The organism is Stutzerimonas chloritidismutans (genome assembly GCF_038562055.1).
Taxonomy (GTDB): domain Bacteria; phylum Pseudomonadota; class Gammaproteobacteria; order Pseudomonadales; family Pseudomonadaceae; genus Stutzerimonas; species Stutzerimonas chloritidismutans_A.
In genome coordinates, this window is record NZ_JBCFXD010000008.1 from 53,318 (window position 1) to 109,314 (window position 55,997).

Consider the following 55,997-nt stretch of genomic DNA (forward strand, 5'->3'; position numbering starts at 1 on the left):
GTCGGGCAGCAGGCTGCGACCGGCGATCTTGCCGACCAGTTCGCCGCGTACGTCATCGCGCTCACTGACCAGAATCCACAGATCGTTTTCACGGTCTTGCAGCAGGAAAAGCCGCCAGGAGTGGCCATCGAGCTGCACGTCGTGATAACCGCCTCTCAGGCCGCTGAAGGGCGATGCCGAGTCTGTCTTGGCCAGTTCCTGCAAGGCGCCGTTCGGTGCACCGGCGGACTGCAACACACTACTGCCATCCGCAGCGTAGACCTGAAAGCCAAGCTTGGTTTCGTAATCATGTCCGGGGACCTCCTGATCACGCCGCGCATTCACCGCAGCGTCCAAGGCAGTCTGCAATGCCTGGCGGGCCGACGGCTCCATTTCGTGCATCACCAGCCCCTGCACCAGCCGCGCACTCTGTGCCAGCTGAGCGTCGAACAGCTCTTCGATTTCGTGGCGGGCATCGCGATAACTGCGCCAGGAAATCAGGCTCAGCGACAGCAGCAGGATGCCGAGCACCAGCACCAGGGTGCGGTTGCGAATGGAGCCCCTCAGCATTTGTCCACCAGATAACCAACCCCGCGCACGGTGCGGATCAGCTCGGGAAAGAACTTCTTGCGCAGGTGGTGGATATGCACCTCCAGCGCATTGCTCTCGACTTCCTCGTCCCAGCCGTAGAGCACCTGCTGCAGGCGATCGCGGGTCAGCACGCGGCCGGGCTGGGCGATCAGCTCGTGCAACAGGACGAATTCCTTGCGTGGCAGGTTGATCGGCGCGCCCTGGTAACTGACCTGCTGGTTGACCGGGTCGAGCAGGATGTCGCGATACTCCAGCACCGGTTCCGGGCGGTTGAAGCTGCGCCGTAGCAGGGCGCGCAGGCGCGCCTTGAGTTCGGCGACGTCGAAGGGCTTGACCAGATAATCGTCGGCGCCGGCATCCAGCCCGGCGATGCGGTCGCTGGTGGCATCGCGCGCGGTGAGTACCAGCACCGGGATCGGGTTGGCGCTGGCGCGCAGGCGCTTGAGCACTTCCAGACCGTCCATACGCGGCAGGCCGAGGTCGAGGATGGCCAGCTCGAAGCTCTCGTGGCTCAATGCGTGCAGCGCGCTGGCGCCGTCCTGCAGCCAGTCCACCGTGTAGCCCTCGGGCTTGAGCGCGGTGCGGATGCCCTCACCGAGGGCACGATCGTCTTCCACCAGCAGAATGCGCATGTCGTTCCTGTCGTCCTGGGGTGCTCTGCATTCAACGCTGCCGAGCGCGGTTATTCCAGCTTTTCCTTGACCTTCGCCAGCAGCGCCTGGGCTTCGTCGCGACGGCCAGCATCGGCAGTTTCGCGGCCAGGGCGGGCGGGGGCGGCAAGGGCCTTCTCCAGTACGTTACGCGCTTCGTCATAGCGTTTCTGGCGCAAGAGGAAATCACCGTGGAAGTAATTCGGGTCGATGCCGTTCGGGTTCAGCGCCAGCGCCTGCTTGAACAGCGCTTCGGCCTTGTCCTCGTCACCGAAGCCGATTGGCCAGCCGGGCACCTGGTAGTAGAGGCTGGCGAGGCTGGTGTAGGCAGAGCCATCCAGCGCCTGTGGCTCAAGTTCGATGGCTGTTTCCAGTTCGGCCCTGGCCTGTTTGACCAGCCCCAGGGCGCCGAGCCCGCCCTTGGCGCCGGCCCAGGTGCTGAGCACGATGCCATGCCAGATATGCAGCTCGGCGGCCTGGGGTTCGCCGGCCACCGCGCTTTCGGCCTCCGAGGCGAGCCTGGCGAAGGCCGCCTGGCGCTGTGTCGCGGGCAGCTGGTAGTTGATCTCCGCCCAGCGTGTCTGGATCTGGCGCAGCGATGACTCGCCGGCCGGGCTGAGCGCGAAGGAGGGTTGACTGGCCAACGCTAGCAGGACGCTGCACAGACCAAACAGACGCTTCATGGGTGTTCTCCGGTAGAGGTGGGTTGGGACGAGGGCGGCCGCGACTGGTCGGCACGGGCGAAGCGCTTGATCACCGGCAGCTGCTTGCGCAGAGCCTGGTCGACCAGCCGTGGCAAGAGGCCGTTGAGGCGCACGAAGAGTTTTTCCGGCCAGCCGAGGTAAAGCTCTTCGCGCTCGGTGGCGATGGCATGGACGATCTGTCGGGCGACTTCTTGCGGATCGTCCATCTCCACCTTCAGCGCGTCGTTCATCGCCACCACGTCGGCACTGTTCATTGCCGTGCGGGTGGCGCGTGGCGCGATGTAGAGCACCTTGACGTGACTGTCGGCCAGCTCGCGGCGCAGCGCCTCGGAGAAGCCGCGCAGGGCGAACTTGCTGGCGCAATAAGCGGCAAAACCCGGGTAGCCGATGGAGCCGAAGGTCGAGCCCAGGTTGACCAGCAGCGCCTGCGGTTGCTGGCGCAGCAGCGGCAGCAGCAGATGGGTCAGCTGCAGCGTGGCGGTGACGTTGACGCCGATCAGCCGGGCGATGGCATCCTCGTCCTGCTGTTCGAGCAGGCTGAACTGGTTGATCCCGGCGGCATTGATCACGCAGTTGAGGCCGCCGAAACGCCGCGCGGCATCGAGCACCGTATGCCGGCCGCTGCGCTGGGTGAGGTCGGCGCAGACCAGGCTGACCTGCCCCGGATAGCGACGCGTCAGCGCTTCCAGGGCAAGACTGTCGCGTCCCACCAGTAACAGCCGTGCGCCGTTCGCGCAGAGCCGCTCGACCAGCACCTGGCCGATGCCGCCGCTGGCGCCGGTCAGCAGGATGCGCGCGTCACGCAGTTGCATGGCTGTGCTCCGGCGCGGTCAAGTTGCGGAAGATGTCGCCGTAGAGGCGGTAGACGACGCGCGCGGTGTGCACCACGGCGGCCTTGTCGTCCTCGTCGTCGAGGCGGTTCATCAGCCTCTTGAAGAATTCGATGTGCTCCAGGTCCAGGCTGCCATGCGAGGTCAGGTAGCTGAACGCCTTGGCCGGCAGCTGAAGTTTGTCCTGCAGCACGCCGGCGGCCTGGGTCGCCAGGGCGATGCTGGTGCCTTCCAGCACGTTGACCATGCCGAAGAAGCTCGCCGGGTTGTGCCGCGCGATGCGGTCGTAGACGTAGGCGACCATCAGCTCGGTGGGCAGCGCCGGTTGGCCGTGGCGCACCGCTTCGGCATCGCCGCCGCAGGCGCGGATATCGTTGAGGATCCATTCCTGATGGCCGATTTCTTCCTCGATGTACTCAGCGATGGCCTCGCGCAGCCATTCCAGCCGCTCCGGCAGGCGTGCGCCGCACGCCATCAACAGCGGCACGGTGTGCTTGACGTGGTGGTAGGCCTGGGTGAGGAAGGCGATGTACTGCGCGCGGCTGGCGGTGCCGGCAAGCGCAGCATGGATGATCGGCGCGCCGAGCAGGTACTCGCGTGCGTCGCTGGTCTGGTGCTGCAGTTGGTCGAAGAATTCCATGGTGAACCTCGAAAGTCAGGGCTGTAAGGCGTTGATCGCCGATTGGTAATGATCGAAGAGGGCGTTGCGGCGCAGGCGGCCGTTGGGAGTGGCCAGGCCGTTGTCGGGGCGAAAGGCTTCGGCGGCGCGCAGCCAGTGGTGTACACGGGCATAGTCGGGCAGGCCGGCGTTGACCCGATCGACCGCCGCCTGCAGTTCGGCATCGCCGAGTTCGGCGCGGCGCGGCACCAGCACCGCGACGTTCTGCGCCAGCGCCTCGCCATGCAGCCAGGCCTGGGCGATGGAGGCCTGCTGTACCAGTTCTGCCTCCACCCACTCGGGATTGACGTTGCGTCCGTAGGCGGTGACGAACTGATGCTTCTTGCGCCCGTGCAGGATCAGGAAGCCATCCTCGAAATGGCCTAGGTCGCCGGTGGCCAGCCACTCGCCGGTCAACGGCGGTTCGCCGAGATAGCCGAGCATGTGCGGGCCGCGCACCAGTACCTCGCCATCGTCGGCCAAGCGCAGCTCGACGTGTGGCAGCGGCCGGCCGACCGTGCCGATGCGCCGCGCCTCGGGTGTGTTCAGGCAGACCACCGAGGCGCATTCGGACAAGCCGTAGCCCTCGAGCACCGGCAGCCCGAGGCGTTCGGCGCGCTCCAGCAGTTGCGGCGCGACGCGACCGCCACCCACCGCGATAAAGCGCAGCGATGCGGGTAATGGCACGCCATGCTCAGCGGCGCTGACCAGCGCCAGCAGCAGCTGAGGCAACAGGATCAGGCTGTGTGGCTGGCTGGTCTGCAGCGTGGCCAGCAAACGCGGCAGCTCGAAGCCCGCCGCGCCGCTGAAGCCGATTTCGGCCAGCGGCCGCAGTTCGACCCGCGCGCCCGCCAGCAACGGCGCATAGAGCCCGGCGATGTTTTCCAGCAGGGTCGCCAGCGGCAGCACGCAGAGATGCTGGCGCACATCACACGGCAGGCTGGCCTGCCGCAGGCTCTCGGCCACCGCCAGCTGCGCTTCGGCATCCAGGCAGACGCCCTTGGGCTGGCCAGTGGTGCCGGAGGTATAGGTGATCTTCAGCGTGCCGTCGGGCACCGGCGTGACGGCATCCGGCTGGCGCTGCAGCAGGCCAGTGGCGGTCTGCTGGAAGCCGCAGCGCTCGCTGAGCGGGCTGACGGCGCCGATCAGGCAGTCGATGCCGGCATGGTTCAGCACATGCTCCTGCTGCGCCGGAGAAAAGAAGCCCGGCAGCGGCACGCAGACCAGCCCGGCGCGCAGCAGGGCCAGATCCCACAGCGCCCACTCCAGACCGTTGTCCAGCGCCAAGGCGACGCGCTGCACGCCGAGCCGTTGCAGATGGCTGGCGCGCGCGGCTACCTCGTGGCGCAGTTCGGCGTAGCTCAGTTGGCGCGGCCCTTCGCTCAGCGCGATGCCGGTATGCCGATCGAGTACCGTCCAGAAGCGTTCAGCTGCAGGCTGCATGGGGCGCCTCCGTGGCATTGAACAGCGGCTGATAGCCGAGCCGCGCATAGAGGCCGAGCTGCAGCAGGCGCTGGTGGCCGGGCAGGATCTCGCCGGCCATCAGCTGCGGCCGGCAGGCGTAGTAGCTGCCCCAGTCGGCCAGCTCCTCGCCCATGCGCGCCGGATCGGCCAGGCCCAGCGCCAGCGGGTCGAGCGCCATGCGCTGGAAACTGTTGAGCAGTGCCGGCGTGCCGGTGAACACCACCCAGCGAAAGCCCTGGGCGACCAGCAGATCGGTCAGCGCAACGATCAGCAGGCGCGCCGAGGCATTGCCGAAAGCGGCGAGGTTGCCGACCTCGACGATCTCCTCGCGTGGCACCGTGCGCCCGCAGCGCTGGCTCACGGCCTGCTCGATGGGCTCGTCCAGATAGCGCTCGAGAAACAGCGGCCGGCGCCGGGCGCTGCGCAGGCCGACCGCGCCCTGCACCTCGCCATTGTCGCCATGCAGGCCGAGCAGGCAGGGCATGAAATGACGCACCTGCGCCTGATAGTGCTCGGCGAAGCGTTGGCGGATGAAGTGTTCGAGGGCCGCTCGCCGCTCGCCTGCATCGGCCTGCGCCAGTTGCAGCGTCAGTGATGGCTCACGGCCGATACGCGCCAGTACGTCAGTTTGATCAACCCAGGGCAGTTCCATCGGGGAACCTCGGTTAGAAGCCTGGGGCGATTGTTGGGTCGCAAACTTAAGGCAGCCTTAAGCCGGTTGCCGTGGTGCAACGATCCGTGCCGACGACGATTTTTTCACATGTGCCTGGCTATGCTCGGCCGCGTCGATCACGCCTCGCTCAGCCAGTAGGCCAGGGCGCTGGCGGCTAACACCCAGATGAGCACGACTGCTGCAGCGCCCGCCCGGCTGTTCGGGCGTGGCGTGTTTTCCCAGTCAAGTGCCTGAGCGCGGCACTCGCTGAGGATGGCGGGAGGCATCAGGCATATGGCCAGCCAGATGCCCAGGGGCAATAGCAGCAGATCGTCGAGGTAGCCGAGCACTGGGATGAAGTCCGGAATCAGGTCGATCGGGCTCAGGGCATAGGCGACCACACAGACCAGTAACCCCCGCAACCACCAGGGCGTATCCGGGTGGCGAGCACAGCACCAGAGCGTCATGACGTCACGTTTGAGCTGGCGTGCCCAGCGCTGCAGGCGCGACGTGAGGCGAGACAGGCTGAACATTCGATTGCTCCTTTGTGCAGAACAGGCGGCAGCGCTAGCGATGAGGAAAGAACCGAGATGATGCAAGCAGGCTCTTACACCCGACAACGCCTGGGTGCGATGGTCCGCCGTCGCTACCGCTGGGTCGGCCTGACGGCTCTATTGTTCGCATTCGGTGCCACGGCAATAGCGCTGCACTGGAACGAGCGCTGGTACTTCAACCTGACCCGGCAGATGAACGTCACTCAACATGATCTGGCGAACCGCTGGTTGCCTGGCTATGAGGTATCCATCGATGGCAAGCCGGTAGAGGGCATCAGCCGGAACCTCTCGGCGGTCAGTTATGACGCGGATCTGGATCGCCTGCTAGCGGTGGTGAACGGCGGGCCGACTGAGTTGGTGGCGCTGAGCAAGAGCGGCGAGCTGCTCGAGCGCTATCCGCTGCAGGGTTTCGGCGACATTGAAGGTGTGACCTACATGGGGCACGGTCGCGTGGCCGTATCCGATGAGCGAGCGCAACAGATCAGCATCTTCCGCTTGCCGACACAGCCACGACCCATTGATGCGTCCGAGGCGCAGTTCTTCTCGCTCGGGATCAACCTAAACGGCAACAAGGGCTTCGAAGGGCTGACGTACGACGCAGCGGGCGACCGGCTGTTTATCGTCAAGGAACGCGACCCTCGGCAGCTGTACGAGGTCGGTGGAGTCGCTGCCAGCCTCGAGGGGCCGCTGCAGCTGACCATTCGCGACCGCAGCGACTGGATCGCGGACCAGGTGTTCGCCACCGATCTGTCAGACATTCACTTCGATGCCGTTACCGGTCACCTGATCCTGCTCAGCGACGAGTCGCGCTTGCTCATGGAACTCAGCGACAGCGGGCGCATGCTCAGCTATCGCAGCCTCAATCGCTGGTTCGGTGGTCTGCGGCATTCTGCGCCGCATCCCGAGGGCGTCACCCTTGATAACGATGGCACGCTGTTCGTCGTCAGCGAGCCCAATCTGTTCTACAGCTTCCGTCGTACTGGGGGCTGATCCGGCCAGCGCTTTCACACTTCGTTCACGCCCGTTTGACGAAACCCTGACAGCACGCAGATCAGACTTCGAAGCGTGCCGTGGTGGCCCTTGGCGCTTGCCGAGGGCTTCGTTTTCTCATGCCCGAGTGATCTCATGTCTTCTCGCCATTTGCGTCCACAACGCGCCAGTAATCGGCGTAACAGTTCTTCACCTCACCGTCGGGCACTGCTAACCATGATGCTCGCCGGACTCTCCCTGACGGGTTGCCAGAACGCATCGGAGCTGCTGGTCACCGACGAATACCCGCCCGCATATGCCGATGGCTTTCGTGCTGGGTGCGGCAGCGGCCGCCAGGCTGCCGGCGCGCTGGCTCAGTTTCGCAAGGACGTCCCGCGCTACATGGGCCAGCCGTTGTACGCCGAGGGTTGGAATGACGGCTATCGCCAATGCCAGGCGATGCAAGTTGATACCGGTGGGCTGACCGCCTGGCGCAGCAATGCGCTGGAACGTGATCGCGACCGGGCATGGCGCCACCATGTGGATCAGGCCAAGGCAGAAGCTTTTCACCGCTGAGCGCATTCGTGGTCCATGGAAGGCGCACGAAACCAAGCCGGTGCGCCTCAAGGCCAGCCGCGGGTGACTAGCCCGCGGGTTCGGCCGCGAGCAGCGGCCGCTCGACCGGTGTCGCTCGATACAGCACCAGCCGGTAACAGGCCAGGCAGATCGTCCAGTCGAACAGCAGCGTCCACAGGTTGTGCGAGAAGAAATGCGCGCCCTGCATCACCCGCCCAATCGACAGCACCGTTCCCAACCCCAGCGCCGTCGCCAGGGCGATCCGGGCGGCACGCGGTCTGCGGTCGCGCAGCATGAAAAACAACGCCAGCAACGAAAAGCCTGCCGAGGCGTGGCCGCCGGGCCAGCAGCGCCCCGGCTTGAGCGTCGGCGCGCGCTCGCTGAGCAGCGGCGTAAAGGTTTCAGCACCACCGAATTCCACCAGGCTCCACGGGCAATGCACGCCTGTGAGCGCCTTGAGCGGTGTGACGATGCTGGTCGACAGGCCCAACGCCAGCACCAGATAGCCCAGCGACCGGCGCCGCGGGGCCAGCCGCGTCGGCAGCAGACTGAGCAGGAAACCAACGATGGCGAGTACGCCGAGCGCGATGACCGCTTGCTTGATCCGGTCATGCAGGACGTCTTCGAGCAGCCAGCTGTGGCGCCCGACGAAACCGACGCCGGGCTGATAGAACAGGTGCGACAGGGCAAAGTCGAGGTTGCTCGGCTCGCCCACCAGCAGCGCTACCATCAACAATCCCGGCAAGCCGAAGCCAAGGGTGAAGTTGAACGGGCGGCTCGCGGCAGGCGTGTTCGGCGTGACGGACATCTTTACTCCAGAGGCGCCGCGAAGGGCGCCGACAGGTTCAGCGCTGGCTGAGTTGGGTGGCGGTGGTTTGCGGGCGTTTCCAACCGAGCAGGGCGTGGCCGTAGTCGTAACTGGCGCCTTGGTAGTAGGCGATGTCGCGGCGGACCAGGGGGTCGTCCGGCGTGGCAGAGGACTCGTTGCTCGCCTGCAGCGCGTCGTCGTGGCGGCGTACGCCGCGGCGGGGGCTGAGGATGGCCAGATCCTTGCCGTCGAACAGGCCAAGGTGCTGGTAGTTGCCGATCAACGCCCGTCCGGGTTTGACGTCGTCCCGCAGCAGGTTGCGGCCGAAGAAAGTCGACACATAGTCCAAATTCAGCAGCCCGAGCAGCGTCGGCGCGATGTCGATCTGACTGGCAACGGTGTTTATTTCGCGAGGCTCGACCAGTTCCGGCCCATAAATGAACAGAGGAATGTGGTAGTTGGCGACCGGCAGATCCTGCGAACCCGCGCTGCCAGCCGTGTGGTCGGCGACGATGACGAACAGGGTGTCCTTGAACCAGGGCTTGCCGTGTGCGTTGCGCAGGAACTCGCCGATGGTCGCGTCGGTGTATTTCACCGCGCCTTCACGGCCCTCGCCGGACGGGATGTCGATGCGTCCGTCCGGGTAGGTGTAGGGGCGGTGGTTGGAGGTGGTCATCATCTGCAGGAGGAAGGGCTTGCCGACCGCGTAATCGGCATCCGCCTCGCGAAGCGCCAGCTGATAAAGATCCTCGTCGGCCATGCCCCACGCATTCTTGAAGTGGATGTCGGCTTCGTCCGCGCTGCTCTGGTCCACCACGCGGTAGCCGTTGCCGCTGAAGAAGGCGCTCATGTTGTCGAAGTAACCGCGCCCGCCGTACAGGAACACGCTGTCGTAACCTTGCGCGCGCAGCTGCTGACCGAGGCTGGCAAAGCCGCTCTCCCGGCCGATGCGCTTGACGATGGAGCGGCCTGGGGTTGGCGGCACGGACAGGGTAATGGCTTCCAGGCCGCGGTCGGTGCGCGTGCCGGTGGCGTAGAAGTTGTTGAAGAACAGGCTCTGCTGGCGCAGCTGATCGAGATTGGGTGTCAGGCCGCGGGCGTCGCCAAAGCTGCCGAGGTACTTCGCGCTAAGGCTTTCGACAGTGATCAGTACCAGGTTGAGCTTGCGTTGCTGGCCGGGGTTGTCGATCACGCGACGGATGTCCAGTGGGTCCTGGCCGATGAAGCGAGCGTTGGGTTCGCTGACTTCAGCGCGCAGGCCAGCGGCAACGTCGCGCTCGGGTAGCGTCGAGTAGAACTGCTGGTAATCCAGCTCATTGTTGCGAAACGCGGCAAAGAACTGGAACGGGCCGTTGCTCGCCAGCTCGCGCTGATACGGATTACCGCCAGTGCCGCGCGGAAAGTCCTGACCCACGAGCAATCCCGCGCCCAGGGCCGTCGCCAGCAGCACGGCGAATGCCGCCGCGCGGCCGCGCAAGCGGAGGCTCGGTGCTTCCAGTGCGTGGTTAAGCGGGCGCTGCAACGCGGCAGTGGCGATCAATGCCACCAGCCCGATCAAGGCAAGCAGCGTGTAGACCGGATACGACTCGAGGATGTTGTTCACCACCTCGTCGGAGTAGACCAGATAGTCCACGGCGATGAAGTTGAAGCGCACACCGAACTCGTCCCAGAACAGCCATTCGGCCACGGCGGTGAACAGCATGGCGTACAGGCTCAGGCCCATCAGCACCGTCAGCCAACGGCGGTGCCAGCGGCTGGCCCAGACCCGTTTTGGGCACAGCAGCAGATAAATCCCAAGGGGAAGCGCGGCAAATGCCAGGTAAGTGAGGTCGTAGACCATACCGAGGCCATAGACGCGCAATAGTCCGATGGGGCCGCTGGCGGCTTCCTGCCAGTGGGCAAAAAGCAGGGCGCTACGGGTGATCAGGAAGATGCCCAGCCAGAGGCCGAGCAGCAGGGACAGATAACGAAGTTGAGCATTTCGAAAGAGTGTCATCGTATGATCCACAGGCAAGATTGAACGCGCTGGAGTCTGCGCACCCGCCTGTGAGCCCTTCGTAAAAAGGGCGTGAAAATTCCGTCATTTGCCCTGCTAGCGAGCCGATATGCGCATTCTGGTCATCGAAGACAACCGCGACATCCTGGCTAACGTCCTGGACTACCTGGAGCTCAAAGGCTATGTGGTCGATTGCGCTCAGGACGGACTAAGCGGCCTGCATCTGGCTGCCACCGAGCACTACGACCTGATCGTGCTGGACATCATGTTGCCTGGCATCGATGGGCTGCAGGTCTGCAAACGGCTGCGGGACGATGCCGGGCGGGACACCCCGATCATCATGCTAACGGCCCGTGATGCGCTTAATGATCGGCTGCAAGGGCTGGGTGCCGGCGCCGACGACTACCTGATCAAGCCGTTCGCGCTGTCGGAGCTGGTCGCCCGTATCGAGGCGATCCTGCGGCGCAGCCAGGGCTCGCGCAAACACAAACTGCATGTCGGTGATCTGCACTATGACCTCGATACCCTCCAGGCAACCCGCGCCGGGCAGCCGCTGCGATTGAATCCCATCGGCCACAAACTGCTTGCGATCCTCATGCAGAAAAGCCCGGCGGTGGTACGGCGCGAGCAGTTGGAGGAAGCGCTCTGGGGCAACGATGTTCCCGACAGCGACAGCCTGCGCAGCCATATTCACCAGCTACGCCAGGTACTCGACAAGCCGTTCGCGGCACCACTGCTGCACACCGTGCATGGCGTCGGTTTCCGTCTCGCGGAGCCTGAACATGCTGGCTAAGCAACCCTTCGCGCGACGCATCGTCATCGCCTTCACGCTGATGACGCTGGTGGTCAGCGGGACCTTTTCCCTCGGAATCGTCGCGGTCGTGCATTTCATCGAGGAGCATCTGGTGACCCAGGAGCTGGGGCACGAATTGGACAGTGTGCTCAATGACGTCCTGGTGCACGGGGACGCACCACGGCTCGACGCGGTCACCCGATTCTTCGCCTCGAACCTGCCTGGCTACGCCATTCCCGAGGCGTTCAGGGGGCTCGCCGATGGGTTCACCGAGCTGGTCCGTAACGAGGATGCCTACTACGTCTATCAACGCGAAATCGACGGCGCCAAGTATCTGCTGGTCGAGGAACAGCATGAATTCGAGGCGCGCGAGAACGCATTGTTCATGGTGGTGCTGGCCGGATTCGTGCTGAGCATCCTTGGTGCCTGGGGGCTTGGCTGGTTGATGGCGAGGAAAGTCATGGCCCCGCTGTCACGCCTGGCGCAGCAGGTTCGTCATCGCGATCAGCTGCATCCGCTGGCGCCACCACTGGCGTTGCAATATCCGGACGACGAAGTGGGCCATGTGGCGGCGGCGTTCGACAGTACCCTCGGCCAACTGCGTCAGAGCCTGGAGCGCGAGCGGCTGTTCACCTGCGACGTCAGCCATGAGTTGCGTACCCCTCTGATGGTCATCCTCGGCGCCTGCGAACTGCTCGAGCAGACCGAGCTACCGGAAAAGTCGCGTACCCAGGCCCAGCGCATCGAGCGCGCCGCGCAGGAAATGCACGAGCTGGTGCAGACGTTCCTGATGCTGGCGCGGACCCGGCCGGAGCAGACTGCCTTTGCCGGCACCGCCAGCCTGAGCAGCGTGGCGCAGGAGCAGACCGAGCGCTGGGCGCCGCTGTTTCTTGAAAAGGGGCTGACGTTCAATGTGGTCAGCGAAGGCGAGGACAGCGGCGAATACAATCACACGCTGCTGGGCTCGGTGATGTCCAATCTGCTACGCAATGCCCTGCATTACACCGACACCGGCACGGTGCGGCTGATTCTCGAAAACGCTGGTTTTCGTGTAGAAGACACTGGCATGGGCATTCCGCTGGAGCAGCAGGAACGCATGTTCCAGCCCTTCGTGCGCGGCTCCGACAGCCGGGGGGAGGGCCTGGGGTTAGGGCTGTCGCTGGTCAAGCGCATCTGCACACATCAGGGGTGGTCAGTGGGTGTAGCCCCATGCGAGCCCAAGGGCAGCTGCTTCCAGGTGCGTCTGAAAAGCGATGACGTTTGACGTTTTTTTCACATCCATTTGACAGAGCCTTGATGCGCGTCTCGATAGCGTGGTGTTTCGTTACCTATCGGAATGCCCGCCATGACGACATCGAGCCCTATCGAACTGGAGTTCTCGCGCAAGTACGACCGCCAGCACGCCTACGAATACCTGCATAAACACCATGACGGCCCTGCCCGGCGCCTGTCGCACTGGCGTGATGAGCAGATGGCGCGGCGCGCGCTTAAGATCGCCGGCGACCCCGATCTGGTACTCGACCTGCCGTGCGGCGCCGGGCGCTTCTGGCCGCTGCTGGCCGAGCACCCGAGCCGGATGATCTTTGCCGCCGATAATTCGGCTGACATGCTGGCGATTGCCGAGGCTGCGCAGCCGCGCGAGATCCTTTATCGGGTCGAGAGCTTTCAGACCTCGGCCTTCGCCATCGACATGGGCGACAACGCGGTAGACAGCATCTTCTGCATGCGCCTGCTGCACCACATCGCCGACCCGGCGCATCGCCTGGCAATGCTGCGCGAATTCCACCGCGTCACACGCGACACGCTGATCGTCTCGCTGTGGGTCGATGGCAACTACAAGGCCTGGAAGCGCAAGCGCCTGGAGCGTCGCCGGCCGGCGAAGGACAACCAGAACCGCTTCGTTGTCGAGCGTTCAGTGATCGAGGCGGAATTCGCCGAGGCCGGCTTCGATATCCTAGATCGCAGTGACTTCCTTCCGGGCTACGCCATGTGGCGGGTCTACGTGCTGCGCAAGCGGGGGTGAGCATGATTCGACCACTCGTATTGCCAGCTCGCGAAGCCAGCACCAGCACCTTTCAACGCTGGTGGAACACCCAGGGCGAATGGGTCGAGGAACCCAATCAACGTCGGGCAGGCGAAAGCGGTGTGCAGCGGATACGGTTGCGCGATCCGCAGCAGCCTCTGCTGTACTGCAAACGCCAGATCGGCCACCTGTATCGCTCGCTGCTGCATCCGTTCGGCAGGCCCACGGTGCTGCGTGAACTGCAGGCGCTACAGGCCGTCGGCCGACTCGGCGTGCGGGTACCCGAAGTTGTCTACTGCGGCACCCGGCAACAGGCCGGCCAGTGGCAGGCGCTGCTGGTGACGACGGAACTGGAACGTTTCATCAGCCTGGAAGACTGGTATCAACAGGGCCTGGGCGAGCGCTTCGGTACGGCAGTACAAGAACGCATGCTGGCAGCGGTCGGCATTAGCCTTGGGTGCATCCATCAGGCGCATTGGCAGCATGGTTGCTGCTATCCCAAGCACATCTTCCTCAAGGTTCACGGCGAAGGTGATGCGGCCGGAGTCGAGGTTGCCCTGCTCGATCTGGAAAAGAGCCGTCGCCGGCTTCGTCGCAGCGCCGCGGCACGGCATGACCTGCGCCAGCTCAAACGTCATCGCCAGGCTATGCCGGAGCAGGACTGGCAACGATTGCTGGCCGCACACCGCACCTTCAGCGAGTTGCACTGCGATGTCTGAGCCGACTTGCGTGGTTGCCGATGTCACAAGCGGCGTTGACGTGCCGGTCGACGGTGCGGCGCTGAAGGGTCGCAGCGGACTGGCGCGGATCTGGTACGCCTCCGGCTATTCGGCGGCAGGTCTCAAGGCCGCTTATATGGGCGAAGCGGCATTCCGCCAGCTGGTGCTGCTGAATCTGCTGCTGATTCCCTTGGCGTTTCTGTTCGATGTCAGCCGCGTCGAACGTGCGGTGCTGATTGCTGTGGTATTGCTCGGCCTTATCGTCGAACTGCTCAACTCGGCCATCGAGGCGACGGTCGATCGCATCTCGCTCGAACTGCACCCGCTTTCCAAGCAGGCCAAGGACATGGGCAGCGCCGCGCAACTGCTGGCGCTGTGCCTGATCGGCCTGGTCTGGGCCGTGATTCTGATTCCCTGAAGGACGTACCCCATGCTTTCCTCAATGCGGCGACCCGGTCGACAGCGCCCGCTGCCCGGTTTCTATGGCTTGGCCGCGCACCTGCGGTTCACGTCTGCCAGTGCGCTGGCCTTGCTGGCGTTGTTTGCTCTGTTGCGCCTGGGGCTGCTGCTGTTCAACCGCGAGCTGATCGGCAGCACACCGCTGGCCAGTTTTTTCGAGGCATTCGGCAACGGCCTGCGCTTCGACCTGCGGGTGACGGTATACATCCTGCTACCGCTGCTGCTCGGCGTGCTGAGCGTGCGCGTGTTGGCCGCCCGCGGGCTGCTGCGGCTGTGGGTGAGTGTGTGCGCCAGCCTGGCTATCCTGCTCGGGTTGATCGAGCTGAACTTCTATCGCGAGTTTCATCAGCGCCTCAACAGCCTGGTATTCCAGTACCTGCAGGAAGATCCGGCCACCGTGCTGAGCATGCTCTGGCACGGCTTCCCGGTGCTGCAGCTGCTGGCGGCCTGGGGCGTGATGAGCGCAGCGATGTTCGCCCTGTTCCGGTGGCTGGAGCGGCTGACCCGAGGTGCGCCGGTGCTTCATTCGACCAGCGCGAGCCGCGGCGGCGCGGCCTGGTATACCCGCACGGTAGTGTTCACCCTGCTGGTGCTGGTCTGCGTGGTGGCCGCGCGCGGGACGTTGCGCCAGGGGCCGCCGCTGCGCTGGGGCGATGCCTTCACTACCGAATCGATGTTCGCCAATCACCTCGGCCTGAATGCGACACTGTCGCTCTATGATGCCGCCAGGAACCGCTTGTCCAGCCACCGCGACAACAGCTGGAAGGCGACGCTTCCGAGCGATCAGGCGCAGTCGATCACCCGTGAGCTGTTGTTGACCGACAACGACCAACTGGTGGATGCCGAGCTGGCACCGGTACGCCGCGATTTCCGGCCGCCAGTGGACGGGCAGCTGCCGGTGCGCAATGTGGTGGTGATCCTGATGGAAAGCTTCGCCGGGCGCTTCGTCGGCGCGCTGGGCAGCGGGGAAAGCATCACACCCAATTTCGACCGTCTTGCTGAGGATGGTCTGCTATTCAGCCGCTTCTTCGCCAACGGGACACACACTCACCAGGGCATGTTCGCCAGCATGGCCTGCTTCCCCAACCTGCCGGGCTTCGAGTACCTGATGCAGACCCCCGAGGGCGGCAACCGTTTCTCCGGCTTGCCGCAACTGCTCAGCGCGCGGCAGTTCAACGACGTCTATGTCTACAACGGCGATTTCGCCTGGGACAACCAGTCCGGCTTCTTCAGCAACCAGGGCATGACCCGCTTTATCGGCCGCAGTGACTATGTGAACCCGGTGGTCGCAGACCCGACCTGGGGCGTCTCCGACCAGGACATGTTCGCCCGCGCCGCCGAGGAGCTTGGTCAGCTGGGCCGCGGCAAACCGTTCTATGCGCTGCTGCAGACACTGTCCAATCACACGCCCTATGCGCTGCCGGAACAGCTGCCGGTCGCTCCGGTACAGGGGCATGGCAATCTGGATCAGCACCTGACCGCGATGCGCTATTCGGACTGGGCGCTGGGGCAATTCTTCGACAGGGTGCGTGGCGAGCCCTGGTTCGCACAGACGCTGTTCGTGGTGGTCGGCGACCACGGCTTTGGGGTGCCGGAGGAGGTGACCGAGATGGACCTGTTCCGCTTCAACGTGCCGCTGCTGTTGATTGCGCCGGGCATTACCGAGCGTTTCGGCAGCCGCCGTAATGTGGTTGGGACGCAGGTCGACGTGGTGCCGACCATCATGGGGCGGCTTGGCGGCGAGGTGCGGCACCAGTGCTGGGGCCGCGACTTGCTCAGCCTGGCGCCAAACGACCCCGGTTTCGGCATCATCAAGCCGTCGGGCAGCGACCAGACGGTGGCGATGATTCGCGGTGACCGCGTCCTGGTGCAGCCCAAGGAGCAAACGGCACGCCTGTATCGCTACCGCCTGGGTGCCAATCCTCAGGGTGAACGACTCGCGCCGGATGCCGAGGCGGCGCAGTTGCAGCGTCAACTGGAAGCCTACCTGCAGACTGCGACGGCCAGCCTGCTGGGCAATCGCAGCGCGGATCGTGAGCGCGGGGCAGCGCCCGGCGGTGTGCCGCTGGCCAGAGCGGTGGTGCCGGCAGAGTCGTCCAGGCCGCCGATCCTTGTGCGCCAGGCGACCGAAGGCTGAGCCGATGTTCCGGTGACAAACGACTTACGGCTTGGCTTTATGGAAAGGGGGTGGCGCTCAACGCGGGATCTTCACCTTGTCGTCATCGAAGTCGCCGCGCTCGGCGTCGCGGTGGCAGGCCACGCAGTTGGCGCGACCGCCAACGGACTCCCGTGCGAACTTGGCTTCGCTGACCTCGTCGTGCTTGCGTTCGAACCAGCGGGTCTGGCTGATGCGCGGCGGCTCGCCAGCAGTCGACGAGCGTTCCACCGGCAAGCGGTTGCCCGCCGACGCACGCAGCAGGAAGTCGAGGATCTCGCGCTCCTGTTCGGGATCAAGCGTGGCATTGCTGCCGTAGTGCTCATCAAGCGTCTGCATTTGCTGGCGCCAGGCCTCGGCCGGCAGCAGGCCCGGCGGGTAGAGCATGTGACAGGCGGCGCATTCCTCCTTCCATACCAGTGATGCGTCGCTCGGCACCGCCAGGCGCTTGGGGCGCTTGTAGCTCTGGTGATCATGGTCGTTGTCATCGGCAAGGCTGAAACCGGTCAGTGCCAGGGCGGACGTCAGCCCGGCGACGGCCACGATGGATGCGATCTTCATGGCGCGCTCCTATTTGATGCTGTCGATCCAGCTGATGAAGTCGCCTTTTTCTTGCGCCGTGCATTCGCGGGCGAAAACGTCGTCGCAGTTGCGGCGGAACCACTTTTCAACTTTCTTCAGGTCGGTGAAGCGCTCGGGATTGGCGGCCGGCGCCAGCGGATCGACCTTGCGGTGAGCGGGCGTCTTGCCGGGTTGGCGCGGGTCGGCAGTGTGGCAGGTGGTGCAGCTCATGGTCTTGCCGTTGCGCTGCTCCTCGGCGAAGTACAGCGCCTTGCCGCGCTCGGTGGAAAAGCCGCTGAAGTTCGAATCCTGCTGACGGGCCTGCGCGGCGTAGCCGGCCAGCAGAGGATGTTCGGAATCAGCTAGCGCTGGCAGGCTAAGGCAGCAGGCGAGCGCGATAAGGTGGGCTTTCATGGTGCGGTCCTCCAGGATGGATGAGCGCAGCCTAGGCGCCCCGCCTTACGCCAAGCTGAATCTAGCCAGGTGATGGCATTCAGCTTGGCTTCAGCTGAAGGGCATACAAGGGAGGCATTCCCTATATCGAGGATTGCCGCCGTGGCTGCCTTCAAACGCTTTCGCTTGTTTCACTGGCTACTGGCCGGTTTCTTTCTTGGCGTCTATCTGAGCGGCGACGACGCAGAGCTGCTGCATATCTGGCTGGGCTATGGCCTGGTGGCATTGCTGATGTGGCGCCTATTGATCGTGCCGCTGCGCCTGCGCGGTTTTCCAAAGCTGCTGCCGCCGAAGGGGCAGCGCCGTAAGCCCGGCCTGTCGGCAATCGGCAAGTGGCTGACGGTCGGCGCGCTGGCGAGCTTTGCGTTGGCCAGCCTGATTGGGTTGGGGATGGTCGATAACGGCGACGTGCTTGGCGCATTGCCCGGCGTCGGCGCGGAGGTGTTCGGCGCCGCCAGCGACATCGACTTCATCGTCTGGCTGGATGAACCCGACGAAATGCACGAATTATTCGCCAACCTGGGACTGTGGCTGATCGGCCTGCACGTCGGTTACGTGCTGCTGTTTCGCCGCAAGATGGTGTGGCCGATGCTGCGCGGCCCGTCCTCGGCAGGACCGGCGCAGAGCCCGGGCACGACGTTGTCTGCCCCCGTCCCCGTCCCCGTATCAGGGGAGTTCACCCGCCTGCGCATCGCCTCATGCCAGGCCGAAACTGCCGACAGCTGCTCGTTCATACTGCAGGTGCCGGTCGCCCAGCGCGTAGGCTTTACCGCGCAGCCGGGGCAGGTCCTCACGCTGAAGGTGCCCTGTGGCGAGATGCCGCTGCTGCGCTGCTATTCGCTGTCGCAGCGGCCGCAGGGTGATGGCGCGCTGCGCATCACCGTCAAGCGCGTGCCTGGCGGGCGCGCATCGAACTGGCTGCTGGATACCCTGCAGGCGGGCGACTGTATCGAGGCGTTGCCGCCGGCCGGCCTGTTTGTGCCGCGCAACCTGGATGACGATCTGCTGCTGCTCGATGCAGGCAGCGGTATCACGCCGCTGATGGCGATCCTGCAGGCGGCGCTGGTCGAGGGTAGCGGGCGGGTGTGCCTGTTCTGCGCCAGCCGCGATGCCGCTTCGCTGATCTTTGCCGAGGAGCTGGCTGAATGGTCCGCGCGATATCCCGAGCGCCTACAGCTTTGCATCTGGCTGGATGCAGAACAGGGCGTGCCTAGCGGCCCGGCCATTGCCGCGATGATTGCCGGTTGGGCTGCCGCCGACGCCTATGTCTGCGGGCCGCAACCGTTCATGAACGCCGCCAGCGCCGCGCTGAGTGAACTGGGCGTGGAGGCCGCTCGCATCCATCTGGAGCGTTTTGGTACTGCTGTGTCGGCCGCCGCGCCGGGCGCACGGCGGAGTCGCCTGAAGGTGGCGCTCGACGGCCGTCATTATGAGCTGGATGTACGGCGCGGTGAGGTGTTGCTGGAGGCGATGGAACAGGCTGGCCTGCAACCACCGAATGCCTGCCGCTCGGGCGTCTGCGCCGTATGCAAATGCCGGGTGGTGGAAGGCAGCGTAAGGATGCGCAGCAATCAGGTGTTGAGCGCGCAGGACGTACATCAGGGTTGGGCGCTGGCTTGCCAGGCCGAACCGAGGAGCGACGAACTGCAGGTTGAGTACTGACGAGCGGATCTGCGAGTCCTAAGGCGGGTTACGCCTCAGCCTTGTCCACTTGGCCGGCCGCAAAGGCCAAGACCATGCCGCGGCCTGGCGGCGCGGAAATCGCTGGTCGCTCGCCGCCCTGCGGCGCGTTGTGGCGAGGCGGGGTCAACGCTCCGTCATCGGCAGGTCGTGTGGCTGCCAGGCTGCCCACGAGCCAGGTCTCGAGGTCATAGACGATGCGCAGGCCTTTTTCGCGCGTCGGGCCGGGGCTGCCGATCGGCTCGAGCATCAGCACGTATGCATCTCCCGTAACGGCCGGATGGTGACAGAAGTAGAACGCCGACGAGTTGCCGGCGTTTACCCGGTGGTCATTTGCGAACCAGCAACACGCCCGATTCCATGTGGTGTGTATAGGGGAACTGGTCGAACAGTGCGCAGCGCTCGATGCGGTGGGTGTCGTGCAACTGGGCGATGTTGGCCGCGAGGGTTTCCGGGTTGCAGGAGATGTAGAGGATGCGCTCGAAGCGGCGCGTGAGTTCGCAGGTGTCCGGGTCCATACCGGCGCGGGGCGGATCGACGAAGACGCTGCCGAAGGCGTAACTCTTCAGGTCGATGCCGGCTAGGCGGCGGAACGGGCGTACTTCGTTCAGCGCCTGGGTCAGTTCCTCGGCCGACAGGCGAACCAGGCTGACGTTGTCGATGCCATTGTCATCGAGGTTGGCCAGCGCGGCATTGACCGAGGACTTGCTGATTTCGGTCGCGAGCACCTTGGGTACCCGGGTCGCCAATGGAAGGGTGAAATTGCCGTTTCCGCAATACAGCTCGAGCAAGTCGTCGCTGCGTTCGCCTAGCGCCTCAAACGCCCAATTCAGCATCTTCTGGCACACCTCGCCGTTGGGCTGGGTGAAAGCGCCTTCGGGTTGCCGGTAGCTGAAGGTTCGCCCCGCAACGGTCAGTTGCTCGGTCACATAGTCGCGGCCAATGACGATGCGTTTGCCCTTGGAGCGGCCGACGATGCTCACCCCAAGCTTCTCAGCGAGCTGTTCAGCTTCGGTCTGCCAGGCGTCGTTCAGCGGGCGGTGATAGGCGAGGGTGATCAGCGCGTCGCCGGAGAGCGTGGTCAGAAATTCGACCTGGAACAGCTTGAAGCTCAGCGTCTCGCTGGCTTGCCAGGCAGCCTTGAGCTGCGGCATCAGCTCATTGATGCGGCGACTGGCGATAGGGAAGCTGTCGATCAGGATTGGCGTGTGCTTGTCGCCGGGCTCGAACATCGCGTAGTGGCGCTGGCCGTCTTCGCGCCACAGGCGGAACTCGGTTCGCAGGCGATAGTGTTCACGCGGTGAATCGAAGACGTCCGGCGCGGGTGCGTCGAAGGGCGCCAGCAGTTCTACCAGCCGCGCGGCTTTCTCGGCGAGTTGGGCGTCGTAAGTGGCGGGATCGAACTGCGGAGCGCTCATGAGGACCCTTGGAGTGGTAGGTAAATCGTAGGGTGGATCGTGGCGCGCAGGTGGCGCTTCATCCATCCACCGTCTCTGCATGAAAGGTGGATGAAAAAAGCGTCATCCACCTACGCAACCGGAGGGCGCGGATTGTACGGTCGTCCGCTGTGGTTGTCAGGCGCGGGCTGGTCCCGCTCTGGGCTGCTTTGGTGGGCTGAAGCCCACCCTACAAAACTCATGAACACTCTTGGAAGGGCCGATAAGACGTAGGGTGGATGATGCTTCACCCATCCACCATTACCGCACGGCAGGTGAATGATGAGCGCGTCATCGTGCCCAGGGCGTCATCAGCCGGCGAACCAGCCCAGCTTGATCACGAACAGGATCGACAGGATCCACATCGCCGGGCTCAGGTCGCGCCAGCGCCCGGCCAGCAGCTTGATCGCGGTCCAGGCGATGAAGCCGAAGGCGATGCCGTTGGCGATGGAGAAGGTCAGCGGCATGGCCAGTGCGGCAATGGCCACCGGTGCGGCGACGGTGAGGTCTTCCCAGTCGATGTTGACCAGGCTGCTCATCATCAACACAGCAACGAATAACAGGGCCGGTGCGGTGGCGTAAGCCGGAACGGCGCCCGCCAGCGGGGCGAAGAACAGGCTGAGCAGGAACAGCAGGGCGACGACGCACGCGGTCAGGCCGGTGCGGCCGCCTGCGCTGATCCCGGCGGCGGATTCGATGTAGCTGGTGGTGGTCGAGGTGCCCAGCGCAGCGCCGGCCATGGTCGCGGTGCTGTCAGCCAAGAGCGCGCGGCCCAGGCGTGGCATGCGACCGTCCTTGTCCAGCAGGTTGGCCTTCTGCGCCACGCCGATGAGGGTGCCGGAGGTATCGAACAGGTCGACGAAGAGGAAGGCAAAAATCACGCTGACCAGACCGATGTCCAGCGCACCCATGATGTCCAGCTGCATGAAGGTCGGCACCAGCGACGGCGGCATGGATACCACGCCGTTGAGCTCGGAGAGACCAAGGATGATCGACAGGACGGTGACGACCAGAATGCCGATCATCACGGCGCCGGTGACCTTGCGGTAAGCCAGCGCGGCGATCAGGAAGAAGCCGAGGCAGGCCAGCAGCGGGCCGCCAGCGGTGAGGTCGCCCAGGCCGACCAGCGTGGCCGGATTGTCGACGACGATGCCGGCGTTCTTCAGCGCGATGATCGCCAGGAACAGGCCGATACCCGCCGCGATGCCCGAGCGCAGCGCCAGCGGAATGCTGTGGATGATCCACTCACGGATCTTGAAGATCGACAGCAGAAAGAAGATCGCACCCGACAGGAACACCGCACCCAGCGCGGTCTGCCAGGTGTAGCCCATGGTCAGCACCACGGTGTAGGTAAAGAAGGCATTTAGGCCCATGCCCGGCGCCAGTGCGATCGGGTAGTTGGCAACCAGGCCCATGATCGCCGAGCCGATGGCCGCAGCCAGGCAAGTGGCGACGAAGACTGCGCCGTGGTCCATGCCCGTCTCGGCCAGGATGCTGGGGTTGACGAAGAGGATGTAGGCCATCGTCAGGAAAGTGGTGAGACCGGCGAGGATCTCGGTGCGCAGCGTGGTGTTGTGCGCCTTGAGTTGGAACAGCTTCTCCAGCATTTTGATTCCTCTTCTTGCCGGTCGATTATGCGTTGGGGTTGTCTCTATGGACGACTTGCTCGTTACAGCAAAGCTTATCCGGGCGATGCCCGCAAAAGCGGCGCATCTTACACCGTCGTTCCAGCCGGTTGAATGTGATTAGAGTGACCCGTCAGTTCTGCTTCGTCGGGCTCTGCCACCTCTAAGGCTGGCGCCTGTCCAAAGAGCCATCGGGTGCATCACGCGCCTGTGTGTGCACTGCGGTTTTCGAGGGTGAGATGTTCAAAAGATGCAGCCAAGGGTTTGGGCCGCCAGGCAGTCGAGGCCATGGCTGGGGCGGGTCCTCTGCAAAGGAGCCTGTCTATGCCTGAGCCGATCATGGGGCTGTGCACGCTGGTGCTGGCAGCCGGGCAGGGCAGCCGTTACCGCGAGCTTGTCGATCAAGACAAGCTGCTCGCGCCCAGTCGTGATACGCCTGCTGCACCCGGCGTGCTGGCCTCGACGCTCGAGTCGCTGGCAGGGATCACGGAGCGACTGGTGGTGGTCACCCGCGAGGATAATCTTGCGCTGCGCGCGTGGCTTGATCAGCGGGCCGGATCATTCGGTGCCGAGGTCTTTACGGTGCGCAGCAACGGCCTGGGCCACAGCCTGGCGCAGGCCATTGCGCAGTATCCGGCCGAGCAGGGCTGGCTGGTCGCGCTTGGCGACATGCCTTATATCCGCCGCGAAACCATCCGTGGCATTGCCGCTGAAATCCGCCAGGAGCGGCTGGTGGTGCCGCGCCATGTCGGGCAGCTTGGTCATCCGCGAGGCATCGGTAGTTGCTACCGCTCTCAGGTAATGGCACTCGACGGCGATCGCGGCGCGCAGGCCCTGTTCGCTTCGGGCCCAGTCACCGAAGTCGAGATTGATGATGTGGGTGTGCTGCAGGACATCGACCGACCGGAGGATCGCCGAGACGCCTGAGGCCGGCGCGGTGCCGATCAGTGGTCGTTGCCTCGCGGGCTGCGGTTGAAGGGCCCAGCACAAACCTGTCGGCCCCTTCCGATTCCTTCCGGCCCATCAGCTGAACGTTTTTTCCGACGTAGCAGTCGTACCCCTAAGCGCACGGACAGCGCACCTAATGCCTGAAGTTTTCGGCGATCCTGCACAGAACAGGCAGCCGAAGACTCCCAAACCGTGAGGCTGCCATGAGCGAAACATCTACCGCTGCAGGTGGGATTTCCGCCTGTTCCATTACCCTCCAACTGAACGGTCAGCGCCGCGAAGTCGAGGTCTATCCCTGGACCACACTGCTTGATCTGCTGCGCGAACAACTGCACCTGACGGGCACAAAGAAGGGCTGTGACCACGGCCAGTGCGGTGCCTGTACCGTGCTGCTCAACGGCAAGCGCATCAACAGCTGCCTGACCCTGGCCGTGATGCATGACGGCGCCCAGCTGACCACCATCGAAGGGCTGGCAGAGGGCGAGGAGCTGCACCCGATGCAAGCCGCCTTCGTCAAACACGACGCCTTTCAGTGCGGCTATTGCACGCCCGGGCAGATCTGCTCGGCGGTGGGCATGGTGGCCGAAGGGCGGGTGCAATCCCGTGATGATCTGCGTGAGCAGATGAGCGGCAACGTCTGCCGCTGTGGCGCCTATCCGAACATTGTTGCAGCCATCGAGGAGGCGACCAAGGAGACGCGCGAGCGGCTTGCCGGTGCGAAGGAGGTGACGCCATGAACCCCTTCAGCTACGCACGCCCAAGCAGCGTCGAAGAAGCCATCGGGCAGTTCCGGCCGGACAGCCGTTACATCGCCGGCGGCACCAATCTGCTCGATCTGATGAAGGAAAACGTTACCCGTCCGTCGCAGCTGATCGATATCACCCAGCTGCCGCTGGCGGATATTGAAGAGACGCCCGAGGGCGGTCTGCGCATCGGTGCGCTGGTCAGCAATGCGGATCTGGCCTGGCATCCGCTGGTGGAAGCCCGCTATCCGCTGCTGTCACAGGCCATCCTGGCGGGCGCCTCGCCGCAGTTGCGCAACATGGCCACCACCGGCGGCAACCTACTGCAGCGCACCCGGTGCTACTACTTCTACGATGCCACCACACCGTGCAACAAGCGCGAGCCCGGTACCGGCTGCTCGGCGCGCGAGGGCCTCAATCGCATCCACGCGATTCTCGGCCACAGCGACGCCTGCATTGCCGTCCATCCCTCAGACATGTGCGTGGCGATGGCGGCACTGGAGGCGGTGGTGCATGTGCAAGGGCAGCGGGGCGAGCGGCGCATTCCCATGGCCGACTTCCACCGCTTGCCGGGCCATGCGCCCGAGCAGGACAACACCCTGATCGAGGGTGAGCTGATCACCGCGGTCGAGTTGCCGCCACAGGACTTCTCCGCGCACAGCAGCTACCTCAAGCTGCGTGATCGTGCCTCCTATGCGTTTGCCCTGGTTTCGGTCGCTGCTGCACTGGAGATGGACGGCGACAGCATTCGCAGTGCCCGCATCGCCATGGGCGGCGTGGCGCATAAACCCTGGCGCAAGAAGGAAGCGGAGGCGGCGCTGGTTGGCAAAACGGCTGACGAGGCTGCGTTCAGCGCCGCTGCCGACATCCTGCTCGAGGGTGCCAGCGGTTTCGAACACAACGCCTTCAAGATCGACCTGGGCCACCGCGCCATCGTCCGCGCCCTGACCGACGCCGCCAAAGGAGCCGCCCAATGAAACCAGCCAATTCCCCGCTCGGGCAGCCGCTCAACCGCGTCGATGGCCCGCTGAAAGTTACGGGCCAGGCGCATTACGCCGGTGAGTTCGATGTGCCCGGCCTGCTCTACGGCAGCGTGGTCAACAGCAGTATCGCGCGTGGTCGAATCATCAGCATCGACGCAAGCGCGGCCGAAGCGGTGCCGGGCGTGACGCTGGTGTTGACCCACCAGAACCGTCCGCCCATTGCGAGCTACGACGATCCTTATGAGGACGATGATGCCGCCGACGGCTCGCCGTTCCGGCCGCTGTTCAACGACCGCATTCTCTACAGCGGCCAGCCGATCGCGCTGGTCGTCGCGGAAAACCTCGAACTGGCCCGCTACGCCGGCAGCCTGGTGCGCGTCGAGTACGAGCGCGAGTCCCATCACACAGACCTGCTCAGCGAACTGGAAACCATGCACAAGGCCCCGGCCGACCTGCCGGAGCCGCGTGGGGACGTAGACAGCGCCCTGGCCAGCGCGCAGTTCAAGGTGGACGTGCAGTACACCACGCCGGTCGAGCACCACAATCCGATGGAACCGCATGCCTCGACCGTTCACTACTTTCCCGAAGGCAACCTGGAGATCTACGACAAGACCCAGGGCGTGCAGAACTGCATGCGCTATCTGGAAGGGGTGTTCGACATGGAGGGCAAGATCCGCATCCTCTCGCCGTTTGTCGGCGGCGCCTTCGGTTCCGGCTTGCGTCCTCAATATCAGCTGACGCTGGCGGTGATGGCGGCGCTCAAGCTAAAGCGTTCGGTGCGTGTCACCCTCAAACGCCAGCAGATGTTCACCTTTGGCTATCGTCCGCGCACCGTGCAGCGGCTGTCGATTGGCGCAAACGCCAGCGGAGAACTGCAGGCCATCACCCACCAGGCGATCGGTCAGACGTCCCGCTTCGAGGACTTCACCGAGCATGAGGTCGAGTGGTCCGGGATGCTCTACAAGTGCCCGAACGCCAGGCTCGACTACCAGCTGGTGCCGCTCGACGTCTACACGCCGCTGGACATGCGGGCACCGGGCGCGACCATTGGCGTCTACGCCCTGGAAAGCGCCATGGATGAACTGGCCTACGCAGCGAACATCGACCCGCTGCAGTTGCGCCTGACCAACTACTCCGAGCGCAATGCCAACGAGGACAAGCCGTATTCCAGCAAGGAGCTGCGCCAGTGCTACGAGCAGGGCGCCGAGCGCTTTGGATGGTCACGCCGCTCGATGGCGCCGCGCTCCATGCGCGATGGCAACCAGCTGATCGGCTGGGGCATGGCCACCGGCGTCTGGGAGGCGATGCAGATGCCGGCCGCCGCCAAGGCGTGCCTGGAGCCCGACGGTCGGCTGGTGGTCAGCAGCGCCACCTCCGACATCGGTACTGGCACCTACACCGTGATGACCCAAATCGCGGCGGCGGCGATGGGCCTGCCGATGGAGCAGGTGGAGTTTCGCCTGGGTGATTCGAACCTGTCGCAGGCGCCGCTTGAGGGTGGCTCCTTCACGGTGTCTTCCGTTGGCACAGCCGTGCAGCAGGCGTGTGAAGGGCTGCAGGCGAAATTGCTCGACGCAGCGCAGCAGGCGCCGGTATCGCCTTTTACCGGGGCCAAGCTTGAGGATGTCGAGTTCGTCGACGGTCAGATGCGCTTGAGGGCCTCGCCAGAACATTGGGTCGAGTTGGCGGAGATCATCGCTGCCAACGGCGTGATCGAGGCGGAAGTCAGCGCCAAGCCGGGCGAAAAACGCAGTGAATACTCGATCTCTACGCATTCGGCGATCTTTGTTGAGGTGCGTGTGGATGAATCATTGGGCACGGTGAAAGTGAGTCGCGTGGTCAGTGCGGTAGCGGCCGGGCGCGTGGTTAATCCGAAGACAGCCGGCAACCAGATCACCGGCGGTGTGGTGTGGGGTATCGGCCAGGCGCTGCATGAGGAAACCATGATCGACCACAACCTGGGTCGTTACATGAACCACAACCTGTCCGAGTACCACGTCCCGATCAATGCCGATATCAACGATATCGACGTGTTTTTCGTCGAGGAGAAGGACGAAATCGTCAACGCGCTGGGCTCCAAGGGCGTCGGCGAAATCGGCATCGTCGGTGTGGCGGCGGCGGTGGGCAACGCCATCTACCATGCCACCGGCAAGCGCGTGAGGGACTTGCCGATCACCTTGGACAAGGTGTTGTAACCGGCCAGGCGCGTGGAAAAGGCTGCGCCGTTTTCCACCCTACGGTTGGCAGGCAACGGCTGTAGGGTGGAAGACCGCTAAGCGTCTTCCACCGAAACCGCTAATCCAGATCCCGATGTAGCTGGTCGCGGTTGGCCAGCGTCGGGAACAGCTTCATCCAGGTGCCGGTGATAATCAGCGTGCCGACGCCACCGAGCACTACTGCCGGCACCGTGCCGAACCAGTGCGCCGTCAGGCCGGACTCGAACTCGCCGAGCTGGTTCGATGCACCGATGAACAATCCATTCACAGCGCTGACTCGGCCCCGCATCGCGTCCGGCGTCTCCAGCTGCACGAACGCCCCGCGGATCACCATGCTGATCATGTCCGCCGCGCCGAGAACGGCGAGCACGCCCATCGAGAGCCAGAACGAGGTCGACAGGCCGAAGGCGATGGTGGCCAGGCCGAACACTCCGACAGCGGCGAACATCACTCGGCCGACGCGCTTGTTGATCGGGTAGCGCGCCAGCCATAAGGACATCAACAGCGCGCCCACCGCGGGTGCCGAGCGCAGCAAACCGAGTCCCCAGGGGCCGGTGAGCAGGATGTCCTTGGCGAACACCGGCAGCAGTGCCGTCGCGCCACCCAGCAGCACAGCGAACATGTCCAGCGAGATGGCGCCGAAGATATCCGGTCGGCTGCGGATGAAGCGCATCCCCGCGAGCAGGTTGTCCATCGCCGGGCCGGTTTGCTTCGGTGGGGCCGGGCGCTTCGGCAGGCTCAGCATCAGGCTGCAGGCGAGGGCGAACAGCAGCGCGACCGGGCCATAAACCCACAGTGGACCGATGGCGAAGAGTAGGCCGCCCAATGCGGGCGCGACGATGGTCGCCGTTTGCATGGCCGAGGATGAGGCGGCCACGGCAGCGGGAAACAGTTGAGTTGGCACCAGGCTGGGTAACAGCGCCTGGGTGGCGGGTCCTTCAAAAGCGCGCGCGCTGCCCAGCAGAAAGGCCAGCACGAAGATCATCTCGCGGGTGACGCCGAGCCCACCGGCACCGAGCACCAAGGCCAACGCAATCAGGCCCTGCAGGGCCTGACACAGTGCCGCGACACGGCGGCGGTCGAAGCGGTCGGCGACGTGTCCGGTCCAGAGGATGAACAGCAGGCGGGGAAAGAACTCGGCCAGCCCGACCAGCCCGAGGTCGAGCACGCTCCCGGTCAGCTCGTGCATGTGCCAGCCAATGGCCACGGCCAGCATCTGGAAGCCGCTGGCGGTGAACACGCGAGCAAACCAGAACTTGATGAAGGGGCGTTGGTGGCGCAGCAGGAGTTTGGCGTGTATGGACATCAGGTCGAGGCGCAAGGTTGGCAGTGGCGCAGATTAGCATTCAGTCGCGGTGGCGCTTTGAGGGAATCGGCCTGTTGAAAGTCGCACAGTGAGGACGAACGGGGTTTTGCTTTGGCCCGCCAGCAGTCGAGACAGGTTGCTCTGGTGGGCTGAAGCCCACCTTACTTAGAAGAATTCTCGTCGACTTTCCGCCGTAGGGTGGGCTTTATCCCACCGTAGACGCGTTTTGGTGTCCGTGGCGGACTGGGTTCACCAATGCGCATGCAATTCAGGCGTCGGGCTTCATTCAGGCAACAACCCGCGCTCTGCAAACACCGCCTTGGCGGTCGCCATGCCGTTCAATGCTGCAGGGAAACCGGCATAAACCGCCATCTGGATGATCACCTCGACGATCTGGTCCGGCGTGCAGCCGACGTTCAGCGCGCCGTGGATGTGCACGGCCAGCTGCGGTTGGCAATGGCCGAGCGCGGTCAGTGCTGCGACCGTGGCGAGCTCACGCTGCGGCAGGTCGAGGCCGGGGCGTTGGTAGATATCGCCGAAGGGGAATTCAATGACGTAACGGGCCAGATCCGGGGCGATGGCTTGCATGCTGTCAATGACCTTGCGGCCGGCGTCTCCATCGATCTGCTCGAGCTTGGCCAGGCCTTCGGTATAGCGGGTGGATACAGGCATGAATCAGTCCTCTCGGTTGGGTGAGAGGAAAGCCTGCGGGTTGGAGTCGACTCTAAGTCAAGCGGTCGTTTGCTGGCGATACAACTCGATCTTTTTCTGCAGCGCATCAAGGTGCTCACGGTCGCGCTGGAGACGTTCCTGCAGCTTAGCGGCGTGGGCTACGAGCAATGCCTGACGTGCCTCACGCGTGGAATCGCCACGCTCGCGCAGATCGGCGTAGCGGATGATGTCGTCCAGCGCCATGTTCGTTTCTTTCAGACGCAAGATGAAACCGACCCATTCCAGATCGCGCGGGCCGTACACTCGACAGCCGCTGGCATCCCGAGCGACCTGCCGCAGCAGGCCGATCTTTTCGTAGTAACGCAGGGTGTGGGCGGACAGGCCGGTTCGAGCGGCAAACTGCTGCACGCTCATCCGAACCGGCGTGTCGCTCATGGTTTGATCGCCCGCAAGATCACGAATTTTGGCGTCGCCGCGACCTGCTCGGCCTTGCCAAACAGGCGCTTGAGCTTGAGGTGATAGCCGAGGTGGCGGTTGCCGACGATCCATAGCTCGCCCCCCTTGGCCAGCGCCGTCTTGGCCTGGGTGAACATCCGCCAGGCGAGGAAGTCACCGACCACCTGCTGCTGATGGAAGGGCGGATTGCACAGCACCAGATCCAGCGAATCCATCGGCTGCTCGGCCAACCCATCGCCGGCACGGATGTCGGCGGGCCGGTCGCCGTGGATGGCCTGCCAGTTTTCCCGCGCCGACTGCACCGCCATGTAGCTCTCGTCCACCAGCGTCATCTGTGCTTGCGGATTGCCCAGCGCGTAGACGATGCCGAGCACACCGTTGCCACAGCCCAGATCCGCGGCCCGCAGGTTGCCGAGCGCCTTGGGCAGATGCGGAAGAAAAGCCCGAGTGCCGATATCGAGGTCTTCGCGGCAGAACAGGTTGGCGTGATTGAGCAGCTCGAGGGCTGGCTGATCGAGGCGGTAGCGGGTCGGGTAAGGCGAGTGAGGTACGGGCTTGTCTACTGGCGTTGCGGTCAGCAGACGCGCTTTCTTGAGCGCCAGCGAGGCCTGCACCGGGCCGATGTATTTCTCCAACAGGTCGCCGGCCGCGCGCGGCAGATGCTTGATCATCGCGGCGGCGACCACCTGAGCACCCGGCGCCAGTTGGCCATGCAGGCGGATCAGCTGTTCTTCCAGCAGAGCAAGGGTCTTCGGCACGCGGATCAGTACGCGGTCGAACGGACCCTGCGTCACGTCACTGGCCGGAACGAACGTCACGGCGTCGTCGGCCAGCGCGTTGCGCTGCAGGTTCTTTTCCAGCGCCAGGTGTGCCAGGTGCGAATCGCCGCTGCTGGTGACCTGTACGTGCTGCGCCAGCGAGCAGGCCAGGGCGCCGAAGCTGTCGTTGAGGATCAGCACCCGCGTTGTCGCAGCCAAGCCTTGCTCGTGCAGCTGCGCCAACAGGTATTCGTCAGCTGCATCGAACGCCTGCAAGGGTTCGTTGGGCTGTTCGGGCTGGCGGACCAGGTCGAGGCGGGCGTATGGCGTTTCGAGAATAGGCATAAGAACTGGCGGTGTTTATAGGCGTCGGAATGGAGTATCAAGGTCCCAGGCCGCGGAAAAACTAACTGCGTTGGCAATACTGCGTTAGAACCAGCCTCAGAAAGTCGCTTGCGACTAACGCGCATCAGCGCGGCCCGGAGGGCGAACGAAGTGAGTCATGCTCATTTAGAAAACTAAACTCCGCTTGTTCGGCTGTTTCTGCCTTGTCTTGCCTGCCTCGTCTACGTTTTTCCACGACCTGGGTACGTGGTTCGCCCAAGTTCGGAAGGAGTGAAGTATGACCGTCAGCGAAGAGAAGTTCACCCGCCAGCGTCTGCTCAAGGTGCGGACGCTGACGCCCAACCTGTTCACCTTGCGTACCACCCGCGACCCGGGGTTCCGCTTCAACGCCGGGCAATTCGCGCGGCTGGGCGTCCGTAAGCCGAGCGGCAGCATTGTCTGGCGCGCCTATTCGATGGTATCGGCGCCGCACGATGAGTTTCTCGATTTCTTCTCCATCGTGGTGCCGGGCGGCGAATTCACCAGCGAGCTGAGTCGCCTCGAGCCCGGCGACGAGTTGCTGGTGGACAAGCAGGCATTCGGCTTCCTGACCCTCGACCGCTTCATCGATGGCCGCGACCTTTGGTTACTGGGCACCGGCACCGGTATCGCACCGTTTCTCTCGATTCTGCAGGACTTCGAGGTCTGGCAGCGGTTCGAGCGGATCATTCTGGTCTACAGCGCGCGCACGGCATCCGAGCTGGCCTATCAAGAACTGATTCGTGAGTTGCCGCAGCGCGACTATCTGGAAGGGCTCGGCTCGAAGCTGACCTACCTACCTGTGGTGACCCGCGAGCAGGTGCCTGGCGCGCTGCACGGCCGCGTCACCACGCTGATCGAGAGCGGCGAGCTGGAACGGGCCGCCGATCTGAAGCTGGAGCCGGAGCACTCGCGCATCATGCTCTGCGGCAACCCGCAGATGATCGAAGACACCCGCACCCTGCTGAAAACACGCGACCTCAATCTGAGCCTGACCCGGCGGCCGGGACAGGTGGCGGTGGAAAACTATTGGTGACGCTGGCTCTGGTCGTCAGGTCGACCTCGCCCAATTCGGCCCTTAGCCACGCCATGAAGCTTTGTAGGGTGGATCACGCTTCGCCGATCCACCGGGCGGAGGCAGAGGTGTATGAAAAGAGCGTCATCCACCCTGCATTAATGGACGCTTGGTTAAACGTGCCTGACTCCTGAATGCGCGCGGGGCACTCGGCAACCTTTCTACCTCCACTGCCACGAGTCGGGCGCTTAGACGCTTGCGGCACGGAGGGCGACCGCCGGTTGTGGCTGCGGTAAGCCGCGAGCCGGGGCGTTTGCGGCGACGTAGTAGGGCGCGGTACTGCGCGGTAGCGGCGTGCGGCCGCGAATCCGGTCGGCAAGCTTCTCGGCCATCATGATGGTGGGGGCGTTGAGGTTGCCGGTGGTGATCAGCGGCATGATTGAGGCATCGATCACCCGCAGTCCATCCAGGCCGTGCACCCGGCCCTGGCCGTCGACCACTGCCATCTCGTCCTCGCCCATCTTGCAGGAGCAGGAGGGGTGGAACGCGGTTTCGGCGTGTTGGCGGACAAACTCATCCAGTTCGGCATCGCTCTGGACATCCGCGCCGGGGCTCAGCTCGCGACCGCGATAAGGGTCCAGCGCCGACTGCGCCATGATTTCCCGGGTAATGCGGATGCCGTCGCGGAACTCCTGCCAGTCCTGCTCACAGGACATGTAGTTGAACAGGATGCTCGGGTGCTGGCGCGGGTCCCGCGAGCGGGCATGTACGCGCCCGCGGCTGGGCGAGCGCATGGAACCGACATGGGCCTGGAAGCCGTGCTCCTTCACTGCGTTGCTGCCGTTGTAGTTAATCGCCACCGGCAGGAAGTGGTACTGGAGGTTTGGCCATTCGAACTCGGCACGTGAACGAATGAAACCGCCGGCCTCGAACTGGTTGCTGGCGCCGATGCCTTTGCCGAGGAACAGCCATTCGGCGCCGATCAATGGTTGGTTATGCAACTGCAGCGCGGGGTAGAGCGAGACCGGTCGCTTGCAGGCGTATTGCAGGTACATCTCCAGGTGATCCTGCAGGTTGGCGCCGACGCCCGGAAGCTCGTGAACGATCGGGATGCCGAGTTCGCGCAGCAGCGCGCCCGGGCCCACGCCTGAGCGTTGCAGGATCTGTGGCGAGGCGATCGCGCCGCTGCACAGCAGCACTTCGCGGCGGGCGTGGACGAGCACCGGTGTGTCACTGGTGCCGTGCAGGTACGCCACGCCGATGGCCCGCTTGCCGCTGAACAGAATTCGATCGGTCAGCGCATGGGTCACGATGGTCAGGTTCGGTCGGCCACGGGCCATGTCCAGGTAGCCGCGCGCGGTGCTGGCGCGACGGCCATTGGGGGTGACCGTGCGGTCCATCGGGCCGAAGCCTTCCTGGCGATAGCCGTTGAGGTCGTCGGTTTCCGGATAACCGGCCTGCACGCCGGCCTCGATCATGGCGCGGAACAGGGGATTATTGCCGGACTTGGGCGTGGTCACGCTCACCGGGCCTGCGCCACCGTGGTAGTCGTTGGGGCCGATGTCGCGGGTTTCAGCCTTGCGGAAGTAGGGCAGGCAGTCGAGGTAGCTCCAGTCTTCCAGGCCGGGCGCCTTGGCCCAGCCGTCGTAGTCCATGGCGTTGCCGCGGATGTAGCACATGCCATTGATCAGCGAGGAGCCACCCAGGCCCTTGCCGCGACCACATTCCATGCGGCGGTTGTTCATGTGCGGTTCGGGGTCGGTCTCGTAGGCCCAGTTATAGCGCCGGCCCTGTAGCGGAAAGGCGAGCGCGGCGGGCATCTGGGTACGGAAGTCCATCCGATAGTCGGGGCCTCCGGCTTCGAGCAGTAGCACGCTGACGTCGGCGTCTTCGGTCAGCCGGGTAGCCAGCACGTTACCGGCCGAGCCGGCGCCGATGATGATGTAGTCAAATTCCTTCACAGCCGCATTCTCCCGAATGGAGACCGGCAGTCTCGCGCCATCAGCAGGCACGAGAGCACGGCCCTTGCTTACGTTGCCGGTCAGAACGCCGAGACGAATTCGCCCAGTTCGACCTGGATCGACTTGGTGCGCGTGTAGTGCGCCAGGGTCGTCAGGCCGTTCTCGCGGCCCACGCCGGATTGCTTGTAGCCGCCCACCGGCATTTCGGCTGGCGATTCGCCCCAGGTGTTGATCCAGCAGATGCCCGCTTCGAGCTGATGAATGACGCGGTGAGCGCGGGCCAGATCCTGGGTGACGATTCCTGCGGCGAGGCCGTAGTCGGTGTCGTTGGCACGGCGGATCACTTCCGCTTTGTCGTCAAAGATCAGGATGCTCATCACCGGACCGAAGATTTCCTCGCGCACGATGCGCATCTCATCCCGGCAGTCGCTGAACACGGTAGGCGCGACATAGGCGCCCTTGGCGTAGTTGCCTTCGGTCACCCGCGTTCCGCCGCAAAGCAGGCGCGCACCCTCGGCACGGCCCGACTCGATGTAATCGAGCACGCTGTCCATGTGTGCGTAGCCCACCAGCGGGCCGAAGTTGGTTCGCTCATCCTGCGGATCACCCAGGCGGATACGCTTGACCCGCTCAAGCACCTTGGCTTCGAACCGCGCCTGCAGCGAACGCGGGATGAACACGCGGGTGCCGTTGGTGCACACCTGGCCGGCGCTGAAGAAGTTGGCCATGACCGCGATGTCTGCCGCACGGTTGAGATTGGCGTCTTCGAAGATGATCAGCGGCGACTTGCCGCCCAGTTCCATGGTCACGTCCTTGAGCGAGGAGCTGGAAGCGCTGGCCATGACCTGCTTGCCAGTGCGGGTGCCGCCGGTGAAGGAGATCTTCTCGATGCCCGGGTGCTCGGTGAGCCAGGTGCCGACTTCTCGGCCGCTGCCGGTGAGAACGTTGAACACGCCGTCCGGCAGGCCTGCCTCGGTATATATCTCGGCCAGCTTCAACGTGGTCAAGGAGGTCATTTCGCTGGGCTTGAAGATCATGGCGTTGCCGGCGGCCAGGGCCGGCGCGGACTTCCACAGCGCGATCTGGATCGGGTAGTTCCAGGCACCGATGCCCGCCACCACACCCAGCGGCTCGCGGCGGGTATAAACGAAACTGGTGTCGCGCAATGGGATTTGCTCGCCTTCGATGGCCGGAACCAGACCCGCGTAATACTCCAGTACATCGGCGCCGGTGACGATGTCCACGGCGCGAGTTTCGGCCAGCGGCTTGCCGGTGTCGAGGGTTTCCAGTTCGGCCAGTTCGTCGTTGCGCTCGCGCAGGATGTCCACCGCGCGGCGCAGGATGCGTGAGCGCTGCATGGCGGTCATGGCGGCCCAGACCTTTTGCCCGGCAGCGGCGCTGGCCACCGCCTTGTCGACGTCATGACGCGAGGCGCACTGCAGTTCGGCGAGCACGTCGCCCGTCGCCGGGTTGACCGTCTCGAATGTGGCGCCGCTGGTGGCGTCGACGTAACGGCCATCAATGTAGAGTTGCTGCTGCTCGAAACGGGGCATGGTCATCCTCGCGCGGTGCGTGTGGAGAGGTGGGGAGCCGCTCAGCGGTTGGCCAAGAGCTGATCCAGGTAGTCGTCTGCCAGTTGCAGCGCCTGCTCGATGTCGAAGTCATCCCCGGCCAGCGCACCGCGCAACCAGAGGCCGTCGATCAGCGCTGCCATGCCGCGCGCGGCCGAGCGTGCCTTTTCCAGGGGCAGGACGCGGCGGAACTCGCAGCAGAGATTCGAATACAGGCGGTGGTCGTTGATTCGCTGCAAGCGGTGCAGGGAGGGCTGGTGCATGCTGAACGCCCAGAACGCCAGCCAGGTCTTCATCGCCGGGCCATTGACCTGGCTGTCGTCGAAGTTGCCTTCGATGATGGCTTTCAGGTGTGCGCGAGGACTGTCGTCGGCAAGTTGCTCGCGCCGCGTGCGAACGGCCTGGTTGAGCGCCTTCATCAGGTGCCGCATGGTCGCTTCGAGCAGGCCGTTCTTGTCCTGGAAGTAGTGGGCGATGATGCCGTTCGACACGCCTGCCAGGCGCGCGATCATGGAGATGCTGGCGTCGCCCATGCCGACCTGGTCCACCGCCTCGAGCGTCGCGTGTATCAGCTGCTTGCGCCTTATAGGCTGCATACCAAGCTTGGGCATTTTTTGAGAATCCGGTCAGGTTTAGACTGGCGACCAGACTAGAGTCTTTTTATTGAACGCTCAATCAACAAAAGAGTGGTTGTCGATATTCGGCATATTCGTGTCGCGCATTGAGTGCGGTAGAGAGATGCCCGGTCGATCTCACCAGCGCACCCAGGCACCGTGGCGTCGCATACGCGGCGAGTGAGGTTATCGCCATGCTCCATTCGATGGCGTGCCTGCGTGCGACTGCATGACCACGAGCGACGCCCGCCAAGGGCGTCGCTCGGCCAGGCGTGCGTTATTCGAGCCACTCGGCAACGCGGTCCGGATGCTTTTCCACCCATTCGCGGGCCGCAGCTTCCGGCTTTGCGCCGTCGCGGATCGCCAGCATGACTTCGCCCACTTCCTCGGCGCCCCAGCTGAATTTCTTCAGGAAGGCCTCGGCTTCGGGGGCCTTGCTGGCAAGCCCCGGGTTGGCGACGGTATCGACGTGCTCGTCGTCACCGAAGACTTTCTTCGGGTCTTCCAGGAAGCGCAGTTGCCACTTGGCGAACATCCAGTGCGGGATCCAGCCGGTGACGACGATGGGTTCCTTGGCCTTCTCTGCACGGGTCAGCGCGGTGGTCATCGCCGGGCCGGAACTCGGCATCAGGCGCAGGTCCAGGTCGTACTGCTTGATTGCATCCTCGGTTCGCCGCATGACGCCGGCCCCGGCATCGATACCGGTGATCTTGCCGTCGAAGGCCTCGGTGTACTGGTTGAGGTCCTCGATGCTTTTCGCCTCCACGTAGTCCGGCACGATCAGGCCGATCTTGGCGCCTTCGTAGTTGGTGCCGAGCACCACGATCTTGTCCTTCAGTTTCTCGTAGTACTCGCCGTGGGTGGCCGGTAGCCAGGCAGAGAGGGTGGCGTCGAGGTCACCGCGTGCCACGCCCTGCCACATGATGGCCGGTTCGACCGGTTGCAGCTTGACGGTGTAGCCCAACTTGCTTTGCAGAATCTCGCCCGCCACGTGGGTGGCGGCGACGCTGTCGTCCCAACCGTTGACGTAGCCGATTTTCAGCTCGGGCTTGTCCGCCGCCATGCTGGCCGCCATACCGAGCGCCATGCTGGCGGCGCCGAGACCGCAAAGGAGATGCTTGATCAGACTCATGCGTATTAGCTCCATGTCAGGAAAAGTGGCAGTGATGCCGACAGGGGCCCATGTCAGGGCTCAAGGTTATTGCCGGGGCCTCACGTGTTAAGTGGGGCCCCACGCGCGGTTCCGATGCGCAGCCTGCGCACCGATAAAAATGAATGGGCGTGGTTGTCTCAAGCCGGGCAGGGTTTGGCGTGTTTGCCGAGACCGCCTGTCCGGCTGCGTTTTCGTCAAAGTCCGACGAATTTCTTCACGGCCGCAACGCCGTCCTGACCGTCCCGGGTAGTCACCCCGGCCAGCCACTGGTCGAGGGCGTCCGGGTTGTCCTTGATCCATTGCTTGGCGACGGTCTGCGGATCGTCGCGCTCAAGAGCCATCTGCATCAGCTCGCTTTCCATCGGCACGCTGAACTGCAGGTTCTGCAGCAGCTTCCCGACGTTCGAGCAGCGCTCCAGGTAGCCCTGCGGCACCACGGTAAACACCTTGGCGGCACCGAAGTCAGGGCCGAACACCTCGTCGCCACCGGCGAGGTAGGTCAGGTCGTACTGGGAGTTCATCGGGTGGGGTGCCCAGCCGAGGAAGACCACGGGCTCCTTCTTCCGAATGGCACGTTGCACCTGAACCAGCATGCCGGCTTCGCTGGACTCAACCATGCGGAAGTCACCAAGGCCGAACTGATCGTTCTTGATCATCTTCTCGATCAGCAGATTGCCGTCGTTGCCCGGCTCGATCGCGTAGATCCGGCCGCCCAGCTGATCCTTGAACTTGGCGATGTCCTGGAAGCTTTTCAGCCCCGCGTCGGCCGCATAGGTGGGCACCGCCAGGGTGTATTTGGCGCCCACGAGGTTGGGCGACTCGAGCACCTTGACGCCACCGTCCTTGGTGAACGGCTCGATGACCGCGTCCATCGAGGGTGACCAATAGCCGAGAAACGCATCGATCTGCTTGTTCTTCACGCCGGTGAAGGCAATCGGTACGGACGCCATCACCTTGCTCGGGTCGTAGCCCAGGCCTTCAGCCAGGACCATGGCGACGCCGGTGGTGGCGGCGATGTCGGCCCAGCCGATCTCGGCGAAACGCACCTTCTCGCAGCTTGCGGGTTCCTGTGCCCAAGCGCTTTGCAGCAGAGTGCAGGCGAGCAGACCGATACCCGTTATCGTCTTGAACGTGGTCATTCTGATTTCCTTTTTCCGAATGGGGTCGTTGCGATTACTGGCCCTGCGGTCTGAGCTTGGTCGTCACCCATGTGTACCAAGTGGCTTTCTGCGTGGCCCGCTTGGCGGTGCCAAAGCTTTCGGTGATGCGGTCGAGGATGATCGCCAGCAGCACCACGGCCATGCCGCTTTCGAAGCCGAGGCCGATATCCAGTCGCTGAATGCTCGCCAGCACGTCATTGCCCAAGCCTCCGGCACCCACCATCGAGGCGATGATGACCATCGACAGCGCCATCATGATGGTCTGGTTCACTCCGGCCATGATCGACGGCATGGCATTGGGCAGCTGCACCTTGAACAGCAGCTGTCGGCTGTTGCAACCAAAGGACTGGCCGGCTTCGACGATCTCCTTGTTGACCTGACGGATGCCCAGGTTGGTCAGGCGTACGGCCGGCGGCATGGCGAAGATCACCGTGGCGATGATGCCGGGCACGCGGCCGAGGCCGAACAGCATCGCCGCCGGAATCAGGTAGACGAACGCCGGCATGGTCTGCATGAAGTCCAGGATCGGGCGGGTGATCATCGCCACGCGTTCGCTGCGTGCCGACCAGATGCCCAGCGGGATGCCGAGCAGCAGGCTGATCAGCGTGGCGGAGAAGGTCAGCCCGAGGGTCACCACGGTCTGCTCCCAGAAGCCGGTGAGCACGATGAGCACGAAGGACACAGCGGTAAAAGCGGCGAACCGGGCGCCGATGCGCCACAACCCGAGGCCGACGAAAAGGGCGATCAGCAGCCAGGCTGGCGGCAGCATCAGCAGCGCTTCGATACCTTCGGAAAAGCCGCTGACGACACCTCCGAGGCTATCGAAGGCGCCGCTGTAGTTTTCCAGCAGATGCTGGACGACGTCGTTGACCCAGCTTCCGAGATCGAGTTCTTTGTCCATGATCATTCATCCTGCAGGCGAGTCAGAAGGCGACCTTTACTGATGGCCCCCGCATAGAATCCCTGGCTGTCCACCACGGGCATGGGTCCCTCGTTATCCACCAGGCGCCCGATGATCTGATCCAACGGCTGGTCTTCGGTGAGGGGGGCGATCTGCTTCAGCAGGTTGGCCTCGAGAGCACAGGTCCGGCCGTTCTCGACCAGCAGCGCCAGCCGTTCCAGGCTGATCGAGCCGCGGAATCGTTTGTCTTCATCGACGACGAAGGCGTAGTGCTTGTCCAGCGCCTGCAGGTCCTTGCAGACCTTCAGGGCGTCCGGGGCCTTGCCGTTATGCACGTAGAGCGGGACGCTGTCGGCCTTGAGCTGGCCGGCGGTAAGGTAACGGCTGGTGTTGACGGTTTCGAAGAAATTGCGCACGTAGCTGCTGGCGGGCTTGTCGATCAGCTCCTGTGGCGTGCCGACCTGGATCAGCTTGCCGCCTTCCATGATGCCGATGCGGTTACCGATGCGCATGGCCTCCTCGATGTCATGGGAGACAAAGATGATGGTGCGCCGGTGGGTTTTCTGCAGTTCCAGCAGGACGTCCTGCATCTCGCGGCGCTTGAGCGGGTCGAGCGCGGAAAAGGCCTCGTCCATGATGATCATCGACGGGTTCACCGCCAGCGCACGGGCCAGGCCGACGCGCTGTTGCATGCCACCGGAGAGTTCGTGCGGAAGCTTGTGCGCGAAGGTGTCGAGACCAACCTGCTTGAGCACGGCCATGGCGCGCTCCTCGCGCTCCTTGCGGCCAACACCGGCGACCTCCAGGCCGAAAGCGGCGTTGTCCAGCACCGTGCGCGAGGGCATCAGGGCGAACGACTGGAAGACCATGCTCATATCGCGTCGACGCAGGTCGATGAGTTGCGCATGGGGCAGTTTGGCGACGTTCTGCCCGTCGATGAAAACGTCCCCGCCGCTGGGCTCGATCAGTCGATTGATCAGGCGTATCAGTGTGGATTTGCCGGAACCGGACAGGCCCATCAGGACGAAGATTTCGCCTTCCTCGACGCTGAACGACACATCGCTTACGCCGATGACCGCACCGCGTTCGGCGAGGATCTTGTCCTTGCTCCAGCCTTGCTTGAGCAAGGCGATGGCTTCTTGTTCATGTGGGCCGAAGACCTTGTACAGGTTCTCGACGACGATCTTTCCAGACTGCATGGGACGGTTCCCTCAGTAGACATCCAGCTCAGCTAAACGGAGGCCGCAAGCGCTCGCAGCGCTGTACGGCTGTTGCCAACGGCTTAATGGCGTAATCGGTGTCACGTACTGGGCTGAAGCGGTCTCGCGGTCGCTCGACGGGCAGCAGTCGCCAGGCGAAATGAACGACTCATTTCGCGCGTCTGCAGGCCTTGCATCGTTGCGTTTCACCGCTGTGTCGTAACCGCTTCTACCCTTGGCAGTGCTAGTAAGTTCATCGTGGTTCGTACGCTCCCTGCGGAGCGGAACCGGTACCCATTATTGTTATCTGCTCAGCCGTTGGGGACGGCTGAAGCTGCGTTATGCAAGGCCTTCATTCACCGCCGCACTAGGCGCCGGCTGTGGAACATGACTCAACGATAGGCCGCTTTGGGCGCGACAATTGTCGAGTTGCGACGCCTACATACTGAACGACGACATGGGCCATTTTTAATTAATGAGCGAATAAAATTCATCACGATGATGGTGCAGATTTTCGGCTGTTCGCTAAGAAGTGAACCATTACGGCGCATTCGGCCAGTGAGCAAGAGGCGGGGATGACGGCACTATGAACGCAGGTCATGTTGTGGGTTGGCTTGTTTCGCGTGGCCCGGGCCCGCTGGCGTCTGTTCCGCATCGATGGCCCTTGACGTGGCCGTGCAGTGCGGAACGGGGCGAGGGCCGCTGCAGCGACCAGGGTTAGATGTCCAAGTAAACGTGAGGCGCGGGCCTTCGTTTATCTGTAGCTAACTGTCTCTTGCTAAACGGCAGGTTGGTTGCGGTAGCCATGCCGCCACCATTGCTGCGCGTCCAGCATGGTCGCGGCATGGCTGATGGCACCTTGGACAGCGGTTGCAACGGGCAAGACCGGCTGGTCATAAACTGGTCAACCTGACGGAATTGGGCATGGCCACGTCGGTGCCAGACTTCTATGGGTTCGCAAAACCACCATGATGGCTCCTGTCTTCAGGGCTTCCAGTGGAGCGTTTAGCGTGGCGATCAGCGTATTCGACCTTTTCAAAATCGGCATCGGGCCTTCCAGCTCCCATACCGTCGGACCGATGCTCGCCGGGGCGCTTTTTGTCGATGCCTTGCGCGAGCGCCAGATGCTCGAGCGGGTATGGCGAGTCGAAGTGCGCCTGTATGGCTCGCTGTCGGCCACCGGGGTCGGGCATGGCACCGACAACGCCGTGATCATGGGCCTGATGGGCGAGCGACCGGACGTTATCGATCCGGAGCAGATCGCCCCGCGCATCGCCGCGCTTCGATCCTGTGGCCAGCTACGGCTCGACGGGCAGTGGCCGATCGCGTTCGACTGGTCCAGAGACCTGCTTCTGCTCGAGGAAAATCTGCCGTATCACCCCAATGCCGTCACTTTTATCGCGTACGGACATTCCGGTGTGCTGCACGAGGACACCTACTACTCCGTCGGCGGTGGATTCGTGGTCAATGCCGAGCAGGCCGCTGCCGGGCTGCTGGACCAGGACCACACCGTACTGCCCTATGATTTTTCCAATGCTGTCGAACTGCTGGTGCTGTGCAAGCGCCACGGCATGCGCGTCAGTGAACTGATGATGGCCAACGAGATGGCCTGGCGCAGCGAGGCGGAGATTCGCCAGGGGCTGTTGCGCCTGTGGGAGGCGATGAAGCTGTGTGTCACCAATGGCTTGCGCCATGAAGGCATACTGCCCGGCGGGCTGAAGGTCCGGCGGCGTGCCGCCAGGCTGCACCAGAGCCTGTTGGAGCTGGGCAAGCCGAACGTCATCGGCACGACCATGAGCGCCATGGAGTGGGTGAACCTGTTCGCCCTGGCGGTCAACGAGGAAAACGCCGCGGGCGGGCGTATGGTCACGGCGCCTACCAACGGCGCGGCGGGCATCATTCCGGCTGTGCTGCACTACTACATGAAGTTTCATCCGGAAGCGTCCGACAACGACGTGGTCGACTACCTGCTCGCCGCGGCGTCGATTGGCATTCTGTGCAAGAAGAACGCCTCCATTTCGGGCGCTGAGGTGGGTTGTCAGGGGGAGGTGGGTTCCGCTTGCGCCATGGCCGCAGCCGGCCTGGCCGAGCTGCTGGGCGCGACCCCCGAGCAGGTGGAGAACGCGGCGGAAATCGGTCTCGAGCACAACCTGGGACTTACCTGCGACCCCGTCGGCGGGCTGGTGCAGGTGCCTTGCATCGAGCGCAACGCGATCGCCGCGATGAAAGCGATCAATGCGGCGCAGATGGCGATGCGTGGTGACGGCGAGCATTTCATCTCGCTCGACCGTGTCATCCGCACGATGCGTGACACGGGTGCCGACATGCACGACAAGTACAAGGAAACATCCCGTGGCGGACTGGCGGTCAACGCCATCGAGTGCTGAACCGAACGCGTGCATCGGGCCCTTCGTGACGGCCCGTTGCGGTGCGTTTTTTCGCCCAGCACGGGCGCGCGAAATCGGTTATCTGTACCCCTACTGTTACCCGGCTCTGTTACCTGAAAGCGACAGTGTGCGTATCGCGCCAACAGGCGCCTCATACTGCTACCAAAGTGCTCACAGGCAGATAGCCCCCGCCCTTTACACTGTTCTATTTGCGTCACGCGAGGCGCATGACGGGGACGTTTCAGAAGGGTCTGACTTTTAATTGAACGCGCATTCAAAGTAGGCACGCGGTTTGCCTTCTTTATAAGCAAAACCCGGCGCTAGCCAGCGCTGCACACTACAAGAAAAAGAGCCTCGTCAAAGGCTCATGAAAATTGCCTACCGTGAGGGTCCGTCATGTCACAGATCAACCCCGGGTCACAGCCCCCGAACCGGCTCCCACAGACCATCGGCTTCCTGCTGCTGGACAACTTCACCCTGATTTCCCTGGCCTCGGCCGTGGAACCGCTGCGGATGGCCAATCAGCTGTCCGGCAAAGAGCTTTACCGCTGGTTCACCGTGACCCAGTCGGGAGAGCCCGTCAGCGCCAGCGACGGGCTGCAGATTACGCCCGACGCCAGCTTCGAGTCCGCGCCCAGCCTGGACAGCATCATCGTCTGCGGTGGCGTGGATATTCAGCACAGCGTGACGCGCGAGCATCTGCACTGGCTGCAGACGCAAGCGCGTCATGGCCGTCAGCTGGGCGCGGTGTGCACCGGCAGTTGGGCGCTGGCCAAGGCCGGCTTGCTCGATGGCTATGACTGCAGTGTGCACTGGGAATGCCTGGCCGCGATGCAGGAAGCCTTCCCGCGTACTTCTGTCACCCCACGGCTGTTCTCCATCGATCGCAATCGCCATACCGCCTCCGGCGGCACAGCGCCTATGGATCTGATGCTGCAACTGATTGGCGCCCGGCATGGACGTGAACTGGCCGCAGCCATCTCCGACATGTTCATGTATGAGCGCATCCGCAGTGAACAGGATCTCCAGCGCGTGCCCCTCAAACACATGCTAGGCACCAACCAGCCGAAACTGCTGGAGATCGTGGCGCTGATGGAGGCCAATCTCGAAGAGCTGATCGACCTGGACGAACTGGCCTGCTATGTGAGCGTGTCGCGGCGCCAGCTCGAGCGATTGTTCCAGAAATACCTGCACTGCTCGCCGTCGCGCTATTACCTCAAGCTGCGGTTGATTCGTGCGCGCCAGCTGCTCAAGCAGACGCCGATGTCGATCATCGAAGTGGCTTCGGTCTGCGGCTTCGTTTCGACTCCGCATTTTTCCAAGTGCTACCGCGAGTTCTTCGGCATTCCACCGCGTGACGAGCGCTCGGGCCAACAGTCGGCGCAGGTGGTTGCGTTGATACCGCGACCCGGTGAGGCCAACAGAAATCCCGCCACTGTCGCAGCGTTGCAGCGTGCGCAGGGTGAGTCGACATTCGCCAGCGTGCGCATCTGACGTAGCGCACGCTCGGTTTGATAAAGGTGGGTGACGATGTCATCCGCCTTTTTTTACAACTGTTGGCGGGCGATTACGTGCCGTCCCGTTAAAGCGGTGTTTCGTTCTGTACTGCTTGTCTTGAGCGGTGGCGTAGCGATCCTGTGACGCCGCCCTGCAGCGTCACAGGCGACTCACAGGGTCTAGCTGGCGTGCACCAGTGCGGGAAGCAGATTGCGGCAGATGGCCTCGCGGACCGACGGTAGCAGGGTGGCAGAGCCACCCAGCAGTTCCTCGACGAGGCGACGTAGTGCCTGCGCGCGCTCCCGGGAAAGACCGACAATGGCTCGCTCACAGGCCTGTTCAGCCGAGACCCCGCAGGGAATCTCAAAGCCCAGCGCTACCAGGCGGTCTCGAAAGTCGTCCTGGTCGATCAGATCGGCATGCATCATCGTTCTTGCTCCTTTGGCTTCGATAGGCGAGGCGGCTGGCTCAGCGCAGCACGCCTTCTTCGCGCAACAGTTTGAATATGGCTTCGGCGGCGACTTGCGGCGACACATCCTTGAGTACCTGTCCTGCACCGCCGGAAGTCTTGGCGGTGGCCGCTTTCATCCGTTCGGCGCCGGTCTTGGCCTTGATCACCTTGAGCCGCTTGGGGCGCGGGCGAGCCGGCTGTAGCTGCGCCTCGTCCAGCAGGCTGTCTTCGATGACGGCCACATCCTCGGCGTGCAGCTCGCCACGGCGAGCCGGGCCGAAGGCATTCTGGCGTGCCGCCGGGGCAGCATTGTCGACGCTGGCCACGAACGGCAGGCGTACCTTGAGCCGGCGCCGCTGACCGCGGGGCAGGGCCTGCAGGACCTGCGCCACACCGTTGTCAACCTTTTCTACCTCGGCCAAGCCGACCACCAGTGGCCAGCCCAGGCGCTCGGCCAGCAGGTAAGGCAGCAGCCCCGAGCCTTCGCCGGTTTCTGCCTGGCTGCCGGTCAGCACCAGATGAGCCCCGGCATCGAGCAGGTAATTGTTCAGCAGTGGCAGGGCGTCGCAATGGCTCGGCTGTTCGAGCACGGTCATCTCGCTCAGGCCCATGCCCAGGTAAGCGCGCAGTGCCTCCTCTTGCGGATTGCCGGCGTGCAGCAGCTGCAGCTGGTCGCCCACCAGCCGCAGGCCAAGTTCGACCGCGCGGGCATCCTGCTCGGCACGGCGGGGGCGGCCCGAGGTCGGATGAGCGCCGACCGAGACCAGGGTGATGACGTTCAGGTCAGTCATGGCGCGACTCCGTTGGGGGGAAGACGCTGTCTTCTTCCACCATCAATGTGCAGTCTTTCCCGGTGGATGGGTGAAGCGTCATCCACCCTATGGGGTTTTCGTGAGCTCGTTGTTCATGCCGCATCGCGTGCGCCTCCTTGGCGGTACTCGGTGACCATCTGAATCAGCGCGGCAAGAATCTCCCTGGAATCCCCGATCACCGACAGGTCGGCACGTTTGATCATGTCGCAACCCGGGTCCATGTTTATGGCCACAACCTTGTCGCAGGCGCTGATCCCCTGCAGGTGCTGTATGGCGCCGGAAATGCCGACGGCCAGGTAGACCCGTGCGGTAACCCAGGTCCCGGTAGCCCCGACCTGGCGGTTGCGCGGCATGAAGCCGTCGTCCACTGCCACGCGGGAAGCACCTTCGGTTGCCCCGAGCGCTTGGGCGGCCTGGTGGAACTGGTCCCAGTCCTTGACCCCGTTGCCGCCGGACAGGATGAACTCGGCTTCGGCCATGGGAATCAGCGCCGGGTCGACCGCGACCGCGCCGAGGTCCTCGATGCGGGGCAGGCAGCGGGTGATCGGATGTTCGAGGGGCAGGGCTCGCGCTTCGTGACGAGTGTCGCTGACCGGTTCGGCACATTCGACGGCGGCGAGGATCAGCCGCGGAGCCTGGCGTACCAAGTCCTGCAGGCCAGCCCCGGCGCGGCCGATGCACTGGTTGTCGGCGACCTGCCAGACGCGGGTGGCCGCACGCTCGCCGAGCTTGGCACCGAGGCGGCGACCCAGTTCGCCACCGCCGGTGCGGCTGTCCGGCAGCAACCAGTGGCGTGGCGCCAGCTGGCTTTCCACGGCGCTGAGGGCCAGCACCCGCGCTTCCGGAGCGTAGCCGTCGAAGGCTTCGCCCTCGATGTGCACCAGACGGTCGACGCCGGCGGTGTCGAAAGCGGTTTCCTTGTACTCGCCAAAGACCACCGCGACCACGGCGCCGGAATCACCGGCCAGTTTGTTGGCCAGGCCGAGCAGGTCCTTGTCGTGACTGCTCAGGCGGCCACCGACCATGTCCGGCACTACGGCGATGTAGAAGGCCGGTTGGTCAACCACATGCAACGGCAGCTGGACCACTGTGCTGGCCGCGCTGCGTTTGGTGCTGCCACCTTGTTGGGCGCCGCTGCGGTCGATGCGCTTGAGGCCGTTGGGGCCGATGAAGCCAACCGCATGGGGATTCTTGCGCAGAAGGCCGTTGGGGCCAGCCCAGCTGGTTTCGCCGCCCGCTGCGGCCGAGGCCATGGCGGCGTGCAGCGGATGCAGACGGTTACGGGCGATCCACTCGGCGCGAGGGTCGCGGCGGATGATGTCGCTCATCAGTGCACCTCCAGAGATTCAGGCTTGGCCGCTGCGGACTTTTTTGCCGGCGCAGGTTTCTCCAGCAATACGTCGGCGACCAGTTCGGCGATGTCTTTGATCTGCGGCCGGGGCTCGACCACACCTTCGAGCATCGCGGTGCACTGCGGGCAGCCCACGGCCACCAGCTCGGCGCCGGTCTCCTTGATGTCCACCATGCGCATGTCGGGAATACGCTGCTTGCCGGGAATGTCGGTGATCGGCGCGCCGCCACCGCCGCCGCAGCAGCGGGAACGGAAGCCGGAGCGCTCCATTTCCTTGACCTCGATGCCGATGGCCTTGAGCACGCTGCGCGGCGCTTCGTACTCGCCGTTGTAGCGGCCCAGATAGCAGGGGTCGTGATAGGTCACGCTGCCGCCCTTGTGCTGACCCAGGCTGAGTTTCTGCCCGCGGATCAGCTCTTCCATGTAGGTGCTGTGGTGCAGTACCTGATATTCGCCACCCAGTGCGCCGTATTCGTTCTTCAGCACATGGAAGCTGTGGGGGTCGCAGCTGACGATCTTGTTGAAGCGGTACTTGGCCAGGGTCTCGATGTTGCGTTTGGCCAGCGACTGGAAGGTCGCTTCGTCACCCAGACGGCGTGCCACGTCACCGCTATCACGCTCCTCCAGACCGAGGACGGCGAAGTCGACGTCGGCGGCCTTGAGCACCTTGACGAAGGCGCGCAGGGTGCGCTGGTTGCGCATGTCGAAGGCGCCGTCGCCGACCCAGAACAGCACGTCGACCTGCTTCTTCTCGCTCATCAGCGGCAGGTTGAGGTCGGCGGCCCAGTTGAGGCGACCACCGGGGGCGAATCCGCCGGGGTTATCGGTGGCGATCAGGTTGTCCAGCACCTCGGCGCCCTTGTTTGGCGTCGCACCCTTTTCCAGGGTGAGGTGGCGGCGCATGTCGACGATGGCATCGACGTGCTCGATCATCATCGGGCACTCCTCGACGCAGGCGCGGCAGGTGGTGCAGGACCACAGCGTTTCCGCCTCGACCAGGCCCTTGCCTTCGGCAAAGACGATGGGCTGGTGCGGGTTGCCGCCGTGCTCGCCCACCGGAATGCCGGGATAGGGGCTGCCGAAGTAACCCTTGTCGCTGCCACCGGCGAGGCCGACGACCATGTCCTGAATCAGCTTCTTCGGGTTCAGCGGCTGGCCGGCGGCGAAGGCCGGGCACGCTGCCTCGCAACGACCGCACTGCACGCAGGCATCGAAGCCGAGCAGCTGGTTCCAGGTGAAGTCCTTGGGCTTTTCCACACCCAACGGTGCGTTTGGATCGGTCAGATCCAGGGCCTTGAGGCCGCTGGAACGGGCCGCGCTGGCGTTGTGCGGAGTGCGGAAACGCTCAGGACGGCGGTGCCAGGCCAGGTGCAGGGCACCGGCGAAGGCATGCTTCATTGGCCCGCCCCAGGTCATGCCGAAGAACATCTCTGACACACCCCAGGCCACGCCGAGCGCCAGCACGGCCGCGAGGATCCAGCCGCCGAAATCGGCCGGCAGGATGCCGGCCACTGGCAGGGTGGCGATGAAAAAGCTGAACGAGAACATCAGCAAGCTCTTCGGAAGGCGCATCCAGGGGCCTTTCGACAGCCGTGCCGGTGGGTTGCGGCGGCGTTTGGCAACAAACAGCGCACCGACAAACATCAGCACGCAGGCAGCGAGCAGGGCAAAGCCGAGAATCCGGCTCTGCAGACCGAAGCCGTGCACGATGATCGCCAGGACAGCCGCCAGGACAAAGCCGCCAGCCGTGGCCACGTGAGTCTTGGACATGTACTTGTCGCGTTCGACCACATGGTGCAGATCGACCAGGTAGCGCCGTGGCATGGCCATCAGGCCACCGATCCAGTCGACCTTGGTCGGCCGACCGCGGCGCCACATGGCGAAGCGCCTGCCTGCGCCGAGTACGGCAAGCGCGAGGGCGGCAAACAGGAGAATGGGAAGAATGGTATTCAACATGTGAGGCTCCCACCGCCAATGTCAGGGGATGATGCGTTTCAGTCCTTCGCCCCTCCGGAAAGAGGGTCAGGGTGAGCAGTTAGTCCGCGGGACCGACCCTCACCCCAGCCCTCTCCCCAAAAAGGGAGAGGGAGCCAGACCGGGTCAGACCGTCAACGTTGCGCTGGGCTTAAAAGTCCTTGCACAGCCGTAGCGCGTCATAGATCGCCGCGTGGGTGTTGCGCTGCGCGACGCAGTCGCCGATGCGGAACAGCAGGTAGCCTTCGCCGCTCTGCGAAAGGCAGGGCTGCGGCTGGATCGCGAACAATGCCTCGACGTCGATCTGGCCCTTGTTGCGCGAGCCTTCCTTGAGGGCGTAGTACAGGCGCTCGTCAGGACGCACACCGTTCTCCACCACCACCTGGTCGACCACCCGCTCTTCCTGCGCGCCGGTGTATTCGTTCTCCAGCACTGCCACCAGCTTGTCACCCTCGCGGTAGACCTTTTCCAGCATCAGGTCGCCGGTCATGATCACTTCCTTCGGGTACAGGCTGCGGTAGTAGGTCGGGAAGCTGGTGCCGCCAATCGCCACGCCGGGCTTGATGTCATCGGTGACGATTTCCACCTTGGCGCCTTTTTCGGCGATGAAGTCGGCCACCGACATGCCGGTGAACTCACAGATGGTGTCGTAGACCAGCACGTTGTTGCCGGGCGCCACCTTGCCGTCGAGGATGTCCCAGCTGCTGACAACCAGGCCTTCTTCCGCGCCCCAGTGCTCGTTCTGCTCGATGAACGGGTGGCCGCCGTTGGCCAGCACCACGATGTCCGGACGCAGATCGAGAATGGTCTCCGAATCCGCACCGGTACCCAGGCGAAGGTCGACGCCGAGGCGTGCGATTTCCAGCTGGAACCAGCGGGTGATGCCCGCCATCTGGTCACGTTGCGGTGCCTTGGCGGCGAGGTTGATCTGCCCGCCGAGGCTGTCCTTTTTCTCGAACAGGGTGACGTCATGGCCGCGTTCGGCAGCGACACGTGCGGCCTCCATACCGGCCGGACCACCGCCAACGATCACCACTTTGCGCTTGGGCCCGGTGGACTTCTCGATGATGTGCGGCAGGCCCATGTATTCCCGGCTGGTGGCCGCGTTCTGGATACAGAGAACGTCCAGGCCCTGATACTGGCGGTCGATGCAGTAGTTGGCGCCGACGCACTGTTTGATCTGGTCCACCTGGCCCATCTTGATCTTGGCAATCAGGTGCGGGTCGGCGATGTGGGCGCGGGTCATGCCGACCATGTCCACGTAGCCGCCCTCGAGGATGCGCTGGGCCTGATTCGGGTCCTTGATGTTCTGCGCATGCAGGACCGGGACGTTGACCACTTCCTTGATGCCGGCGGCCAGGTGCAGAAACGGCTCCGGCGGATAGCTCATGTTTGGAATGACGTTGGCCAGGGTGTTATGCGTATCGCAGCCTGAGCCGATCACGCCGAAGAAGTCGACCATGCCGGTGGCATCGTAGTACTTGGCGATCTCTTTCATGTCTTCGTGGGTGAGGCCGTCCGGGTGGAACTCGTCACCGGTGATGCGCATGCCGACGCAGAAGTCGTCACCGACCTCGGCGCGCACGGCCTTGAGCACTTCCAGGCCGAACTTCATGCGGCCCTCGAAGGTGCCGCCCCATTCGTCGGTACGCTTGTTCACCCGCGGCGACCAGAACTGGTCGATCAGGTGCTGGTGCACGGCGGACAGCTCGACGCCATCCAGGCCGCCTTCCTTGGCGCGGCGTGCGGCCTGAGCGTAGTTGCCAATGATGCGCCAGATCTCTTCCGGCTCGATGGTCTTGCAGGTGGCGCGGTGTACAGGTTCGCGAATACCCGACGGCGACATCAGGGTTGGCCAGTTGAAACCGTCCCAGCGCGAGCGACGGCCCATGTGGGTAATCTGGATCATGATCTTGGCGCCATGCTTGTGCATGGCGTCAGCCAGGTTCTGGAAGTGAGGGATGATCCGGTCGGTGGCCAGGTTCACCGAAGACCACCATTCCTGCGGGCTGTCGATGGCGACGACCGAGGAGCCGCCGCAGATCGCCAGGCCGATGCCGCCCTTGGCTTTCTCTTCGTAATACTTCACATACCGCTCGGTGGTCATACCGCCGTCGGTGGCATAGACCTCGGCGTGGGCGGTGCTGATCACGCGGTTGCGGATGGTCAGTTTGCCGATCTGGATCGGCTGGAACATTGCTTCGAAAGCCATTGCGGCACCCTCACGGAAAAGCAGCCTAGCGTTTTCTTTGTGGGGGGCTTGCGCGGCGATGCTGTCGCCACGAAGCCCCTCTCACATACCTTTTTTTAGAGTGGTTTGACGCGGAAAAGACCGTGGTCGTGGCCTTCCTGCGAGGCGCCGTAGACCTGTTCGGCGACGGTGCGGATGCTGCTGCCCTGCGCCTGGAGAATCTGATCCATGGCGCCGGCGAACCAGCCGGTAAACATGTAATCCACCGGACGCCCGCATTTGCCGTAGACGTAGACGAATGCCGAGTGATCCAGGCGGACCTCGCAGGTGCCGGCGTCCAGGTCGATTGATTCGATCTTGAACAGGCCCCAGCCGCGCTGCGACAGGCGCTTCATGTAGTGCTCGAAGACTTCCACGCCGACCAGCCCGTGGCATTCGGCTTCCTTCTCGCACCAGTGCCAGGCCGACTTGTAGCCAGCCTTGTAGAGGATCTCGGCGTACTTTTCAGCGCCGAGCACTTCCTCGATGCCGATGTGGTTGTTGACGAAGAAATGCCGCGGCACGTAGAGCATCGGCAGGGCGTCGGTGGTCCAGACGCCGGTTTCGTCGTCGACCTGGATGGGCATTTCGGGTGCGTGGGTGGACATGTGTTTGAGCTCCAGAATTCGTTGTCTTGCTTGTTTGAACAGTGCTGATGAGCCTTGGCGAGCCCGCTGAGGGCGATGCCGCTATGGGTGCGCGCGGCGGGCTCCGGTATTCGTCATTCGCCCCAGACGTCCTTGAGGACCCGTACCCAGTTTTCGCCCATCACCTTGCGCACGGTGCGCTCGGGCATGCCGCGCTTGAGCAGGGTCTCGGTGAGGTTGGGGAATTCGCCCACGGTGCGGATGCCCAGCGGGTTGACGATCTTGCCGAAGCGCGTCAGGCGGCGGGCGTAACCCTTGTCGTGGGTCAGCCACTCGAAGAAGTTCTGGTCGTGGCCCTGGGTGAAGTCGGTGCCGATGCCGATGGCGTCTTCGCCAACGATGTTCATCACGTACTCGATGGCCTCGGCGTAGTCGTCGATGGTCGAGTCGATGCCCTTGGCCAGGAAGGGCGCGAACATGGTCACGCCGACGAAACCGCCGTGGTCGGCGATGAACTTCAGCTCTTCGTCGGACTTGTTGCGCGGGTGCTCTTTCAGGCCGGATGGCAGGCAGTGCGAGTAGCAGACCGGTTTTTCCGATGCGAGGATGACTTCCTCGCTGGTCTTGCTGCCGACGTGGGAGAGGTCGCACATGATGCCGACGCGGTTCATCTCGGCGACGACTTCATGTCCGAACCCGGACAGCCCGCCGTCGCGCTCGTAGCAGCCGGTGCCGACCAGGTTCTGGGTGTTGTAGCACATCTGCACGATGCCGACGCCGAGCTGCTTGAACACTTCGACGTAGCCGAGCTGGTCCTCGAAGGCATGGGCGTTCTGGAAGCCGAACAGGATGCCTGTCTTGCCCAGTTCCTTGGCTTTGCGGATGTCGGCAGTGGTGCGCACCGGCATCACCAGGTCGCTGTTTTCGCGGATCAGCTTCTGGCTGGCGGCGATGTTGTTGACTGTGGCCTGGAACCCTTCCCATACCGAGACGGTGCAGTTGGCGGCCGTCAAACCACCCTTGCGCATGTCCTCGAACAGTTCGCGGTTCCATTTGGCGATGATCAGACCGTCAATGACGATGCTGTCAGCGTGCAGTTCGGTTGGGTTCATCAGGTAACTCCCCAGTGCGGCTCATCGAATCGTTTGTCGATGCTTGGCGGCAGCTTATCCCTGGGGGGGATGTCGTCCCGATGCAAAAACGACTGGGGTATTGCTCAAAACGTCAACACGCGATAACCAGGCTGCTGGGGCGACCATAGTGCTGATCCCGGCGCACGCCGCGGCGACCGACTATCGGCTACAGCGCGGGCGGCAGGCCATTTTCGGCACTTTGGTCGCGCTCGGAAAACACCGACTCAATGAAGGACACCCTCGGATGCTCACGACCTATCGCACCCCCATCCGGCCCGAGTGGGTCGACTACAACAATCACCTGCGCGACGCTTTCTATCTGCTGATCTTCAGCTTCGCCACGGATGCGCTGATGGATCGGATAGGCCTCGACCAGGCCGGGCGTGAGCGCAGCGGGCACACGCTGTATACCCTCGAGTGCCACCTGAACTACCTGGCCGAGGTCAAGCTGGGGGCGGAGGTAGAGGTGCGCACGCAGCTGCTGAATCACGACCGCAAGCGGCTGCAGGTGTACCACGGTCTTTATCGGGTCGGTGAGGACGGCCTGCTGGCGGCCAATGAGCAAATGCTGATCAACATCGATCGACAGGTAGGTCGCTCGGCGCCATTCGACGCGGCGGTGCTGGCACAGCTGCAGGCTTTGCAAGAGGCGCAGCAGGACTTGCCCAGGCCCATTCACATCGGTCGGGTCATCGGCTTGCCTGGATGAGGGCGGGAGAGGGCGGCCGGGCGCACACGGCACATAGGTCTCAGCCGCACGGAGACGCTGACGCTGGAGTCAGCAAAAAGGGGGAGCCCAAAGGCTCCCCAAAGTGCTCAACATCAGCGTCCTGCAGGCCGACCCGCAGGACGAATAACGGCTGGTGACGGATCAGGCAGCGCTGAACATCTTGTGCGGGTCGATGACGAATTTCTTCGGCACGCCAGCATCGAACTCGCCGTAGCCCTGGGGCGCCTGGTCCAAGCTGATCACCTGTACGCCCACCACTTCGGCGATGTTGATGCGGTCCCACATGATCGCCTGCATCAGGGCGCGGTTGTACTTCATCACCGGGGTCTGGCCGGTGTGGAAACTGTGCGACTTGGCCCAGCCGAGACCGAAGCGGATGCTCAGGCTGCCCATCTTGGCGGCGACGTCCACGGCGCCCGGATCTTCGGTGACGTAGAGACCGGGAATACCGATCTTGCCCGCCACGCGCACCACGCCCATCAGCGAGTTGAGCACGGTAGCCGGAGCCTCGTGCTTGGCGCCTTCATGGCCATGGCCACGGGCCTCGAAGCCCACGCAGTCAACTGCGCAATCGACTTCCGGCTCGCCCAGCAGGGCGGCGATCTGCTCGTGCAGCGGAGTATCCAGCGACAGGTCGGCAATCTCGAAACCCTGCGCCTTGGCGTGGGCCAGGCGGGCCGGGTTGAGGTCGCCGACGATGACCACCGCAGCGCCCAGCAGGCGCGCCGAGGCGGCAGCCGCCAGACCGACCGGGCCGGCGCCGGCGATGTACACCGAGCTGCCTGGGCCGACACCGGCGGTGACCGCACCGTGGTAGCCGGTGGGCAGGATGTCCGACAGGCAGGTCAGGTCGCGGATCTTTTCCATCGCCTTGTCACGGTTGGGCAGCTTGAGCAGGTTGAAGTCGGCATAGGGGACCAGCACGTATTCGGCCTGGCCACCGGTCCAGTCGCCCATGTCGACGTAGCCGTAGGCGCCGCCGGCTCGCGCTGGGTTGACAGTCAGGCAGACGCCGGTGTGCTGCTCCTTACAGGAACGGCAACGGCCGCAGGCGACGTTGAACGGCACCGAGACCAGGTCGCCGATCTGCAGGTGCTCTACATCGCTGCCTTTCTCGATGACTTCCCCGGTGATCTCGTGACCGAGCACCAGGCCGACCTGAGCGGTGGTCCGGCCGCGCACCATGTGCTGGTCCGAGCCGCAAATGTTGGTGGAAACGACGCGCAGGATCACTCCGTGCTCGATCTTGCGCCCGCGGGGGTCCTGCATTTTCGGATAGTCGATTTTCTGGACTTCGACCTTGCCTGCGCCGAGGTAAACGACGCCACGATTGTCAGCCATCTGCCTTTCTCCTTTGTTTTTGTGAATACAAGGCGCGACGGGAGGCCGCGCGGGCTTGTAGTGGAGCTATGAAATTGCGACCGGGACCTACAGCACCACCGTTCGGTTGGCGTGCAGGAATACCCGGCGTTCGAGGAAATAGCCGACCGCCTTGGCCAGGGTCAGGCATTCGATGTCGCGGCCCTTGGCGATCAGGTCTTCGGGATAGTGGGTGTGGTCCACCGGCTCGACGCCCTGGGCAATGATTGGCCCTTCGTCGAGGTCGTTGTTGATGAAGTGCGCGGTGGCGCCGACCAGCTTGACGCCTTTCTGGTAGGCCTGATGGTAGGGCTTGGCGCCCTTGAAGCCGGGCAGCAACGAGTGGTGGATGTTGATGGCGCGACCATCGAGCGTGCGGCACAGCTCGGGCGAGAGCACCTGCATGTAGCGGGCGAGCACCACAAGCTCCGCGCCGCTGTCCTCGATCACCTGCAGCACCTGACGCTCCTGCGCCGGCTTGTCACGCGGATCGAGCGGGAAGTGGTGATAGGGAATGCCGTGCCAGCGCGCCAGGGGTTCGAGATCCGGGTGGTTGGAGACGACCGCAGCGATCTCCATCGGCAGCTGGCCGATGCGCTGGCGGTACAGCAGATCGTTCAGGCAGTGATCGGACTTGGACACCATGATCACCACCTTGGCCCGATAGCCCGGCGGTGTCAGCTCGGTGTGCATCCCGAAGGGCGTGACTCGCTCGATCAAGCCCATGCGGAACTGCGATTCGTCGAACCCTTCAGGCGCTCGAAACTCGACGCGAATGAAGAATCGATTGACCAGACGATCATCGAAACTGTGGTGCTCGGTGACGTAGCAGCCCTGTTCGAAGAGGTAGCGGGTCACCACATCGACGGTGCCGAGCAGGCTCGGGCTGTGTGCGGTAAGGATCCAGGTGTCGGGCGTGCGGCTCATGGTTATCTCCCAAGCGGGGCGGGCATCGGTGGGCGTGTGGCTCACGCGTCAGCCGTCCCTTTCTGGTTGGCCGGGGTGGACGAACGCGTCGGCCACCCCAAGGACATCACGCCTCGATCGCCATCCCGTACTCGGCGCTGGCATCCTGCAGCCAGAGCCAGATGTAGTCGGCGAAGCTGCGGCGCACCACCAGTTCCCAGACATC

53 protein-coding genes (2 of these 53 running past the window's edge) are annotated in these 55,997 nt (G+C 63.9%); 17 read left to right on the forward strand and 36 right to left on the reverse strand.

Annotated features, from left to right (window positions below; translation table 11 throughout):
* The 8 genes from AAGW23_RS13615 to AAGW23_RS13650 form a co-directional block, all read right to left on the reverse strand.
* Positions 1–549: the 5' portion of an ATP-binding protein gene (locus tag AAGW23_RS13615; RefSeq protein ID WP_342406966.1), read on the reverse strand. 864 nt of this gene lie to the left of the window's left edge; 549 of the gene's 1,413 nt are visible here — the first part of the coding sequence; the start codon lies at positions 547–549; its stop codon lies off the left edge, out of view.
* A complete protein-coding gene (locus AAGW23_RS13620) occupies positions 543–1,202 on the reverse strand; it encodes a response regulator transcription factor (RefSeq protein ID WP_342406967.1) in 660 nt (219 codons plus the stop codon). The genes AAGW23_RS13615 and AAGW23_RS13620 overlap by 7 nt, the downstream gene beginning before the upstream one ends.
* 50 nt (positions 1,203–1,252) lie before the next feature.
* A complete protein-coding gene (locus tag AAGW23_RS13625; RefSeq protein WP_342406968.1) occupies positions 1,253–1,903 on the reverse strand; it encodes a tetratricopeptide repeat protein in 651 nt (216 codons plus the stop codon).
* Positions 1,900–2,736 (reverse strand): SDR family oxidoreductase, encoded by an 837-nt coding sequence (locus AAGW23_RS13630; RefSeq protein ID WP_342406969.1) that lies wholly within the window; start codon positions 2,734–2,736, stop codon positions 1,900–1,902. The genes AAGW23_RS13625 and AAGW23_RS13630 overlap by 4 nt, the downstream gene beginning before the upstream one ends.
* The gene (locus tag AAGW23_RS13635) at positions 2,723–3,394 is read right to left on the reverse strand and encodes an iron-containing redox enzyme family protein (RefSeq protein WP_342406970.1); all 672 of its coding nucleotides are present in this window, start codon (positions 3,392–3,394) and stop codon (positions 2,723–2,725) included. The genes AAGW23_RS13630 and AAGW23_RS13635 overlap by 14 nt, the downstream gene beginning before the upstream one ends.
* Positions 3,395–3,409: 15 nt before the next feature.
* A complete protein-coding gene (locus AAGW23_RS13640) occupies positions 3,410–4,855 on the reverse strand; it encodes an AMP-binding protein (RefSeq protein ID WP_342406971.1) in 1,446 nt (481 codons plus the stop codon).
* On the reverse strand, positions 4,839–5,528 hold the full coding sequence (locus tag AAGW23_RS13645) for a thermostable hemolysin (protein ID WP_319299828.1): 690 nt from the start codon (positions 5,526–5,528) through the stop codon (positions 4,839–4,841). Before AAGW23_RS13645 ends, AAGW23_RS13640 begins: the two co-directional genes overlap by 17 nt.
* 137 nt (positions 5,529–5,665) lie before the next feature.
* Positions 5,666–6,061: a YkvA family protein gene (locus AAGW23_RS13650; RefSeq protein WP_045430441.1), complete on the reverse strand. Its 396-nt coding sequence runs from the start codon at positions 6,059–6,061 to the stop codon at positions 5,666–5,668.
* Positions 6,062–6,118: 57 nt separating this feature from the next.
* Between AAGW23_RS13650 and AAGW23_RS13655 the strand changes: the two genes are divergently transcribed.
* On the forward strand, positions 6,119–7,072 hold the full coding sequence (locus AAGW23_RS13655) for an SdiA-regulated domain-containing protein (RefSeq protein WP_342406972.1): 954 nt from the start codon (positions 6,119–6,121) through the stop codon (positions 7,070–7,072).
* A gap of 216 nt (positions 7,073–7,288) precedes the next feature.
* On the forward strand, positions 7,289–7,627 hold the full coding sequence (locus AAGW23_RS13660) for a hypothetical protein (protein WP_045430438.1): 339 nt from the start codon (positions 7,289–7,291) through the stop codon (positions 7,625–7,627).
* 67 nt (positions 7,628–7,694) lie between these two features.
* On the opposite strand, the gene AAGW23_RS13665 is transcribed toward AAGW23_RS13660, so the two are convergent.
* Both AAGW23_RS13665 and AAGW23_RS13670 read right to left on the reverse strand, forming a co-directional pair.
* Positions 7,695–8,435 carry a phosphatase PAP2 family protein gene (locus AAGW23_RS13665; protein ID WP_045430436.1) on the reverse strand — a complete coding sequence of 247 codons (741 nt, stop codon included), beginning with the start codon at positions 8,433–8,435 and terminating at the stop codon, positions 7,695–7,697.
* Positions 8,436–8,472: 37 nt separating this feature from the next.
* Positions 8,473–10,431, reverse strand: a complete 1,959-nt coding sequence (locus tag AAGW23_RS13670) for an LTA synthase family protein (protein ID WP_342406973.1) — start codon at positions 10,429–10,431, stop codon at positions 8,473–8,475.
* A 109-nt stretch (positions 10,432–10,540) separates the two neighbouring features.
* Here AAGW23_RS13670 and AAGW23_RS13675 point away from each other — a divergent pair, with 109 nt between their 5' ends.
* The 6 genes from AAGW23_RS13675 (at position 10,541) to AAGW23_RS13700 (ending at position 16,562) form a co-directional block, all read left to right on the forward strand.
* Positions 10,541–11,224, forward strand: coding sequence for a response regulator transcription factor (locus tag AAGW23_RS13675; RefSeq protein ID WP_014821492.1), 684 nt, complete (start codon positions 10,541–10,543; stop codon positions 11,222–11,224).
* Complete coding sequence (locus tag AAGW23_RS13680) at positions 11,214–12,488, forward strand: HAMP domain-containing sensor histidine kinase (protein WP_342406974.1); 1,275 nt, start codon at positions 11,214–11,216, stop codon at positions 12,486–12,488. The genes AAGW23_RS13675 and AAGW23_RS13680 overlap by 11 nt, the downstream gene beginning before the upstream one ends.
* An 81-nt stretch (positions 12,489–12,569) precedes the next feature.
* Positions 12,570–13,247 carry a class I SAM-dependent methyltransferase gene (locus AAGW23_RS13685; RefSeq protein ID WP_102838082.1) on the forward strand — a complete coding sequence of 226 codons (678 nt, stop codon included), beginning with the start codon at positions 12,570–12,572 and terminating at the stop codon, positions 13,245–13,247.
* A 2-nt stretch (positions 13,248–13,249) separates the two neighbouring features.
* Positions 13,250–13,966: a lipopolysaccharide kinase InaA family protein gene (locus AAGW23_RS13690; protein WP_342406975.1), complete on the forward strand. Its 717-nt coding sequence runs from the start codon at positions 13,250–13,252 to the stop codon at positions 13,964–13,966.
* Positions 13,959–14,384 (forward strand): diacylglycerol kinase, encoded by a 426-nt coding sequence (locus tag AAGW23_RS13695; protein WP_342406976.1) that lies wholly within the window; start codon positions 13,959–13,961, stop codon positions 14,382–14,384. The genes AAGW23_RS13690 and AAGW23_RS13695 overlap by 8 nt, the downstream gene beginning before the upstream one ends.
* A gap of 12 nt (positions 14,385–14,396) precedes the next feature.
* Positions 14,397–16,562, forward strand: coding sequence for an LTA synthase family protein (locus AAGW23_RS13700; RefSeq protein WP_342406977.1), 2,166 nt, complete (start codon positions 14,397–14,399; stop codon positions 16,560–16,562).
* A gap of 57 nt (positions 16,563–16,619) precedes the next feature.
* Here AAGW23_RS13700 and AAGW23_RS13705 read toward each other — a convergent pair whose 3' ends face one another.
* Positions 16,620–17,141 (reverse strand): hypothetical protein, encoded by a 522-nt coding sequence (locus AAGW23_RS13705; RefSeq protein WP_342406978.1) that lies wholly within the window; start codon positions 17,139–17,141, stop codon positions 16,620–16,622.
* A gap of 9 nt (positions 17,142–17,150) precedes the next feature.
* Entirely contained in the window at positions 17,151–17,555 is a 405-nt protein-coding gene (locus AAGW23_RS13710) for a DUF1924 domain-containing protein (RefSeq protein ID WP_342406979.1), read from the reverse strand.
* 141 nt (positions 17,556–17,696) lie between these two features.
* Between AAGW23_RS13710 and AAGW23_RS13715 the strand changes: the two genes are divergently transcribed.
* Complete coding sequence (locus tag AAGW23_RS13715) at positions 17,697–19,256, forward strand: 2Fe-2S iron-sulfur cluster-binding protein (RefSeq protein ID WP_342406980.1); 1,560 nt, start codon at positions 17,697–17,699, stop codon at positions 19,254–19,256.
* Positions 19,257–19,284: 28 nt separating this feature from the next.
* Here the strand turns inward: AAGW23_RS13715 and AAGW23_RS13720 are convergent, their stop codons facing one another.
* The 3 genes from AAGW23_RS13720 to AAGW23_RS13730 all read right to left on the reverse strand — a co-directional run bounded on the left by AAGW23_RS13720 (position 19,285) and on the right by AAGW23_RS13730 (position 22,317).
* Complete coding sequence (locus AAGW23_RS13720) at positions 19,285–19,530, reverse strand: hypothetical protein (RefSeq protein ID WP_342406981.1); 246 nt, start codon at positions 19,528–19,530, stop codon at positions 19,285–19,287.
* Between the two features lie 73 nt (positions 19,531–19,603).
* Positions 19,604–20,692 (reverse strand): tRNA (uridine(54)-C5)-methyltransferase TrmA, encoded by a 1,089-nt coding sequence (trmA, locus tag AAGW23_RS13725; RefSeq protein ID WP_342406982.1) that lies wholly within the window; start codon positions 20,690–20,692, stop codon positions 19,604–19,606.
* A 329-nt stretch (positions 20,693–21,021) separates the two neighbouring features.
* Positions 21,022–22,317 (reverse strand): NCS2 family permease, encoded by a 1,296-nt coding sequence (locus AAGW23_RS13730; protein WP_342406983.1) that lies wholly within the window; start codon positions 22,315–22,317, stop codon positions 21,022–21,024.
* Positions 22,318–22,659: 342 nt separating this feature from the next.
* On the opposite strand from AAGW23_RS13730, the gene AAGW23_RS13735 reads away from it, so the two are divergent.
* From AAGW23_RS13735 to AAGW23_RS13750, 4 genes are all read left to right on the forward strand, one after another.
* The gene (locus AAGW23_RS13735; protein ID WP_319299812.1) at positions 22,660–23,262 is read left to right on the forward strand and encodes a nucleotidyltransferase family protein; all 603 of its coding nucleotides are present in this window, start codon (positions 22,660–22,662) and stop codon (positions 23,260–23,262) included.
* A 224-nt stretch (positions 23,263–23,486) separates the two neighbouring features.
* A complete protein-coding gene (locus tag AAGW23_RS13740) occupies positions 23,487–24,020 on the forward strand; it encodes a (2Fe-2S)-binding protein (RefSeq protein WP_342406984.1) in 534 nt (177 codons plus the stop codon).
* Entirely contained in the window at positions 24,017–25,003 is a 987-nt protein-coding gene (locus AAGW23_RS13745) for a xanthine dehydrogenase family protein subunit M (RefSeq protein ID WP_342406985.1), read from the forward strand. Before AAGW23_RS13740 ends, AAGW23_RS13745 begins: the two co-directional genes overlap by 4 nt.
* Complete coding sequence (locus AAGW23_RS13750; protein WP_342406986.1) at positions 25,000–27,204, forward strand: xanthine dehydrogenase family protein molybdopterin-binding subunit; 2,205 nt, start codon at positions 25,000–25,002, stop codon at positions 27,202–27,204. Before AAGW23_RS13745 ends, AAGW23_RS13750 begins: the two co-directional genes overlap by 4 nt.
* A 100-nt stretch (positions 27,205–27,304) precedes the next feature.
* On the opposite strand, the gene AAGW23_RS13755 is transcribed toward AAGW23_RS13750, so the two are convergent.
* The 4 genes from AAGW23_RS13755 to AAGW23_RS13770 all read right to left on the reverse strand — a co-directional run bounded on the left by AAGW23_RS13755 (position 27,305) and on the right by AAGW23_RS13770 (position 30,762).
* Positions 27,305–28,531, reverse strand: coding sequence for an MFS transporter (locus tag AAGW23_RS13755; protein ID WP_342406987.1), 1,227 nt, complete (start codon positions 28,529–28,531; stop codon positions 27,305–27,307).
* 282 nt (positions 28,532–28,813) lie between these two features.
* Complete coding sequence (locus tag AAGW23_RS13760) at positions 28,814–29,203, reverse strand: carboxymuconolactone decarboxylase family protein (RefSeq protein ID WP_342406988.1); 390 nt, start codon at positions 29,201–29,203, stop codon at positions 28,814–28,816.
* A 57-nt stretch (positions 29,204–29,260) separates the two neighbouring features.
* On the reverse strand, positions 29,261–29,638 hold the full coding sequence (locus AAGW23_RS13765; protein WP_342406989.1) for a MerR family transcriptional regulator: 378 nt from the start codon (positions 29,636–29,638) through the stop codon (positions 29,261–29,263).
* Positions 29,635–30,762, reverse strand: a complete 1,128-nt coding sequence (locus tag AAGW23_RS13770) for a class I SAM-dependent methyltransferase (RefSeq protein WP_342406990.1) — start codon at positions 30,760–30,762, stop codon at positions 29,635–29,637. The genes AAGW23_RS13765 and AAGW23_RS13770 overlap by 4 nt, the downstream gene beginning before the upstream one ends.
* 277 nt (positions 30,763–31,039) lie before the next feature.
* Between AAGW23_RS13770 and AAGW23_RS13775 the strand changes: the two genes are divergently transcribed.
* Positions 31,040–31,816 (forward strand): ferredoxin--NADP reductase, encoded by a 777-nt coding sequence (locus AAGW23_RS13775; protein ID WP_342406991.1) that lies wholly within the window; start codon positions 31,040–31,042, stop codon positions 31,814–31,816.
* A 227-nt stretch (positions 31,817–32,043) separates the two neighbouring features.
* On the opposite strand, the gene betA is transcribed toward AAGW23_RS13775, so the two are convergent.
* From betA to AAGW23_RS13810, 7 genes are all read right to left on the reverse strand, one after another.
* Positions 32,044–33,756, reverse strand: a complete 1,713-nt coding sequence (gene betA / locus AAGW23_RS13780; protein WP_342406992.1) for a choline dehydrogenase — start codon at positions 33,754–33,756, stop codon at positions 32,044–32,046.
* Between the two features lie 80 nt (positions 33,757–33,836).
* The gene (gene betB, locus AAGW23_RS13785; protein ID WP_342406993.1) at positions 33,837–35,309 is read right to left on the reverse strand and encodes a betaine-aldehyde dehydrogenase; all 1,473 of its coding nucleotides are present in this window, start codon (positions 35,307–35,309) and stop codon (positions 33,837–33,839) included.
* 41 nt (positions 35,310–35,350) lie between these two features.
* Complete coding sequence (gene betI / locus AAGW23_RS13790; protein WP_342406994.1) at positions 35,351–35,938, reverse strand: transcriptional regulator BetI; 588 nt, start codon at positions 35,936–35,938, stop codon at positions 35,351–35,353.
* Between the two features lie 280 nt (positions 35,939–36,218).
* A complete protein-coding gene (locus AAGW23_RS13795; protein WP_342406995.1) occupies positions 36,219–37,073 on the reverse strand; it encodes a glycine betaine ABC transporter substrate-binding protein in 855 nt (284 codons plus the stop codon).
* Between the two features lie 215 nt (positions 37,074–37,288).
* A complete protein-coding gene (locus tag AAGW23_RS13800; RefSeq protein ID WP_342406996.1) occupies positions 37,289–38,233 on the reverse strand; it encodes a choline ABC transporter substrate-binding protein in 945 nt (314 codons plus the stop codon).
* Positions 38,234–38,267: 34 nt separating this feature from the next.
* Positions 38,268–39,155: an ABC transporter permease gene (locus AAGW23_RS13805; protein WP_425540832.1), complete on the reverse strand. Its 888-nt coding sequence runs from the start codon at positions 39,153–39,155 to the stop codon at positions 38,268–38,270.
* A 2-nt stretch (positions 39,156–39,157) separates the two neighbouring features.
* Entirely contained in the window at positions 39,158–40,354 is a 1,197-nt protein-coding gene (locus AAGW23_RS13810; RefSeq protein WP_342406997.1) for a glycine betaine/L-proline ABC transporter ATP-binding protein, read from the reverse strand.
* 1,010 nt (positions 40,355–41,364) lie between these two features.
* On the opposite strand from AAGW23_RS13810, the gene AAGW23_RS13815 reads away from it, so the two are divergent.
* Both AAGW23_RS13815 and AAGW23_RS13820 read left to right on the forward strand, forming a co-directional pair.
* Entirely contained in the window at positions 41,365–42,741 is a 1,377-nt protein-coding gene (locus tag AAGW23_RS13815; RefSeq protein WP_342406998.1) for an L-serine ammonia-lyase, read from the forward strand.
* A 396-nt stretch (positions 42,742–43,137) separates the two neighbouring features.
* Positions 43,138–44,235 carry a GlxA family transcriptional regulator gene (locus AAGW23_RS13820; protein WP_342406999.1) on the forward strand — a complete coding sequence of 366 codons (1,098 nt, stop codon included), beginning with the start codon at positions 43,138–43,140 and terminating at the stop codon, positions 44,233–44,235.
* A gap of 182 nt (positions 44,236–44,417) precedes the next feature.
* On the opposite strand, the gene AAGW23_RS13825 is transcribed toward AAGW23_RS13820, so the two are convergent.
* From AAGW23_RS13825 to AAGW23_RS13855, 7 genes are all read right to left on the reverse strand, one after another.
* Positions 44,418–44,666, reverse strand: coding sequence for a hypothetical protein (locus AAGW23_RS13825; protein WP_342407000.1), 249 nt, complete (start codon positions 44,664–44,666; stop codon positions 44,418–44,420).
* 40 nt (positions 44,667–44,706) lie between these two features.
* Positions 44,707–45,480: an electron transfer flavoprotein subunit beta gene (locus tag AAGW23_RS13830; protein ID WP_342407001.1), complete on the reverse strand. Its 774-nt coding sequence runs from the start codon at positions 45,478–45,480 to the stop codon at positions 44,707–44,709.
* A 113-nt stretch (positions 45,481–45,593) separates the two neighbouring features.
* Complete coding sequence (locus AAGW23_RS13835; RefSeq protein ID WP_342407002.1) at positions 45,594–46,829, reverse strand: electron transfer flavoprotein subunit alpha/FixB family protein; 1,236 nt, start codon at positions 46,827–46,829, stop codon at positions 45,594–45,596.
* Positions 46,829–48,808, reverse strand: coding sequence for a dimethylglycine demethylation protein DgcB (dgcB, locus tag AAGW23_RS13840; RefSeq protein WP_342407003.1), 1,980 nt, complete (start codon positions 48,806–48,808; stop codon positions 46,829–46,831). Before dgcB ends, AAGW23_RS13835 begins: the two co-directional genes overlap by 1 nt.
* A 169-nt stretch (positions 48,809–48,977) precedes the next feature.
* The gene (gene dgcA / locus AAGW23_RS13845; RefSeq protein ID WP_102837933.1) at positions 48,978–51,038 is read right to left on the reverse strand and encodes a dimethylglycine demethylation protein DgcA; all 2,061 of its coding nucleotides are present in this window, start codon (positions 51,036–51,038) and stop codon (positions 48,978–48,980) included.
* A gap of 95 nt (positions 51,039–51,133) precedes the next feature.
* Positions 51,134–51,664, reverse strand: a complete 531-nt coding sequence (locus AAGW23_RS13850) for a 4-vinyl reductase (RefSeq protein WP_102837932.1) — start codon at positions 51,662–51,664, stop codon at positions 51,134–51,136.
* Positions 51,665–51,777: 113 nt separating this feature from the next.
* Complete coding sequence (locus AAGW23_RS13855; protein ID WP_101152634.1) at positions 51,778–52,755, reverse strand: dipeptidase; 978 nt, start codon at positions 52,753–52,755, stop codon at positions 51,778–51,780.
* Positions 52,756–53,020: 265 nt separating this feature from the next.
* On the opposite strand from AAGW23_RS13855, the gene AAGW23_RS13860 reads away from it, so the two are divergent.
* Positions 53,021–53,485 carry a thioesterase family protein gene (locus tag AAGW23_RS13860; RefSeq protein WP_342407004.1) on the forward strand — a complete coding sequence of 155 codons (465 nt, stop codon included), beginning with the start codon at positions 53,021–53,023 and terminating at the stop codon, positions 53,483–53,485.
* Positions 53,486–53,647: 162 nt separating this feature from the next.
* On the opposite strand, the gene fdhA is transcribed toward AAGW23_RS13860, so the two are convergent.
* The 3 genes from fdhA to AAGW23_RS13875 form a co-directional block, all read right to left on the reverse strand.
* Positions 53,648–54,847, reverse strand: a complete 1,200-nt coding sequence (gene fdhA, locus AAGW23_RS13865; protein WP_342407005.1) for a formaldehyde dehydrogenase, glutathione-independent — start codon at positions 54,845–54,847, stop codon at positions 53,648–53,650.
* Between the two features lie 87 nt (positions 54,848–54,934).
* Positions 54,935–55,792: a formyltetrahydrofolate deformylase gene (gene purU / locus AAGW23_RS13870; protein ID WP_342407006.1), complete on the reverse strand. Its 858-nt coding sequence runs from the start codon at positions 55,790–55,792 to the stop codon at positions 54,935–54,937.
* A gap of 106 nt (positions 55,793–55,898) precedes the next feature.
* Positions 55,899–55,997, reverse strand: the end of a protein-coding gene (locus AAGW23_RS13875) for a sarcosine oxidase subunit gamma (RefSeq protein ID WP_342407007.1). 531 nt of this gene lie beyond the right edge of the window; the window shows 99 of its 630 coding nt (coding positions 532–630); its start codon lies off the right edge, out of view; the stop codon is at positions 55,899–55,901.

Bases quoted from the DNA above. Each gene is read 5' to 3' on its own strand.
- AAGW23_RS13670 (WP_342406973.1), bottom strand. From the start codon at position 10,431: ATGACACTCTTTCGAAATGCTCAACTTCGTTATCTGTCCCTGCTGCTC.
- fdhA (WP_342407005.1), bottom strand. From the start codon at position 54,847: ATGGCTGACAATCGTGGCGTCGTTTACCTCGGCGCAGGCAAGGTCGAA.
- AAGW23_RS13620 (WP_342406967.1), bottom strand. From the start codon at position 1,202: ATGCGCATTCTGCTGGTGGAAGACGATCGTGCCCTCGGTGAGGGCATC.
- AAGW23_RS13660 (WP_045430438.1), top strand. From the start codon at position 7,289: ATGATGCTCGCCGGACTCTCCCTGACGGGTTGCCAGAACGCATCGGAG.
- AAGW23_RS13770 (WP_342406990.1), bottom strand. From the start codon at position 30,762: ATGCCTATTCTCGAAACGCCATACGCCCGCCTCGACCTGGTCCGCCAG.
- AAGW23_RS13625 (WP_342406968.1), bottom strand. From the start codon at position 1,903: ATGAAGCGTCTGTTTGGTCTGTGCAGCGTCCTGCTAGCGTTGGCCAGT.
- AAGW23_RS13710 (WP_342406979.1), bottom strand. From the start codon at position 17,555: ATGAAAGCCCACCTTATCGCGCTCGCCTGCTGCCTTAGCCTGCCAGCG.
- AAGW23_RS13690 (WP_342406975.1), top strand. From the start codon at position 13,250: ATGATTCGACCACTCGTATTGCCAGCTCGCGAAGCCAGCACCAGCACC.
- AAGW23_RS13850 (WP_102837932.1), bottom strand. From the start codon at position 51,664: ATGTCCACCCACGCACCCGAAATGCCCATCCAGGTCGACGACGAAACC.
- AAGW23_RS13795 (WP_342406995.1), bottom strand. From the start codon at position 37,073: ATGAGTCTGATCAAGCATCTCCTTTGCGGTCTCGGCGCCGCCAGCATG.
- AAGW23_RS13755 (WP_342406987.1), bottom strand. From the start codon at position 28,531: ATGTCCATACACGCCAAACTCCTGCTGCGCCACCAACGCCCCTTCATC.
- AAGW23_RS13640 (WP_342406971.1), bottom strand. From the start codon at position 4,855: ATGCAGCCTGCAGCTGAACGCTTCTGGACGGTACTCGATCGGCATACC.
- dgcA (WP_102837933.1), bottom strand. From the start codon at position 51,038: ATGGCTTTCGAAGCAATGTTCCAGCCGATCCAGATCGGCAAACTGACC.
- AAGW23_RS13730 (WP_342406983.1), bottom strand. From the start codon at position 22,317: ATGCTGGAGAAGCTGTTCCAACTCAAGGCGCACAACACCACGCTGCGC.
- AAGW23_RS13855 (WP_101152634.1), bottom strand. From the start codon at position 52,755: ATGAACCCAACCGAACTGCACGCTGACAGCATCGTCATTGACGGTCTG.
- betI (WP_342406994.1), bottom strand. From the start codon at position 35,938: ATGCCCAAGCTTGGTATGCAGCCTATAAGGCGCAAGCAGCTGATACAC.
- AAGW23_RS13700 (WP_342406977.1), top strand. From the start codon at position 14,397: ATGCTTTCCTCAATGCGGCGACCCGGTCGACAGCGCCCGCTGCCCGGT.
- AAGW23_RS13705 (WP_342406978.1), bottom strand. From the start codon at position 17,141: ATGAAGATCGCATCCATCGTGGCCGTCGCCGGGCTGACGTCCGCCCTG.
- AAGW23_RS13775 (WP_342406991.1), top strand. From the start codon at position 31,040: ATGACCGTCAGCGAAGAGAAGTTCACCCGCCAGCGTCTGCTCAAGGTG.
- purU (WP_342407006.1), bottom strand. From the start codon at position 55,792: ATGAGCCGCACGCCCGACACCTGGATCCTTACCGCACACAGCCCGAGC.
- AAGW23_RS13860 (WP_342407004.1), top strand. From the start codon at position 53,021: ATGCTCACGACCTATCGCACCCCCATCCGGCCCGAGTGGGTCGACTAC.
- AAGW23_RS13680 (WP_342406974.1), top strand. From the start codon at position 11,214: ATGCTGGCTAAGCAACCCTTCGCGCGACGCATCGTCATCGCCTTCACG.
- AAGW23_RS13745 (WP_342406985.1), top strand. From the start codon at position 24,017: ATGAACCCCTTCAGCTACGCACGCCCAAGCAGCGTCGAAGAAGCCATC.
- AAGW23_RS13740 (WP_342406984.1), top strand. From the start codon at position 23,487: ATGAGCGAAACATCTACCGCTGCAGGTGGGATTTCCGCCTGTTCCATT.
- AAGW23_RS13675 (WP_014821492.1), top strand. From the start codon at position 10,541: ATGCGCATTCTGGTCATCGAAGACAACCGCGACATCCTGGCTAACGTC.
- AAGW23_RS13765 (WP_342406989.1), bottom strand. From the start codon at position 29,638: ATGAGCGACACGCCGGTTCGGATGAGCGTGCAGCAGTTTGCCGCTCGA.
- dgcB (WP_342407003.1), bottom strand. From the start codon at position 48,808: ATGTTGAATACCATTCTTCCCATTCTCCTGTTTGCCGCCCTCGCGCTT.
- AAGW23_RS13630 (WP_342406969.1), bottom strand. From the start codon at position 2,736: ATGCAACTGCGTGACGCGCGCATCCTGCTGACCGGCGCCAGCGGCGGC.
- AAGW23_RS13830 (WP_342407001.1), bottom strand. From the start codon at position 45,480: ATGACTGACCTGAACGTCATCACCCTGGTCTCGGTCGGCGCTCATCCG.
- AAGW23_RS13695 (WP_342406976.1), top strand. From the start codon at position 13,959: ATGTCTGAGCCGACTTGCGTGGTTGCCGATGTCACAAGCGGCGTTGAC.
- AAGW23_RS13635 (WP_342406970.1), bottom strand. From the start codon at position 3,394: ATGGAATTCTTCGACCAACTGCAGCACCAGACCAGCGACGCACGCGAG.
- AAGW23_RS13760 (WP_342406988.1), bottom strand. From the start codon at position 29,203: ATGCCTGTATCCACCCGCTATACCGAAGGCCTGGCCAAGCTCGAGCAG.
- AAGW23_RS13800 (WP_342406996.1), bottom strand. From the start codon at position 38,233: ATGACCACGTTCAAGACGATAACGGGTATCGGTCTGCTCGCCTGCACT.
- trmA (WP_342406982.1), bottom strand. From the start codon at position 20,692: ATGAGCGCTCCGCAGTTCGATCCCGCCACTTACGACGCCCAACTCGCC.
- AAGW23_RS13685 (WP_102838082.1), top strand. From the start codon at position 12,570: ATGACGACATCGAGCCCTATCGAACTGGAGTTCTCGCGCAAGTACGAC.
- AAGW23_RS13805 (WP_425540832.1), bottom strand. From the start codon at position 39,155: ATGGACAAAGAACTCGATCTCGGAAGCTGGGTCAACGACGTCGTCCAG.
- betB (WP_342406993.1), bottom strand. From the start codon at position 35,309: ATGCCCCGTTTCGAGCAGCAGCAACTCTACATTGATGGCCGTTACGTC.
- AAGW23_RS13835 (WP_342407002.1), bottom strand. From the start codon at position 46,829: ATGAGCGACATCATCCGCCGCGACCCTCGCGCCGAGTGGATCGCCCGT.
- AAGW23_RS13750 (WP_342406986.1), top strand. From the start codon at position 25,000: ATGAAACCAGCCAATTCCCCGCTCGGGCAGCCGCTCAACCGCGTCGAT.
- AAGW23_RS13810 (WP_342406997.1), bottom strand. From the start codon at position 40,354: ATGCAGTCTGGAAAGATCGTCGTCGAGAACCTGTACAAGGTCTTCGGC.
- AAGW23_RS13650 (WP_045430441.1), bottom strand. From the start codon at position 6,061: ATGTTCAGCCTGTCTCGCCTCACGTCGCGCCTGCAGCGCTGGGCACGC.
- AAGW23_RS13820 (WP_342406999.1), top strand. From the start codon at position 43,138: ATGTCACAGATCAACCCCGGGTCACAGCCCCCGAACCGGCTCCCACAG.
- AAGW23_RS13825 (WP_342407000.1), bottom strand. From the start codon at position 44,666: ATGATGCATGCCGATCTGATCGACCAGGACGACTTTCGAGACCGCCTG.
- AAGW23_RS13665 (WP_045430436.1), bottom strand. From the start codon at position 8,435: ATGTCCGTCACGCCGAACACGCCTGCCGCGAGCCGCCCGTTCAACTTC.
- AAGW23_RS13645 (WP_319299828.1), bottom strand. From the start codon at position 5,528: ATGGAACTGCCCTGGGTTGATCAAACTGACGTACTGGCGCGTATCGGC.
- AAGW23_RS13735 (WP_319299812.1), top strand. From the start codon at position 22,660: ATGCCTGAGCCGATCATGGGGCTGTGCACGCTGGTGCTGGCAGCCGGG.
- AAGW23_RS13655 (WP_342406972.1), top strand. From the start codon at position 6,119: ATGATGCAAGCAGGCTCTTACACCCGACAACGCCTGGGTGCGATGGTC.